The 56,602-nt window shown below is 66.8% G+C and carries 51 protein-coding genes; 20 read left to right on the top strand and 31 right to left on the bottom strand.

Features of this window, described 5'->3' with window-relative positions:
* Positions 1–93: 93 nt before the first annotated feature.
* Positions 94–1,608: an acetyl-CoA hydrolase/transferase family protein gene (locus NR101_RS12200; RefSeq protein ID WP_256775069.1), complete on the top strand. Its 1,515-nt coding sequence runs from the start codon at positions 94–96 to the stop codon at positions 1,606–1,608.
* A 507-nt stretch (positions 1,609–2,115) separates the two neighbouring features.
* Here NR101_RS12200 and NR101_RS12195 read toward each other — a convergent pair.
* The 10 genes from NR101_RS12195 to NR101_RS12150 form a co-directional block, all read right to left on the bottom strand.
* Positions 2,116–3,483, bottom strand: coding sequence for a VOC family protein (locus tag NR101_RS12195; RefSeq protein WP_256775068.1), 1,368 nt, complete (start codon positions 3,481–3,483; stop codon positions 2,116–2,118).
* Between the two features lie 278 nt (positions 3,484–3,761).
* A complete protein-coding gene (locus tag NR101_RS12190) occupies positions 3,762–4,307 on the bottom strand; it encodes a hypothetical protein (RefSeq protein WP_256775067.1) in 546 nt (181 codons plus the stop codon).
* A gap of 31 nt (positions 4,308–4,338) precedes the next feature.
* Positions 4,339–5,088 (bottom strand): HAD family hydrolase, encoded by a 750-nt coding sequence (locus tag NR101_RS12185; protein ID WP_256775066.1) that lies wholly within the window; start codon positions 5,086–5,088, stop codon positions 4,339–4,341.
* Positions 5,089–5,136: 48 nt separating this feature from the next.
* Complete coding sequence (locus NR101_RS12180) at positions 5,137–5,550, bottom strand: hypothetical protein (protein WP_256775065.1); 414 nt, start codon at positions 5,548–5,550, stop codon at positions 5,137–5,139.
* A gap of 104 nt (positions 5,551–5,654) precedes the next feature.
* Positions 5,655–6,074 carry an EF-hand domain-containing protein gene (locus tag NR101_RS12175; protein WP_256775064.1) on the bottom strand — a complete coding sequence of 140 codons (420 nt, stop codon included), beginning with the start codon at positions 6,072–6,074 and terminating at the stop codon, positions 5,655–5,657.
* 220 nt (positions 6,075–6,294) lie between these two features.
* Positions 6,295–6,672 carry a hypothetical protein gene (locus NR101_RS12170; protein WP_256775063.1) on the bottom strand — a complete coding sequence of 126 codons (378 nt, stop codon included), beginning with the start codon at positions 6,670–6,672 and terminating at the stop codon, positions 6,295–6,297.
* Between the two features lie 58 nt (positions 6,673–6,730).
* Positions 6,731–7,465, bottom strand: coding sequence for a M15 family metallopeptidase (locus tag NR101_RS12165; protein ID WP_256775062.1), 735 nt, complete (start codon positions 7,463–7,465; stop codon positions 6,731–6,733).
* Positions 7,419–8,924: a serine hydrolase gene (locus tag NR101_RS12160; RefSeq protein ID WP_256775176.1), complete on the bottom strand. Its 1,506-nt coding sequence runs from the start codon at positions 8,922–8,924 to the stop codon at positions 7,419–7,421. Before NR101_RS12160 ends, NR101_RS12165 begins: the two co-directional genes overlap by 47 nt.
* A gap of 55 nt (positions 8,925–8,979) precedes the next feature.
* Positions 8,980–11,979 carry a TonB-dependent receptor gene (locus NR101_RS12155; protein WP_256775061.1) on the bottom strand — a complete coding sequence of 1,000 codons (3,000 nt, stop codon included), beginning with the start codon at positions 11,977–11,979 and terminating at the stop codon, positions 8,980–8,982.
* Positions 11,980–12,022: 43 nt separating this feature from the next.
* On the bottom strand, positions 12,023–13,426 hold the full coding sequence (locus NR101_RS12150) for a transglutaminase domain-containing protein (RefSeq protein WP_256775175.1): 1,404 nt from the start codon (positions 13,424–13,426) through the stop codon (positions 12,023–12,025).
* A 323-nt stretch (positions 13,427–13,749) separates the two neighbouring features.
* Between NR101_RS12150 and NR101_RS12145 the strand changes: the two genes are divergently transcribed.
* The 6 genes from NR101_RS12145 to NR101_RS12120 all read left to right on the top strand — a co-directional run bounded on the left by NR101_RS12145 (position 13,750) and on the right by NR101_RS12120 (position 19,761).
* Positions 13,750–15,084 (top strand): SH3 domain-containing protein, encoded by a 1,335-nt coding sequence (locus tag NR101_RS12145; protein ID WP_256775174.1) that lies wholly within the window; start codon positions 13,750–13,752, stop codon positions 15,082–15,084.
* Positions 15,081–16,187: a dipeptide epimerase gene (locus NR101_RS12140; protein ID WP_256775060.1), complete on the top strand. Its 1,107-nt coding sequence runs from the start codon at positions 15,081–15,083 to the stop codon at positions 16,185–16,187. Before NR101_RS12145 ends, NR101_RS12140 begins: the two co-directional genes overlap by 4 nt.
* Before the next feature lie 135 nt (positions 16,188–16,322).
* Positions 16,323–17,171, top strand: a complete 849-nt coding sequence (locus NR101_RS12135) for a MurR/RpiR family transcriptional regulator (protein ID WP_256775059.1) — start codon at positions 16,323–16,325, stop codon at positions 17,169–17,171.
* A 30-nt stretch (positions 17,172–17,201) separates the two neighbouring features.
* Positions 17,202–18,011 carry a L,D-transpeptidase family protein gene (locus tag NR101_RS12130; protein ID WP_256775058.1) on the top strand — a complete coding sequence of 270 codons (810 nt, stop codon included), beginning with the start codon at positions 17,202–17,204 and terminating at the stop codon, positions 18,009–18,011.
* A complete protein-coding gene (locus NR101_RS12125) occupies positions 18,008–19,306 on the top strand; it encodes an amino acid permease (RefSeq protein ID WP_256775057.1) in 1,299 nt (432 codons plus the stop codon). Before NR101_RS12130 ends, NR101_RS12125 begins: the two co-directional genes overlap by 4 nt.
* A 107-nt stretch (positions 19,307–19,413) precedes the next feature.
* Positions 19,414–19,761 carry a hypothetical protein gene (locus NR101_RS12120; protein ID WP_256775056.1) on the top strand — a complete coding sequence of 116 codons (348 nt, stop codon included), beginning with the start codon at positions 19,414–19,416 and terminating at the stop codon, positions 19,759–19,761.
* 26 nt (positions 19,762–19,787) lie between these two features.
* Here NR101_RS12120 and yiaA read toward each other — a convergent pair whose 3' ends face one another.
* Positions 19,788–20,225: an inner membrane protein YiaA gene (gene yiaA / locus NR101_RS12115; RefSeq protein ID WP_256775055.1), complete on the bottom strand. Its 438-nt coding sequence runs from the start codon at positions 20,223–20,225 to the stop codon at positions 19,788–19,790.
* Positions 20,226–20,400: 175 nt separating this feature from the next.
* On the opposite strand from yiaA, the gene NR101_RS12110 reads away from it, so the two are divergent.
* Positions 20,401–21,549, top strand: a complete 1,149-nt coding sequence (locus tag NR101_RS12110; protein WP_256775054.1) for a PQQ-dependent sugar dehydrogenase — start codon at positions 20,401–20,403, stop codon at positions 21,547–21,549.
* A gap of 54 nt (positions 21,550–21,603) precedes the next feature.
* Here NR101_RS12110 and NR101_RS12105 read toward each other — a convergent pair whose 3' ends face one another.
* The 4 genes from NR101_RS12105 to folB form a co-directional block, all read right to left on the bottom strand.
* Positions 21,604–22,230 (bottom strand): hypothetical protein, encoded by a 627-nt coding sequence (locus NR101_RS12105; RefSeq protein ID WP_256775053.1) that lies wholly within the window; start codon positions 22,228–22,230, stop codon positions 21,604–21,606.
* A gap of 234 nt (positions 22,231–22,464) precedes the next feature.
* Positions 22,465–24,639 carry a glycoside hydrolase family 3 N-terminal domain-containing protein gene (locus NR101_RS12100; protein ID WP_256775052.1) on the bottom strand — a complete coding sequence of 725 codons (2,175 nt, stop codon included), beginning with the start codon at positions 24,637–24,639 and terminating at the stop codon, positions 22,465–22,467.
* A gap of 137 nt (positions 24,640–24,776) precedes the next feature.
* Positions 24,777–26,051: a mechanosensitive ion channel family protein gene (locus NR101_RS12095; protein WP_256775051.1), complete on the bottom strand. Its 1,275-nt coding sequence runs from the start codon at positions 26,049–26,051 to the stop codon at positions 24,777–24,779.
* 26 nt (positions 26,052–26,077) lie between these two features.
* Positions 26,078–26,446 carry a dihydroneopterin aldolase gene (folB, locus tag NR101_RS12090; RefSeq protein WP_256775050.1) on the bottom strand — a complete coding sequence of 123 codons (369 nt, stop codon included), beginning with the start codon at positions 26,444–26,446 and terminating at the stop codon, positions 26,078–26,080.
* Between the two features lie 399 nt (positions 26,447–26,845).
* Here folB and NR101_RS12085 point away from each other — a divergent pair, with 399 nt between their 5' ends.
* The gene (locus tag NR101_RS12085; protein WP_256775049.1) at positions 26,846–27,502 is read left to right on the top strand and encodes a hypothetical protein; all 657 of its coding nucleotides are present in this window, start codon (positions 26,846–26,848) and stop codon (positions 27,500–27,502) included.
* Between the two features lie 12 nt (positions 27,503–27,514).
* Here NR101_RS12085 and tsaD read toward each other — a convergent pair whose 3' ends face one another.
* Entirely contained in the window at positions 27,515–28,540 is a 1,026-nt protein-coding gene (tsaD, locus tag NR101_RS12080) for a tRNA (adenosine(37)-N6)-threonylcarbamoyltransferase complex transferase subunit TsaD (protein WP_256775048.1), read from the bottom strand.
* A 167-nt stretch (positions 28,541–28,707) separates the two neighbouring features.
* On the opposite strand from tsaD, the gene rpsU reads away from it, so the two are divergent.
* The 6 genes from rpsU to NR101_RS12050 all read left to right on the top strand — a co-directional run bounded on the left by rpsU (position 28,708) and on the right by NR101_RS12050 (position 33,968).
* The gene (gene rpsU / locus NR101_RS12075) at positions 28,708–28,923 is read left to right on the top strand and encodes a 30S ribosomal protein S21 (protein ID WP_002808376.1); all 216 of its coding nucleotides are present in this window, start codon (positions 28,708–28,710) and stop codon (positions 28,921–28,923) included.
* Positions 28,924–29,059: 136 nt separating this feature from the next.
* On the top strand, positions 29,060–29,506 hold the full coding sequence (locus NR101_RS12070; RefSeq protein WP_256775047.1) for a GatB/YqeY domain-containing protein: 447 nt from the start codon (positions 29,060–29,062) through the stop codon (positions 29,504–29,506).
* Positions 29,507–29,732: 226 nt separating this feature from the next.
* Positions 29,733–30,578, top strand: coding sequence for a YihY/virulence factor BrkB family protein (locus NR101_RS12065; protein ID WP_256775173.1), 846 nt, complete (start codon positions 29,733–29,735; stop codon positions 30,576–30,578).
* Positions 30,579–30,641: 63 nt separating this feature from the next.
* A complete protein-coding gene (dnaG, locus tag NR101_RS12060) occupies positions 30,642–32,372 on the top strand; it encodes a DNA primase (RefSeq protein WP_256775046.1) in 1,731 nt (576 codons plus the stop codon).
* Between the two features lie 86 nt (positions 32,373–32,458).
* A complete protein-coding gene (locus NR101_RS12055) occupies positions 32,459–32,917 on the top strand; it encodes a sulfur transferase domain-containing protein (protein WP_256775172.1) in 459 nt (152 codons plus the stop codon).
* Positions 32,918–32,969: 52 nt separating this feature from the next.
* Positions 32,970–33,968 carry a bile acid:sodium symporter family protein gene (locus NR101_RS12050; RefSeq protein ID WP_256775045.1) on the top strand — a complete coding sequence of 333 codons (999 nt, stop codon included), beginning with the start codon at positions 32,970–32,972 and terminating at the stop codon, positions 33,966–33,968.
* 88 nt (positions 33,969–34,056) lie between these two features.
* Here the strand turns inward: NR101_RS12050 and NR101_RS12045 are convergent, their stop codons facing one another.
* The 5 genes from NR101_RS12045 to NR101_RS12025 all read right to left on the bottom strand — a co-directional run bounded on the left by NR101_RS12045 (position 34,057) and on the right by NR101_RS12025 (position 38,510).
* Positions 34,057–34,872 carry a calcium-binding protein gene (locus NR101_RS12045; protein WP_256775044.1) on the bottom strand — a complete coding sequence of 272 codons (816 nt, stop codon included), beginning with the start codon at positions 34,870–34,872 and terminating at the stop codon, positions 34,057–34,059.
* Between the two features lie 185 nt (positions 34,873–35,057).
* Positions 35,058–35,948 carry a heme o synthase gene (gene cyoE / locus NR101_RS12040; protein ID WP_256775043.1) on the bottom strand — a complete coding sequence of 297 codons (891 nt, stop codon included), beginning with the start codon at positions 35,946–35,948 and terminating at the stop codon, positions 35,058–35,060.
* Positions 35,949–35,952: 4 nt separating this feature from the next.
* The gene (locus tag NR101_RS12035; RefSeq protein ID WP_256775042.1) at positions 35,953–37,161 is read right to left on the bottom strand and encodes a COX15/CtaA family protein; all 1,209 of its coding nucleotides are present in this window, start codon (positions 37,159–37,161) and stop codon (positions 35,953–35,955) included.
* Between the two features lie 11 nt (positions 37,162–37,172).
* On the bottom strand, positions 37,173–37,757 hold the full coding sequence (locus tag NR101_RS12030) for a hypothetical protein (protein ID WP_256775041.1): 585 nt from the start codon (positions 37,755–37,757) through the stop codon (positions 37,173–37,175).
* Positions 37,758–37,775: 18 nt separating this feature from the next.
* Positions 37,776–38,510, bottom strand: a complete 735-nt coding sequence (locus NR101_RS12025; RefSeq protein WP_256775040.1) for an SURF1 family protein — start codon at positions 38,508–38,510, stop codon at positions 37,776–37,778.
* Between the two features lie 57 nt (positions 38,511–38,567).
* Here NR101_RS12025 and NR101_RS12020 point away from each other — a divergent pair, with 57 nt between their 5' ends.
* Positions 38,568–38,786: a twin transmembrane helix small protein gene (locus NR101_RS12020; protein WP_070208839.1), complete on the top strand. Its 219-nt coding sequence runs from the start codon at positions 38,568–38,570 to the stop codon at positions 38,784–38,786.
* Between the two features lie 40 nt (positions 38,787–38,826).
* Here NR101_RS12020 and NR101_RS12015 read toward each other — a convergent pair whose 3' ends face one another.
* From NR101_RS12015 to NR101_RS11990, 6 genes are all read right to left on the bottom strand, one after another.
* The gene (locus NR101_RS12015; protein ID WP_256775039.1) at positions 38,827–39,702 is read right to left on the bottom strand and encodes a cytochrome c oxidase subunit 3; all 876 of its coding nucleotides are present in this window, start codon (positions 39,700–39,702) and stop codon (positions 38,827–38,829) included.
* A gap of 21 nt (positions 39,703–39,723) precedes the next feature.
* The gene (locus tag NR101_RS12010) at positions 39,724–40,317 is read right to left on the bottom strand and encodes a cytochrome c oxidase assembly protein (RefSeq protein ID WP_256775038.1); all 594 of its coding nucleotides are present in this window, start codon (positions 40,315–40,317) and stop codon (positions 39,724–39,726) included.
* Positions 40,314–40,448, bottom strand: a complete 135-nt coding sequence (locus NR101_RS12005; RefSeq protein ID WP_256775037.1) for a hypothetical protein — start codon at positions 40,446–40,448, stop codon at positions 40,314–40,316. Before NR101_RS12005 ends, NR101_RS12010 begins: the two co-directional genes overlap by 4 nt.
* 7 nt (positions 40,449–40,455) lie before the next feature.
* Positions 40,456–42,066 (bottom strand): cytochrome c oxidase subunit I, encoded by a 1,611-nt coding sequence (ctaD, locus tag NR101_RS12000; protein ID WP_256775036.1) that lies wholly within the window; start codon positions 42,064–42,066, stop codon positions 40,456–40,458.
* Between the two features lie 64 nt (positions 42,067–42,130).
* On the bottom strand, positions 42,131–43,069 hold the full coding sequence (coxB, locus tag NR101_RS11995; RefSeq protein ID WP_256775035.1) for a cytochrome c oxidase subunit II: 939 nt from the start codon (positions 43,067–43,069) through the stop codon (positions 42,131–42,133).
* Positions 43,070–43,080: 11 nt separating this feature from the next.
* The gene (locus NR101_RS11990; RefSeq protein WP_256775034.1) at positions 43,081–43,557 is read right to left on the bottom strand and encodes a DUF2244 domain-containing protein; all 477 of its coding nucleotides are present in this window, start codon (positions 43,555–43,557) and stop codon (positions 43,081–43,083) included.
* Between the two features lie 275 nt (positions 43,558–43,832).
* On the opposite strand from NR101_RS11990, the gene putA reads away from it, so the two are divergent.
* Positions 43,833–47,057, top strand: coding sequence for a bifunctional proline dehydrogenase/L-glutamate gamma-semialdehyde dehydrogenase PutA (putA, locus tag NR101_RS11985; RefSeq protein ID WP_256775033.1), 3,225 nt, complete (start codon positions 43,833–43,835; stop codon positions 47,055–47,057).
* 94 nt (positions 47,058–47,151) lie between these two features.
* Here the strand turns inward: putA and NR101_RS11980 are convergent, their stop codons facing one another.
* Entirely contained in the window at positions 47,152–47,796 is a 645-nt protein-coding gene (locus NR101_RS11980) for a hypothetical protein (protein ID WP_256775032.1), read from the bottom strand.
* 353 nt (positions 47,797–48,149) lie between these two features.
* Complete coding sequence (locus NR101_RS11975) at positions 48,150–49,493, bottom strand: outer membrane protein transport protein (protein ID WP_256775031.1); 1,344 nt, start codon at positions 49,491–49,493, stop codon at positions 48,150–48,152.
* Positions 49,494–49,718: 225 nt separating this feature from the next.
* Here NR101_RS11975 and NR101_RS11970 point away from each other — a divergent pair, with 225 nt between their 5' ends.
* Positions 49,719–50,411: a rhomboid family intramembrane serine protease gene (locus NR101_RS11970; protein WP_256775030.1), complete on the top strand. Its 693-nt coding sequence runs from the start codon at positions 49,719–49,721 to the stop codon at positions 50,409–50,411.
* A 263-nt stretch (positions 50,412–50,674) separates the two neighbouring features.
* Here NR101_RS11970 and NR101_RS11965 read toward each other — a convergent pair whose 3' ends face one another.
* Both NR101_RS11965 and NR101_RS11960 read right to left on the bottom strand, forming a co-directional pair.
* Positions 50,675–52,135: a S41 family peptidase gene (locus NR101_RS11965; protein WP_256775029.1), complete on the bottom strand. Its 1,461-nt coding sequence runs from the start codon at positions 52,133–52,135 to the stop codon at positions 50,675–50,677.
* A gap of 124 nt (positions 52,136–52,259) precedes the next feature.
* Complete coding sequence (locus NR101_RS11960; protein WP_256775171.1) at positions 52,260–53,477, bottom strand: peptidoglycan DD-metalloendopeptidase family protein; 1,218 nt, start codon at positions 53,475–53,477, stop codon at positions 52,260–52,262.
* Positions 53,478–53,682: 205 nt separating this feature from the next.
* Between NR101_RS11960 and NR101_RS11955 the strand changes: the two genes are divergently transcribed.
* A complete protein-coding gene (locus tag NR101_RS11955; RefSeq protein WP_256775028.1) occupies positions 53,683–54,345 on the top strand; it encodes a hypothetical protein in 663 nt (220 codons plus the stop codon).
* A 53-nt stretch (positions 54,346–54,398) separates the two neighbouring features.
* On the top strand, positions 54,399–56,135 hold the full coding sequence (locus tag NR101_RS11950) for a M28 family metallopeptidase (protein WP_256775027.1): 1,737 nt from the start codon (positions 54,399–54,401) through the stop codon (positions 56,133–56,135).
* The last annotated feature ends 467 nt before the right edge of the window (positions 56,136–56,602 follow it).

Raw genomic sequence — 56,602 nt, 5'->3', positions numbered from 1 at the left:
CTGCAACAGCGGCGATTGCCATCCCACCTTGGTCGCACCCCCGGCGCTGCGTGGATCGCCGATAATGCAGATCCCCCCAAAAACGTTGTCGTCATGTCTGTCGATCGCATTGCCGACGCGCGTCTGCGTGACCGCGTTGTATCCGCCGAAGCCGCCGCCGCGCTGATTCAGCCCGGTGAAACCGTCGCCATGAGCGGGTTCACCGGCTCCGGTTACCCCAAGGCGGTGCCGGTCGCGCTGGCCCAGCGCATCGAGACGGTGCACGCCCAGGGCCTGCCTTTCCAGATCAGCCTGATGACCGGGGCCTCGACCGCGCCGGAGCTGGATGGCGCGCTGGCCAAGGCCGACGGCATCGCCATGCGCATGCCTTTCCAGAGCGACCCGGATGCGCGCAACCGCATCAACGAGGGCAAGCTGGACTACATCGACATCCACCTCAGCCATGTGGCCCAGCACGTGTGGTTCGGGTTCTATGGCGAGATCGATACGGCGGTGGTGGAGGTGTCGGCGATCCGCGAGGACGGCTCACTGGTACCGTCCACGTCGGTGGGCAACAACAAGACCTGGCTGGACCTGGCCAAGAAGGTGATCATCGAGGTCAACGCGTGGCAGCCGGCCGGCGTGGATGGCATGCATGACATCTACTACGGCACCGCGCTGCCGCCGCACCGCAAGCCGATCCCGCTGGTGCACGCCAACGACCGCATCGGCGAAACCTCGCTGCGCTGCGACCCGGACAAGATCGTGGCGGTGGTGCGCACCAACGGTCCGGACCGCAACAGCCCGTTCAGTCCGATCGATGCGACCAGCGAGCAGATTGCCCAATACCTGATCGACTTCCTCAAGCACGAAGTCGCCAAGGGCCGACTGCCGGCCAACCTGCTGCCGCTGCAGAGCGGCGTGGGCAACATTCCCAATGCGGTGCTGGCGGGATTGGCCAGGAGCGGCTTCCGCGACCTGGCTGCGTTCACCGAGGTGATCCAGGACGGCATGCTCGACCTGCTGCGTGATGGCGTGCTGAGCTATGCCTCGTGTACCGGTTTCGCGTTGAGCCCGCAGGCCAACGAGGCGTTCAAGGCGAACATCGATTTCTACCGCGAGCGCATCATCATGCGCACGCAGGAAATCTCCAACCATCCCGAACTGGTGCGCCGCCTGGGCTGCATCGGCATGAACGGGATGATCGAGGCGGACCTGTACGGCAACGTCAATTCCACCCACGTGATGGGCAGCCGGATCATGAACGGCATCGGCGGCTCGGGCGACTTCGCGCGCAACGGGTTCCTGTCGGCATTCCTGAGCCCGTCGACGGCCAAGAACGGCAGCATCTCGGCGATCGTGCCGATGGTGAGCCACGTGGACCACACCGAGCACGATGTGTCGGTGATCGTGACCGAGCAGGGCTTGGCCGATCTGCGCGGGTTGACGCCGCGCAAGCGCGCGCGGGTAGTGATCGACAATTGTGCGCACCCGGATTTCCGCGACCAGCTCAACGATTATTTCGACCGCGCCAGCCGTGACAGTTATGGCAAGCACACCCCGCACCTGCTGCCCGAAGCGCTGTCCTGGCATCAGCGGTGGTTGGACACCGGGACAATGAAGGTGTGAAGCAGGAAGGCCGGGCAGTTGCCCGGCCTTTTTCAAGGCGCTTCGCCGATATGCGGGGCAAGCAGAAACGTGCCATGACGCTTTCCAGGCACAGCCGTCGGCGGGTCGGGCGTTGGGCCCCGATGCCCTTTCCGGCGAATGTCCTCCGGCGTCGGCCTGCGGCCGCCACCTCCCCCTTTATTTCGCCTCCAAGGGCATCGGGGCCCAACGCCCGACCCACCGACCAAGTCCAGAAAAGCCTGGCTTCCGCCTGCATACCGCAAGCCGAGCCCCTTAGCAGCCGGTAGGCTCCTGGGCAAAATAAAGGAGGAGGCCGCCACGCGGCCGGGGGACATTTGCGCCAGGGGCCTACCGGCTGCTAAGGGGCCCACACGCTCGCGACCAGCCCGATCGGAGACGCCAAGCCCATCCAAACGGCCTGCACACCCGGCCACCCGCGTAGCGTCGTGCTCCCCCCTCATCAATCGCGGCGGATGCCACGGCGGTCGATCGGGATGCGCCCCTACCTCAGGCGGAGCGCAGGGTCGCCAACGATTCGGCCTGCAGACGGTCGTAGATGGCGAACTCGTCTTCGACCCGCATGCCCAACGCCTGCTCGAACGCGTCGCGGTTGTCATGCGCGGCATAGGCGCGCTGCTCTTCGCCGCCAAGGTTGGACTGGAAGATGCCCGCGGCACTGACCGGCAGGAAATCTTCGTAGACGATCGGGTCGGCGCTGGCCAGGCCGGCGGCGATCAGCGCTTCGGCCGGCAGATCACCGATGGCAGCCGGGTTGCTGCGGCCGGCATCGGTGAGGGCGTAGCGGTAATAGCCGAGGCCTTCGCGGCGTAGGGTGTCGTGGTCGTCCGGGAAGGCGGTGAAGGCGGCCGCCAGGCGCGTCGGGTAGTCCTGGCCGGTGCTGCCCGCGCCGCCGCTGTCGCGTGCCTGGGCCAGCAGCTGGTCGTACAGCGCGCGGCCCTTGGGGGTGAGCGCCAGGCCGCGTTGTTCGATTTCGCCGAAGCGTGCGGTGTGGGTGCCCGCAAAGGCCGCATCACCCGACGGGAAACGCACGGTCTCTTCCAAGGCCTTGAAGCTGGTCTGGCGCAGCAGGATCGGGCAGCGACGCGGCGGCGGGCCTTCGACCACGGCCTTGGCGTCGATACCCCGAGCGAGCATGCCGGCCTGGGCGGCGTCGATGTCCAGCGTGCGCGGGGTGAGGTGGTTGATGTGTGGGCCGCGGAAGCTGACCACGTCGGCGACCAGCCGATGCGCGTCATGCAGCGCATGGTAGGTGGCCAGCGACACGGTGGCATCGCCGTGCCAGCGGAAGGTTTCCAGCGCTTCGATGACGAAGCGACGGGCGTCGGTTTCGTCCAGGCCTCCATCGCGCTCGGCCTGCGCGATCAACGCCAGCGCGGTATCGGTGAAGATGCGGCGCTTGGCGAGGATGCGTGCCGATTCGTCGCGCAGTGCGGCGTCGTCGATCAGCTCCAGCCGCAGCAGCGAGGTGAACACGCGGAACGGGTTGTGTGCGAGCGCCTTGGCCGTGCGCGGGCGGAACGCGGTGGAATGCACCGGCACGCCGGCCACCGACAGGTCGTAATAGCCCACCGGGTGCATGCCCATGACCGCGAACAGGCGACCGAGCGTGGCCAGTTCCTCGGCGGTGCCGACGCGGATGGCGCCGTGGCGTTCCTGGTCCAGGCGTGCGCGTTCGTCATTGCGGTCCAGCTGGGCCACCAGCGCCGGATCGGCGGTGAGGACGGCGTCGTTGATCTCGGCCACCAGGTCGACCAGGGTGCCGTAGAGCGGCACTTCGGTGCGGTACATGGTGGACATCGCCTGGGCGAACAGGCTGCGGATATCGTCGGGTGAAACGAAACGGTCGGCGCTCATTACGTACTCGGCAACGGATCACGGGGGAGGTGCAGCAATCGCGCATTGTCGCCGAGGCCGTGGGTAATCGCGATCTGCACAGCAGCAAAGGGGCGGCGACGTGGGGCGGGTACGAACGGCAGCCACGCATGGCGTGGCTCTACCCGGGGTTGGGCCACGGGGTGTTGGGGATGCGGGGATGCAGGGGTCTGCGCGAAGGGCAGCCACGCATGGCGTGGCTCTACCGGGTGGCGGCGTGGGTCGGGGGTAGAGCCACGCCATGCGTGCTGCGCGGTGGCTCAGGGGCCGGGGTCGGCGGCGGCAGCGTTGCGCTGGCGCTGGGCGCGGTCACCGAGCTGGCGCTGCAGGGTGGCGTCGAGTTTGATCGGGCGGTCCCAGTGGTCGTGGCTGGCGACGATGGCCTGGCGTACGGCGCGCCAGTGCAGGTTGGTCGGCGTGACCGGCAAATCGCTGACCACTGCCTCCCAACGCTTGGGCTCCCCCTCCTCCGGCGTGGCGCGGGTCCAGGCCTGCACGCTGTCGCGGCAGGAACGCGCGATCGCCTTGGCCCAGAAGCAGGCGAAGTAGATGTCGCCGGCCTGCCAGCCATGGGTATACATCAGCGCGGCAATGTAGCCGCGCGACACGCCGCTGTAGCGCGCCACCTCGTCCAGGAAACTGTCCGGGTAGCGCTCGGCGTAATGGTTGATGTCGCGCAACTGGCCATCGACCCAGGCATCGCCGGTGTCCACGACGTAGGCCTCGGACTTTTCGGCGGTCTGCTGCGCCGATGCGGCCAGGGGCAGCACGGCCAGCAGCAGCACCAGCAGCGTGCGCAGGATCATGACCACATACCTTTGCCGCGCTGCATGTCGGTCAGCCCCGGCTGGCTTTGGCTTCGATACTGCGCAGCGCCTGCGGCCAGTCGAAGGCGGTGGGCGCATCGACCATGCGCGGCTCATCGTCGGCTACGCCGTGCTGGGTTTCATGCGCCCAGGTCACCGCGTACGGGGTGTGGATGCCCCAACCGCCCAAGGTGATCACCGGCTCGATATCCGAGCGCAGCGAGTTGCCGACCATGCAGAAGCGCTGGATCGGCAGGTTGAATTCCTCAAGCACGCGCGCGTAGGTTTCCGGGTCCTTCTCGGACACGATCTCGATGCGCGGGAACAGATCGCGCAGGTTGGCCAGCTTGATCTTGGCTTCCTGGTGGAACAGGTCGCCCTTGGTGATCAGCACCACGGGATGATCGCGGGCGATCTCGGTGACCGATTCCCGCACACCGTCGATCAGTTCGACCGGATGGCGCAGGGTGTCATGGCCGATGTCCAGGATCTGCTGCAGGTCGCGCGCGGTGATCATCTGCCGGGTGATCTCGATGGCCGCTTCGACCATCGACAGGGTCATGCCCTTGACCCCATAACCGAACACCCCGAGGTTGCGCTGCTGTACTTCCAGCAGGTGGCGCGCGGTCTGGGTGTCGTGCACGTCGATGTAGCGCGACAGGATGTCGAGGTAGTCCTGCTCGGCCTTGCGGTAGTAGTCCTCGCTCTTCCACAGCGTGTCGTCACCGTCAAAACCGACCAGGCCGATGGCGCCGGTGGGCGCAGGCGTGGAGGTCATCATCGGGCAAGGATAGCAACAGCGCCCGGTGGACCCAATGACCGTATCGGCTCAGTGGCCGAAGGGGCGCGGGCCGGCCCAGCCGAGCACGCCCGGGTGTGGCAGGTCGATACGGGTGATCAGCCAATCGCCCGGGCCGCGCCAGCTGAGTTCACGGTAGCTGGCCGCCAATTGGCCGTTTTCCTGCCACCACGCCATCAATGCGGCGGGCGACTCGGGATCGTGCGGCTGGTACTGGAAAGGCAAGCCGCGCGCGTTGAGGTTGGTCAGCGCTACGCGCAACGCCGGATTGGCCCAGCGCGGGCCGTGGTCATCGAAGGCAACGGTGTCGCAAACGGTGTCGGCCTGTCCGCCGGCGACCAGCACGATCTGGCCGGGACGCAGATGCGAGACACGCTGCGGCGCCCGTTCGCCCGGCGCAGGGAAATACACATCAAAAGGAAGCCGACGGCCGGGATGTTGCATGCGTCCATCATAAAAGAAGGGCGGCCGTAGCCGCCCTTCCCCCTCACTGCCGTTCACCGGTGTCCAGCGGTGTTGGGCCCTTGCCTGCGCGTAGATGCGATGGATCAGTTACCCGGCTGCGCGCCGCTGCCACTGGCGGCCTTGCCCTGCTGGGCGGCCACGTACGACTTGTACTCATCCGGCGAAAGCTCGCCGTCCTTGTTGCTGTCGGCCTGGTCGAACACCTGTGCCAGGCCCGCATTGACCTGCGCCTCGGTCTTGCTGATGGTGCCGTTGCCGTCGGTGTCCACGCTGGCCCAGGTCTGGCCACCGCCACCGTTGGCCTGCTGCGACGCCTGCGCCGCGGCGCCCGCTGCCGAATCTGCCGCCTGGCCGGCCTGCGCAGCGGCCTGCTGGGCCTGCGCGGCCTGGTTCTGTGCCTGCGCGGCGCTCTGCTGGGCGGACTGGGCCATCGCCGGAATGGCCAGCACACTGCCTGCGGCGACGATCAGGGCGATCAGGGGCTTGCGGTTGCGAATAGTCATTTGGGTGGTCTCCTTTGGGGATGTCGCACGGTTCGTTGTTTCCGCACGACTTCCACCCTGCCAGCCCGTTTGTGAATCGACATTGCGCCGCAATCTGCACCCGCACACGGTCTTAACCACCTGCGCGCAGGCGTCGATTACCGCAGTGGTTAGGTGCGGGTGAGTGCGGAGTAACACACGCATTCAACCGGCCCGGATTTAACCGGATGCAAACGAAAAATCAGGTGTCGCTGGCGTTTTTTTCGCCTGAGCGCGAACTGAACAGAAGCCACCCTGCCGCAACACCGAACAGCGCACCGGCCACTTCCAGCACCACCCGCGAGCCGAGTTCGTTCGGATCGTGGACAGTGGCCAGGAACAAGCGCGCATACAGCGGCGACTCCAGCCGCATGATGCCCATGTAGAACAGCTTCCACGCGTCGATGCCAGCCGAGGCGATCACCGCGATCACGCACGCCCAGCCGATCGCGTGCCCGGCGTTCCAGCCAACGGCGCGGCACAACCGCTGCCACAGCGCATACACCAGCAGGCCGACCAGCAGCGCGATAAGCCCCGCTTCCAGCGTTCCGAGCAATCCAAAGTGCAGCGGCAGGTTCATCGTGATCCGGGCGGTCGGTGAGCGCACAGTGTAGCGGCCCACCTTGCCGCCACGGGGGTCAGCGCACGGGGACGTCGTAGGCGGTGTGCGGGTCCGGCTCGGGCGTGAGGGTGTAGTGCCACCATTCCTGCGGGTAGTTCTCAAAGCCCTGGCGGCCCATCACCTGGCGCAGCTTCTGCCGATTGAGATACTGCTGCGGGGTGACATCGGGCGCATCGGTATGCGCACGCGGGCCGAAGAAGTCGAAGTCGGTGCCCATGTCCAGCGCGGTGCAGCTGCCGCTGCGGCAATCCACCAGCGTAAGGTCCACGGTAGCGGCGCGACTGTGCCCGGAGGTCTGGGCGATGTAGCCGCCGAGCAGCGCCGGCTTGTCCAGGCCCGGATACTGCTGGGCCTTGCGCGACTGTTCCAGCGGGTCGTTGGTCCAGTCCACGAAGGCCTGCACCGACTGCGCGGGGCGGTAGCAGTCGAACAGACGCAGGCCGTAGCCGTCGGCACGCAGATCCGCTTCGACCTTGGCCAGCGCGGTGGCCGCAGGCTTGAGCAGGTAGCACTTGGCGGCGTCGTAGCCGGGCACGCGGCGACCGGTGAAATTGTTGGCCCCGGCATAGCGCAGGTCCAGGTCGATATCCGGGGCGAGGCTGCGGATGTCGACCATGCCGGCCTGTTCGGGGGTGCGCACCAGCGCGATCCGCACCGGCTGGGCGGCCACGCCAAAGGCGACGAACAGGGCGATCAGTGCGGTGCTAGAGGCAATCGCCGATACGGGTGAACTGCAGGTCCTGGTAGTCATAGCTGAAGTCGATATCCGGGTCGATGGCACGCAACGTAAGCGTTGTCGGTGTGCCCGGCTCAACCTGCAGCCAGGGTTCGGCGTCCGACCCGAGGGTATCCCACTGCACCAGCCAGCGGCTACCGAGCTGCATCACCCGGCCCTGGAGCCTGGGCGACTTGTCCACGCTGAAGCGGAGTTGCCCACCCTGTGTGCAAAGGCTGGCCTGCCCCAGCCACGGGTCGCGGTAACGGCCCTGCCAGTCGCGGGGAGCGCCCGGGTCTGCCGGGCGCCGCGCGCGGGTATCGGGCCGCACCTGGCCGGCGTCGGTGCGTTGCTGTTGTTCCTGCCGCAGCAGGCGTGCGTAATCGAGAACACCGCGAGCCTGCGCCGGCGCGGTGTAGTGCTTCAAGGCGGCCTGCATCAGCGCGGTGCGTGCATCCTCGGCGTCACCGTTGATGAGGATCACCACGCCCACCTTGCGGTCCGGCAACAGCGCCAGCGAGGAGTACATGCCCGACAGCGTGCCGGTGTGGGCCACCTTCCACTGCCCGTCCATGTCCGACAGGCGCCAGCCGTAGCCGTAGGCGTAAAAGTGCGCGTTGTCCCACTGCCGTTGACGCGCACCGAGCGGCATCGGCATGTGCGCGGTCCACAGCGCGCGCCGTTGCGCGGCGCCCAACCAGCCCGGCACCACGGTCGGGTCCAGCAGCACCTGCATCCAGCGGGTCATGTCCTTGAGGCTGCAGCGGATGCCACCGGCGGCCATCGAAGGCAGGTCCGGGCTGGTATCGCCATCGGCCTGGACCACGACGTTGCGCCCGTCGCGACGGGTATGCGGCTGGGCGACGTTGCCGACGTGGGCCACCGACCACGCACCGACCTGGCAGCGGTCCATGCCCAGCGGCACGAACACTTCCTCGCGCAGCAACTGGTCATACGGCTTGCCGCCGGCGGCGGCGGCCACTTCACCGGCCACCACATACATCAGGTTGTCGTAGGCGTAGCCGCTGCGGAAACTGGTGACCGGCTTGAGGTGCGCCAGCCCGGCGATGATGTCCTGGCGGGTGAAGGTGTTGGGTTCCGGCCACAGCATCAAGTCGCCGGCACCCAGCCCCAGTCCACTGTTGTGGATGAGCAGATCGCGCACCTGCATCTGCCGGGTGACCCAGGGGTCGTGCATGCGGAACTGCGGCAGGTACCTGATCACCGGATCGTCCCAGCGCAAGGCCCCGCGGTCGACCAGCCGCGCCAGCAGTGCGGCGGTCATGGCCTTGCTGTTGGAGGCGATCTTGAACAGGGTGTCGGGGTCGATGGCCTCGCCACTGCCGCTGCGCCGCTCGCCGGCCGTGCGCTGGTAGATGACCTGGCCGTCTTCAACCACCGCCATCGCCAAGCCCGGCAGCGCGTACTGCTGCCGGGCCTGGTCGAACATCGGATCGAACGCGGCCGGTGACGCCGCGACGGTGCCGGTGGCCATCGCCAGCCCCACCAGCACCGCCGTCCACACCGCCTGCGTCATGCCGGCCATGCCATCAGTAGTTCCAGGTCACCGTGAGCTGCGCATACCGCGGCGACTGGAAGCCGGTGCCATAGCCATACAACGGATTGGGCGTCCCGATGCTGTCCTGCGGCTCATAATCCTGGTCCACCGAGACGATGCGCTGCTGGTTGAGCACGTTGTAGACCGCCAGCTTGACGTTGATATCCAGTGGCACCGGGATCTTGTAGGCCACGCTCATGTCCAGGTCGTAGGTCCAGGGCGTGCGGCCGTCACCGCCACGCGGGGAATGTACGAACACCCGCTCGGACGGCACCGTAGCCTGGCAGTTGGAGACGCACACGTAGTAGCTGTGGAAGTCGGTGGCGTCGAACGGGTTGCCGGCACCGAAGCGGGTGATCGGGCTGCCGGACTGCACGCCCAGCGTCGCGGCGACCGTGAGGTTCTCGGTCAGCGCATAGCTGCCGCGGAACTTGAACTGGTGGCGGCGATCGTTGGCCAGATAGCCGTAGCCGCGATAGTTGACCCACGGATTGTCGAAGTTTTCGGTGCGACCGGCATCGGCGAAGTCGGTGTCGGAGTTGACCGGTCCTTCGGCGTTGCCGCGGCCATAGGCCAACGTGTAGGACGCATTGAAGCCCCACGTGCCGTCCCATGCACGATCCACCTGCAGCTCCAGCGCTTTGTAATCGCGCTTGGGCGTGACCCAACCGCGCTGGCCGACGTAGTTGCCGTCGTCGTCGTACAGTGCCCAGCCTTCGCGGGCGGTGTCGATATCGATCCAGGCATCGTTGCTGCCGTCGCAGTCGCTGTCGCCCCATACGGTGTTGGTGCGGCCGGGATTGCCCATGATCCAGACGCCGTCGATCGCCCCGCACTGGCCAGTCGCGGTGATGTTCATGTCATCGATGGCGTTGTGCAGGCGCCGGTAGGTGACGCTGGCGCCGACCGACCACGATGCGCTGAGCATGTGCTGGAAGCCGAGGATGGCTTCATCCTGGTAGACCGGATCCATGTCGCGGTTCACTTCGGCGCGCAGGTCCGGCACGCTGCCGTCGCCCTGCGAGTTGTCCACCGGCCCGATCTGGCCGCCCAGGTTGGGGACGTTGTTGGACGCGCCGCTGTAACCGAGGAATTCATACCAAGTGCGCTCGTCCAGGAAGCCGCCGGCCTGCTTGATGTTGATCACATTGGCCACGGGCAGGAAATATCGCCCCAGGTTGCCGAATAGCTTGGTGGTGCCATCGCCGCGCACGTCCCACGAGAAGCCCAGCCGGGGCGCGATCATGTCGTCGATCTTGATGTAGCTATCGCCGTCACCGCCCTTGTTGTCGAAGCCTTCCAGGCGTGCGCCGATGTTGAGCAGGACGTTCGGCGTGACCTGCCAGTTGTCTTCGAGGTAGTACGCCGAGTTGATGGTCTCGAACGATCCGGCCACTTCGTAGCGGCGGGTGCGCGCGACGAGTCCGCTGGCCGGCACCACGCCCCCGTTGAGCGAGCTGCCCGGGGTGCGGTAATAGATGTCGTAGCGCAGTCCACCGGGGCCGGGGTAGGCACGCTCGTAGTCGGAGGTGTTCTCTTCGCGGTCCAGGCCGAAGCGCAGCAGATGGTTGCCGAGGGTCCATTCGAAATCGGCGCGGGCGGCCTTGCGCGTATCCAGCGCCGATTCCAGCTGCGAGCTGCTGGTGCAGCTGCGGTCGCCCTGCAGGTCGGTGGGCACGCCCTGGCTGGCGGTGCGGTTGTCGAACACGCGGTTGCAGTTCTCATCCATGAGGCTGCTCTGGGTGCGGTTGCGCTTGTTCTCGCCGTACATCAGCTTCATGGTCAGGTCGTTGCTGACCTGCCAGCTGTAGGTACCGGACCAGTTCTTTCCACCCACCGTGTTGTAGACCTGGTTGGTGCGCTCGCCCACGGCCAGGCCGGTGTCGTAGTCGTAGCGGTAGACGTCGGTGACGGTATCGCTTTTGTCGGAGAAGCCGAACAGCGACAGCATCTGGTTGTCGGTGATCTGCCAGTCCAGCTTGCCGCCCCAGAACGGATCGTCGGCGGTGCCACGGTTGAGCACGGTGCCGGCGTCATTGGTGGAGTTGGGGATGTAGTCGCGCGCTTCGTACATGCCGAAGAAGAACAGCTTGTCCTGCACCAGCGCACCAGAGGCGAACACGTTCAGCGCGCTGCGCGAATAGTCATCGCGGCGGGCGGTGATGTAGCGGCTGCCGTCGCCGTCGTAGCGGTCACGTGCCTGCGACTGCCACGCACGCGGCTCCAGCACCAGTTCCGCGCCGGCCTTGAAGTCGTTGCTGCCCGAGCGCGTCACCGCGTTGATGACGCCGCCGGTGCTGCGCCCGAATTCCACCGAGTAGCCCCCGGTCTTGACCTGGAACTCCTGGTAGAAGGAAAACGGCACCGAGGAAAAGCCGACCCGGTTGTAGAAGTCGGTGACGTTCAGGCCGTTGATGTAGACGGTGTTCTCGGCCACCGAGGAGCCGCCGAAGGAAATGCCCTGCCCGCCCAGCGATCCCTTGCCCTTCACCGCCCCCGGCGCCAACAGCGCCACGGCGGTGATGTCCCGGTCCACCGGCAGCCGCGAGAGTTCTTCGCGGGTGATGTTGGTGGCCGATTCGGTCGATTTCACATCCACCATCGACACCACCTGCGGCGCACGCACCTGCACCGTGCCCAGCGTGCTGACACCGCTGACCGGCACGTTCACCGTAGTGGCACTGCCCAGGCCGACGTTGACCTGCCCAACGCGCGCCGGGGCCCCGCCTGCAACGGCCACTTCCAGCTCGTAAGTGCCCACCGGCAGCAACGGGATGCGGTAGCTGCCATTGGCCTCGGCCTTCACCGAACGCACAAATCCCGTGGACGGATTGCGCACGGTGACCGTCGCGTTGTCCAGGCGTTGCCCCGAGTCGGTGACCAGCTTGCCAACCACTGCGCCGTCCTGGGCCATCGCCATGGGCGCGACCGAGCCCAGGCAGGCCCCCAGGGCAACGCAGAGCGCGGCCCGCTTCAATCGATGTGCATTCATTCCCTGCTCTCTCCTGCAGATATGGAATCGTGGGTACCGCCGTTTACCGCGTTGCCCCCAGTGGCACCACGTGCGACTGGAAGTCGTAGTTCCATTGATCGAAGTACAGGTTGCCGCCGGCCCACTCGACCTCACCGCGCTGCGAGTCCACCGTGTCCGAGCGCGGATGGCGCTTTGCCGGTTGCAGCGGCTGCTGGAAATCGTCGTTGAAGGCGATGCGGTAGGCATCGAGCCCGCCGAAGTAGAAATCGCGCAGTGCCGGCTGCGGGCTGTCCAGGCGCCCGGTGGTGACATCCATCGGCACCCAGCCATACGGCGCCAGGTACAGCGCGCCCCAGTCGTGCAGGTTGTTGTACCCGACCGCGTCATCGGCGTAGACCATGCCCGACTGCCAGCGCGCGGGGATGCCATTGAGGCGCAGCAGCGCGATCAGCAGCAGCGTCTGCTGGCCACAGTCGGCGTGGCCGGCGTGCAGGGCGTAGTCGCTGATGTTGGAGATCGTGGAATATTCCCGTGCGCCGGCCCAGGGAATCTGGTCCACCGCATCGAACAGTTTCTGCGCGATGCGGTACGGATTGGTTTCAGTACCGACCACGCGCTGCGAGAACGCGCGCAATGCCGGGGTGAACAGCACATGCGGCGCGCGTTCGGCCAGGAACGGCTGCAGTGCCGGGTCCTTCGGCGTGGACAGAACCTTGGCCGGATCGATCGGGACATGCCGGGCGTACACGGTGACCGCGTAGCGGATCTGGAACCGGGTAGGCGTGCCGGCCACCGCCGTGCGCTCCAGGTAGGCAGTGCGCTGCAGGGCGCTTTCCGGCGCGATGCGCGCTCCCGTCGGGGTACTGGTGAGCCACTGGATATCTTCCTGCTGGCCGGCAATCGCGCGCGGATACGGAATCCAGGCACGGACGGACGCACCCGCAGGCACAGCATCGGCCTTGACCACCAGCGACTGGGTTACCTCCACGCGGCGCGGCACCACGCTGGTGGCACCACTGGCGCGGGCAGCGGCGACGATTTCTTCGTGGTGGGGGCCGAGCATCTCGAAGGGCCCGTCGGTCGGCAATGGCACATCCGGCGTGCGCCGGGCGCGTGCTTCAGCGCTGATGCGGAACAGGTTGGATGGCGCACGCTTGAAGTAGCGGCGCTGGCCATCGATATCCAGGTGTTCGATCAACCCGGCCGCATCCCAGCGCGCGAACTCGTCATCGCGCAGGTCCGGGATCTGCCGGCGCAGCAGCGCCTTGGCCGCGTCGGCATCCAGGGTGAAGTCCAGTTGCATGCGGCGCATGCGCTCGCGTTGGAAGGTCAAGTCGTGGCGGGTGGCAGCGCTGAGCGTGGTGTCGTGAAGGGCCGCATCGATCTGCGCGGTGGCAGTGGCGAACGCACCGCGGTCGATCTGCGCGATCACCTCCGGCAGCGAAGCGCCGGCCCATGCGCACAGCGGCGGCAGCGCCAACAGCAGACAGGCTGCGGCGCGCCAGCGGGCGAAACGGAGCAAACGCGGTTTGCGTGCAGCGAAATCCACGGCGACACTTCCCAGGTGCGGGTGGTAATCGCTGTGTAACACGGGCCCGATAGGCGGTCAATAATTTATTCTTGCTTTCGATGAAAAAAGGAATAAATATTCCTGACGCTTCCGAGGAGGGTGACCGCTTGAGGATCCTGGCTTCCCCCAACCGCCCTGCGCGGCCGTCCTGGCTGGCCGGCGCTCTGCTGGCCGCCCTGCTTGCCACCGGTCATGCCGCTGCCGAGGCGCCACGCCCGCTGGCCGACGCCGACTTTGGCGGGGTCATCGGCCTGCGCGAAGCCTATCTGGCGCCCGGCTTCTGGGCCCAGCGCGCGCCCAACGCCGACCAGCCCATCCTGGACCGCGCCGGCATCGCCGCGCAGAACGCGCGGATGCGTGCCGAAGACCGCTCCATCCACGACCTGCGCGCCCTGCCGGCACAGCTGCCGCGGGCACAGGTGCTGGCCGCGATCGAAACCCTGTCGACCTGGCCGGCCAAACCGCTGTACGGCGCGGACGGCCAGGGCATCAGCGCCGCCCAGCGCGGCGCCACCGTGGCCAACCTCGCCCTGGACGCGGTTCCGGCCCAGCGTCCGGCGCAGTACGGCCTGGTCACCCACCGCGCCGCCCTGCGCGCGTTCCCGACCACGCTGCGGGTGTTCACCACACAGGGCGATACCGATATCGACCGCTTCCAGGAATCGGCGCTGTTTCCGGGCGATGCGGTAGCGGTGCTGCATGAGAGCGCCGATGGCCACTGGCTGTTCATCACCAGCGAGCGCTATTCGGCATGGATCGAGAAGCGCTTCGTCGGCCTCGGCGATGCGGCCACCGTGCTCGGTTACGCCCAGCGCGGTCCGTACCGTGTCATCACCGGCGCTACCGCCTTCACCGCCCATACCCCGGAGGAACCCCGCGTGTCGCGTCTGCAGTTGGACATGGGCGTGCGCCTGCCGGTGATCGCCGACTGGCCGCAGGACAAGACCGTCAACGGCCAGCAGGCGCATGCCGCTTACGTCGTGCAACTGCCGGTGCGCAACGACGACGGCCGCCTGTCGCTGGTACCGGCGCTGTTGCCGCGCGCGCAGGACAGCGCCGCCGATTACCTGCCCCTGACCCCGCGCAACCTGATCACCCAGGCGTTCAAGTTCCTCGGCGAACGCTACGGCTGGGGCCACGACTACGACACCCGCGACTGCAGCGGCTTCGTCTCGGAGATCTACCGCAGCTTCGGCGTGCTGGTGCCGCGCAACACCAGCGCCCAGGCGGTCAGCCCGGCGCTGGACCGCATCGCCTTCGATCCAAAGGACGGCCAGGCCAAGCGCACCGCGGCGGTGGAACAGCTGCAGGTCGGCGACCTGGTTTACATCCCCGGGCACGTGATGGTCACCCTCGGCCATCTCGACGGCCGCACCTGGATGATCCACGACACCACCGGGGGCAGCTGGTTCGGCGCCGACGGCACCCGCGTGCAGGCCCATCTCAACGGCGTGTCGGTGACCCCGCTGGAGCCGATGATGGCCAGCGACACCGTCAGCTACATCGACCGTATCACCAACATCCAGCGCATCCGGCCACAGACCCCTGAATGAAGATCACCGACATCGAACTGGGCATGCTGCGCGTGCCGCTGAAAACCCCCTTCAAGACCGCGCTGCGCACCGTGGACACCGTCGAGGACGTGGTGGTGCTGGTGCGCACCGACAGCGGCCACACCGGTTACGGCGAGGCCCCGGCGACGGCGGTGATCACCGGCGACACCCACGGCTCGATCATTGAGGCCATCAACAGCTTCATCAAGCCGCGCCTGATCGGCCAGGACGTGGCCAACCTCAACCGCGTGTGCGCGCTGATCCAGTCCTCGCTGGAGCGCAACACCAGCGCCAAGGCCGCGGTGGAAATCGCGGTGTACGACCTGTGGGCGCAGCTGCACAACGCCCCGCTGTACCGCATGCTCGGCGGCGGCGATCCGGTGATCACCACCGACATCACCATCAGCGTGGACTACATCGACAAGATGGTGGCCGATTCGCTGTCGGCCATCGACCGCGGCTTCGAGTCGCTGAAGATCAAGGTCGGCAAGGACATCGGGCTGGACATCGAGCGGGTCAAGGCGATCCATGCGGCGGTGCAGGGCCGTGCATTGCTGCGCCTGGATGCCAACCAGGGCTGGACCGCCAAGCAGGCGGTGCACGCGATGCGCGCCCTGGAAGAGGCCGGCGTGGTGCTGGAACTGCTGGAGCAGCCGGTCAAGGCGGCCGACATCAGTGGGCTGAAGTACGTCACCGACCGGGTCAACACGCCGGTGATGGCCGATGAGAGCGTGTTCAATCCCGGCCAGGTGGTCGACCTGATCCAGCAGCGCGCGGCGGACATCATCAACATCAAGCTGATGAAGACCGGCGGGCTGTCCAATGCGATCCGCATCGCCGACATCGCCGCGATCTACGGCGTGCCGTGCATGATCGGCTGCATGATCGAGTCGAGCATCAGCGTGGCCGCGGCCGTGCACCTGGCGGTGGCCAAGAGCGATGTGATCACCAAGGTGGACCTGGACGGCCCCTCGCTGGGGCAGTTCAACCCGGTCACCGGCGGGGTCAACTTCAACGAATCGGAGATCACCATCAGCGACGCACCGGGACTGGGCATCACTGAAGTACGCGGGCTGGAGATGATCACGCCGCCGCGGTGGTGACCGTCTGCATTACTGCGGTAGAGCCACCCCATGGGTGGCTGCTCTTCGCGCGATCCTGTCCTGTGCAGCCGACCAACGGTCGGCTCTACCGGCCGCATTGCGTATGCTCTCCCCAACGGACCTGATGCCCTTTCCATGCCGCCCCTGGTGAAAATCCGCTCCGAGCGTGACCACATGTCGGCGATCGAACGCCGCATCGCCGACTTCATCCTCGACAACGCCCACCTGCTGCGCGATTACTCGTCCCAGCAGCTGGCCAGCGCGTTGGGGATCAGCCAGTCCAGCGTGGTCAAGTTCAGCCAGAAGCTGGGCTTCAAGGGCTATCCGGATCTGAAGTACTCCATCGGCGAGGCGGTCGCCCGCGCCGGTAGCGATCCCCAGTCACGCCCGCCTGCACCGGCCGATGCCAACGATTACGCGCAGATCGCCGAACGGCTGCGGCTGAGCAAGGCCGCCGCCGAACAGGAAACCCGGCTGGCCAATCCGCAGGCCGACGTGGAAGCCATCGTGCAGCTGATCGATGCCGCACCCAAGCTGTTCGTCTACGGTCTGGGCGATGACGGCCTGTACGCACGCGAATTCGCCATGCGGCTGTCGCTGCTGGGCATGCTCACCGTGCACCACGCCGACCCGATCCTGATGATGGCCAACCTGTCGGCCGCGCGCGCCAACGATGCGATGCTGGTGTTCTCCGAGTTTGGCAAGCTGCCGCAGCTGTTCCAGCTGTCGCGCCAGTTCCAGGACATGGGCGGCAAGGTGATCTCGATCACCCGGCACAGCGCCAACCCGCTGCGCGCGCACGCCGATGCCTCGCTGGTGGTGTGCGCGCACGACCCGGCGCCGCACGTGGCGCAACTGCTGTACCGTTCTTCGCTGCAGTCCCTGCTGGATTTCGTCTTCGTGCTGTTGTGCCACGCCAACCCGGACCGCCACCGCCAGCTCGGGGTGAACCTGGAACGGATCGAACACCTGATCGACACCTGATCGACACCTGGTCTTTTGGAGTCCGCCACGATGCTGCCGTTGTTCCGCTCCGTCTTCGCCGTCGTGCTGGCCGCCAGCGCCCTGCCTGCCACCGCGCTCACCCCGGCGGTGGGCCCACTGCAGGACCACCACCAGATGATCGTGGTCACCACCGAGGGCTGGGACGCCACCCAGGGCCGGTTGCAGGCCTATGTGCGCACGCCCAAGGGTTGGGCGCCCCACGGTGACGCATTCGAGGTGGCCGTGGGCCGCAACGGCAGCGCCTGGGGCGTGGGCGTGCTGCCGGCCCAGGGCGCTGCCGCGCATCCGCCCGGCGACCCGATAAAGCCAGGGGACCCGGTAAAACAGGAAGGCGATGGCCGTAGCCCGGCCGGCATCTTCAGCATCGGTCCGGCCTTCGGCTATGCACCAAAGATCACCACGGCCCTGCCCTACCAGCCGATGCAGGCCAGCAGCTACTGCATGGACTTTCCCGATTCGCCGTATTACAACCGCATCGTCGATGCCGAGGCGGTGGGCGCCGACGCCGTGGAAGGCTCCACCGAGCCGATGCGGCTGGACCTGCACAACAAGGGGGATGTGCGCTATCGCGAGGGCTTCGTGATCGAGCACAACCCCAAGGCCGAACCCCGCCGTGGCAGCTGTATCTTCGCCCACCTGTGGCGCACGCCCGGTGAGCCGACCGCAGGCTGCACGGCGATGCAGCCCGAGCACATGCGCAGCCTGCTGGCCTGGCTGGACCCGGCCCAGCGTCCGTTGTTCGTGCTGCTGCCGCGCGCGCAGTACCAGCAGCTGCAATACGACTGGAATCTGCCGGCACAGCAGGACAACACGCGATGAGCACACCGGCCGATCCGCAACTGGAACGCGCGGTCAGCCGCTGGCAGATCGTCGGGCTGTCGATCAACGATGTGATCGGCAGCGGCATTTACCTGCTGCCGGCCGCCACCGTCGCCCTGCTCGGCCCCTTCAGCCTGTGGGGCGTGGTCGCGGCCGGCATCGTGGTCGCGCTGCTGGTGCTCTGTTATGCCCAGGCCGCCAGTTACTTCGACGAGCCCGGCGGCAGCTACCTGTATGCACGTGAGGCGTTCGGTCGGTTTGCCGGGTTCGAGATCGGCTGGATGATCTGGCTGACCCGGATCAGCTCGGCGGCAGCATTGAGCAATGCGCTGGCCGATGCAGTGGCGCGGTTCTGGCCGTGGGCCGGGCATGACCTGGGCCGGGTGGCGATCATCGTGGTGTCGCTGGGCTTTCTCACCGCCGTCAACGTGGCCGGGGTGCGCTCGGCCGCACGCACCGGGGTGATCCTGGTGATCGGCAAGCTGGTGCCCTTGCTGCTGTTCGTGGCGATCGGCGCGTTCTACGTGGACATGGACCTGGCCTTCTCCGGCGTGCGCCCGGACCCGCATGACCTGCAGCGCATGGGCGAGGCCGCGTTGCTGCTGCTGTATGCCTACGCCGGGTTCGAGAACATCCCGGCCGCTGCCGGTGAGTACAAGAACCCGCGCCGCGATATTCCGTTCGCGCTGATTACCATGATCGTCAGCGTCACCGTCATCTACGGGGCAGTGCAGCTGGTCGCTCAGGGTACCCTGGCCGGCCTGGCCAGTTCACCGACGCCGCTGGCCGATGCGGCCTCCAGCTTCGGCGGCGAGGCCCTGGCGCTGATCCTCACCGTCGGCGCCACCATCTCCATCCTCGGCACCAACAGCAACACGATGATGATGGGGCCGCGCTTCCTGTTTGCGCTGGCCCGTGACGGCTACGGGCCCAAGCTGCTGGCGCAGGTGCATCCACGCTTCCGCACGCCGGCCGCGGCGATCATCACCCAGGGCCTGATCGCGCTGGCATTGGCACTGTCCGGTTCGTTCGTGCAGTTGGCACTGCTGTCGATGACCACGCGCCTGTTTGCCTACATCGGTACCGCCGCTGCGGTGCTCGTGCTGGCACGGCGTTTCCGCGACCGTCCCGGTGCATTGAAACTACCCGGCGGCCCGCTGATCCCGATCCTGGCGCTGTTGCTGTGCGTGGCCCTGTTCGTCAGCGCCAGTTGGCAGAACATCGCCGCCGCCGGCATCGCCTTCGCCGTCGGTGCGGTCATCTACAAACTGCCGCGCAAGGAGCCGCTGGGCTGAACCACGCCTGCGCGGTGAATGGCACTTGATCTGTCATTCACTCCGCCGGTCCGCTGCGTTAACCGGCGTCTGGATAGGCTGGAACCTCACCCAACCGGAGCTACCACATGCCTACTGATTATCAGATTCCCGGCCGGGTGCCGGAAGACGGCGTGCCGCGCCAGGCCGTGTCGGACTATTGGCGTGAGCGCTTTCCGAGCGAGCCGTATTACGACAACACCCAGTTCTTCGACGACTACGAGCCGGCTTACCAGCTCGGTCACCACTCGCGCGCCGACGATGTCATCCGCGCCTACGAGCAGGTGGAAGCCGAATTGCAGACGCGCTGGGCGCAGGAACACGGCAAGAGCAAGCTGACCTGGGAACAGGCGCGCAATGCGGTGCGCCGCGGCTGGGATGAATCCACCGCACTGCGCCAGGCCCATGTGGACAAGGGCGTGCCGCGCGGTACCTGAGGCAGCGCGCGACACGCCTGACAGCGTTACTCGCCGCTGGGCAGCGGCGGAATCGCACGCGCATCGGCACCCGCGGCCATCAGGTCGCGGGTGTTTTTCTGTACTGCCACCGCGCCAAACAGGCTCAACGCGAAGGCCATGCCGTAGAAGCCTTTCTCGCTCAGCAGCAGCGTGGCGTTCCACAGCCCCACCAGCAGCAACAGCAGAGACACCAGCAGCGCGAACCAGCACAGCGCGTAGTACAGGCCACTGACCGGAATACCTTCGACGCGGTCGCGCACGCTCTTCTGCAGCGAGACGGCCGCGAACAGCCCGAACAACAGCAGGGTCAGGTAGTAGCCCTTTTCGTTGAGCACCATTTCCGCGTTGAACAGACCGACCAGATAAGCCGCCGCGCCCAGCAGCAGCGCCGCCCACGAGGCGGCGATGAACGCCGGGGAGGGTTTATGCACCTGTTGCTTCATTGATCCAACTCCATTTGATGGCGGCATGCCGCACCTGCCACCCCACGGGCGGCCCGCGGCAACGGTAGCCGATCCGGGCCCGCGCGCCTACCGGGATGACGTATGGTCCACGCCGCGTTGATGGGCATGCTGTACAACCATGGCTGGCCATCGCATCCCCCTACGGAGATCCCCAATGACCCGCAAGCTCCTGCTTTCGCTCGCCGTCACTCTTACCCTGCCGCTGTTCACCACCGCCTGCGTGGCCGCCGACAAGGCCGCCGCCCCCGTGCTGGAAAAGGCGCAGTGGCCCTTCGCCGCCACCGAAGTGGCCAAATTCGACGAGCCTTGGGCGATGAGCTTCCTGCCCGACGGCAGCCTGCTGGTCAGCGAGAAGGCCGGCACGTTGAAGCACGTGGACCTCAAGACGGGTACGCGAGCCGACATCCGCGGCCTGCCCAAGGTGGCCTATGGCGGCCAGGGCGGGTTCGGCGACGTGCTGCCGCACCCGCAGTTCGCCCGCAATCAGCTGCTTTACGTCAGCTATGCCGAAGCCGGTGAAGGCGATACCCGGGGTGCCGCGGTGGCGCGCGCGCGTCTGGTCCTGGGCGCCGATGGCAGCGGCACGCTCAAGGACCTGAAGGTGATCTGGCGGCAGACGCCCAAGGTGGACGGCAAGGGCCATTTCGGTCATCGCCTGGCGTTCGGCCCGGACGGCAAACTGTGGATCACCTCCAGCGAACGCCAGCAGTTCGATCCGGCCCAGGACATGGCCAGCAACCTCGGCAAGATCGTGCGCCTGAACGACGACGGCAGCGTGCCCGCCGACAACCCGTTCGCCTCGCAGGGCGGCGTGGCCGCACAGGTCTGGTCGCTGGGGCACCGCAATGCACTGGGCATCGCCTTCGATGCGCGCGGCAAGTTGTGGGTGCACGAGATGGGCCCGGCCGGCGGCGACGAACTCAACCTGATCGAGCGCGGCGCCAACTACGGCTATCCGATCGTGTCCAACGGCAACCATTACGACGGCAGCGATATTCCCGACCACGCCACCCGCCCCGAATTCGCCGCGCCGAAAGTGAGCTGGACCCCGGTGATTTCGCCGGCCGGTTTCATCATCTACAGCGGGACGCAGTTCCCGCAGTGGAAGGGCAGCGGCTTTATCGGGGGGCTGTCGTCCAAGGCGCTGGTGCGCGTGGCCTTCGACGGCGACAGCGCGCATGAAGCCGAACGCTTCGACATGGGCGAGCGCATCCGCGAAGTGGAGCAGGGCCCAGACGGTGCGATCTGGCTGCTGGAAGACGGCAAGAACGGGCGCCTGCTGAAGCTCACGCCCAAGGCGTGATCCTGACCTGCCCGCCCTCCCGGTCCTCGAGGCCGGAAGGGCGGGCAGCGCCGGTCAATCCTGCACGGTGATGACCTTGACGTCCGAGCGGGTGCAGTCCTTGTCCAGGCACTTGCCGCCGATCCAGACCTGGCCCTTGCCGATCATCGCGCCTTCCCAGTTCACGAACAGCCCATCGAAGGTCTGCGCGGCGATCGCCTTGGCGATCTCCGGGGTGACGATCTGGCTGTATTCGCGCTTGAACGTGGCCGCATCGGCCACCTGGCGTTTCTTGCCGCCCACATGCACCAGCAGCGGATAGCGCATCAATGCCGCCACGGCATTGGCATCGTTGGCGGCGACACCGCGCTGCAGGTCTTTGAACAGCGCCTCGTACGCGTCTGCGTCGCCGAGCAGTTTTTCAATACGCTGGCGGGCATCGCCCTCGCCCTCTTCGGTGTCGATCGCATCGGACGCCTCGGGGCTGCCATTGGGCGGTGCCTGGGTGGCGGCATCCGGCGCAGGTTCGGCACCGGCATTCACCGCATCCGGCGACAGGCCGGCGGCCGGCACGTCATCCCCGGGCGTGGCGGTGGTCGCCGGTGGCGAGGTAGCCGGTGCAGCGGCGTCCGCCGCCGGCGGCGCCGGCTGCGAACAGGCGGCCAGCAACAGGGTGGGTAACAGGATTCGGATCACACGCATGCTCGGCTCCGTCGATATCGCGAGGGCGCCAGCGTAACCGCGTTTACGTCAGCCGCCGATGATGACCAGTCCGCCTGCCGCCGGCGACGACCAACGGGTAGAGCCGACCGTTGGTCGGCTGCTTCCGCAACGCTAATCACGCGTCCAGGCACGGCAACCGACCAACGGTCGGCGAGGCAGCACGGCAGCCGACCAACGGTCGGCTCTACGGGGCGGCGTGGCCGCCCCGCCGTCTCAGCCGGCCAGCAGCTCGAAGATCACCGGCTCACCGCTGGCCGAGGAGGCGCACACCCACAACTCGAACTGGCCCGGTTCGGCACGAAACACGCCATCGCGACCGGTGAAGCCCAGCGCGTGGCGATCCAGCGTGAACTGCACCTCGGTGCTCTGGCCGGGCTGCAACGCTACCTTGCGGAAATCCTTCAGCTCACGCACCGGCCGCACGCGGCTGGCCACGCGGTCGTGGATATACAGCTGCACCACTTCTTCGCCGGCCACCGCACCGGTGTTGGTCAGCGTGGTGGTGATGGTCAGGGTGTCGTCCCAGCCCAGCGTGTCGCTGCTCAGCTGCGGCACACCGTAGCCGAAGGTGGTGTAACCCAGGCCGTGGCCGAACGGGTACAGCGCCTCGTTGGGGATCTCGCGCCAGCGCGCCTTGAACTCGGACATGGTCGGCAGTTCCGGGCGACCGGTGCGCGGATGGTTGTAGAAGAACGGCTGCTGGCCGGACACCTGCGGGAAGCTCACCGGCAGGCGACCGGACGGGTTGTAGTCGCCGAACAGCACATCGGCCACCGCATGCCCGGTCTGGGTGCCCAGGTACCAGGTGATCGCCACGGCGTGCGCATTGCGCACCGCGCCCTGCAGTGCCAGCGCGCGACCATTGCGCAGCAGCACCACCAGCGGCTTGCCGGTCATCGCCACCGCTTCGGCCAGCGCCTGCTGCGCGGCCGGCAGGGTGATTTCCACGCGCGACTGCGCTTCACCGCTGTAGCGCTGCGGTTCGCCCAGCGCCAGCACCACCACATCGGCGCGCAGTGCAGCCGCCACGGCCTGCTCGATGCCGTCCTGCACAGCCACTTCCAGGTCGCAGCCGGGCACGATTTCCAGCAGCGATGCATCGCCGATCGCCTCACGCAAGCCAGTTTCCAGGCTGACGTAGCGCGACTTGTCGCCGAACAGGGTCCAGCAGCCTTCGATGTTGTCGCGGTCCTGCACGAACGGGCCGATCAGCGCGATCTTCTGCCCGGTCTTCTTCAGCGGCAGCACCGCGTCGGTGTTCTTGAGCAGCACGATGGAACGGCGCGCGGCATCGCGCGAGAGTTCATCGTGCGCGGCGATATGCGCGGTGGACGCTTCACGGTCCAGGTCCAGCGACCGGTAGGGGTCGTCGAACAGGCCGATGGCATCCTTCAGGCGCAGGATGCGGCGCACCGATTCGTCCAGCGTGGCCATCGGCACCTCGCCGCTTTCGATCAGGCCCGGCAGGTGCTCGGCATAGAAGCCGCTCTGCATGCTCAGGTCCAGACCGGCGGTGAAGGCCTTGGCGGTGGCGTCGCGGTCATCGGCGGCATAGCCGTGCGCGACCAGCTCCATGTCGGCGGTGTAATCGGAGATCACCACGCCCGGGAACTTCCATTCCCCGCGCAGGATGTCGGTGAGCAGTTCGGCATTGGCACTGGCCGGCACGCCGTTGATGTCGTTGAAGGAGGACATCACCGTCAGCGCGCCCGCCTCGAAGGCGGCCTGGAACGGCGGCAGGTGCACATCGCGCAGGGTCTGCGGCGAAATGTCGACCATGTTGTATTCCATGCCGGCCATCACCGCGCCATAGGCGGCGAAATGCTTCGGCGTGGCCAGCAGCGCATCGGCGGCACGCAGGTCCGGGCCCTGGAAGCCACGCACACGGGCGGCGGCGAACGCACAGCCCAGCACCACGTCTTCACCGGCGCCCTCGGCACCGCGGCCCCAGCGCTGGTCACGGGCGATGTCCACCGCCGGTGCGTAGGTCCAGTGCAGGCCGGCAGCGGTGGCTTCCACCGCGGTGGCGCGGGCGGTGCGCTCGGCCAGGTCCGGCTCGAAGCTGGCCGCTTCGCCCAGCGGGATCGGGAACACGGTGCGCATGCCGTGGATGACATCGGCGGCCAGGATCACCGGGATGCCCAGGCGGCTTTCTTCCAGCGCGACCTGCTGGATGCGGCGGCCGGCTTCCACGCCGACGCCGTTGAACAGCGACCCCACCTTGCCCTCGCGCACCTGCTGCAGCACCTGGTCGGCGTTGAGCACGTTGGCTTCCGGATTCACGTCCGGGGCGAACGGCCGGACCATGTCGGCGAACACACCCAGCTGGCCGACTTTTTCTTCGACGGTCATCTTGGCAATGAGGGTTTCGATACGATCGGCGGCCACCGGCTGTCCTTATGAAAACGTTTACAAGGCCGGGATTCTAGCGTTCCCGGACCCGTTGTGAATGATTTTGGCGTTCATTTTTCTTCCCCCTGGGAAGAACCCCGTTGCCGCGAGCACGGCAACGGGGGCTCAGGAGCTTACTCCGGCGAGGCCAGACGCTGCTGCCCGGCCATCAACATCGCATCGCTGGATTCCTGGAACACCCGCAGGCCAAAGGCCGGCAAGGTCGCCAGCAGGTGGTCGAACACATCGGACTGGATGCCCTCGTACTCGCCCCAGGCGGTGGTGCGGGTGAAGCAGTAGATCTCCAGCGGCAGGCCCTGGGTCGTGGGCTGCAACTGCCGTACCAACAGCGTCATGTCAGTATGGATGCCCGGATGCTGCTGCAGGTAGCGCTCCACATACGCGCGGAACGTGCCCAGGTTGGTGACCCGGCGCGCGTTCACCGCCGCCACGCCCTTGGCCTGCAGCCCGGCGTTCCACTGCTGCAGCTCGGCCTGCTTGTCGCGCAGGTAATCGCCCAGCACCGCGAACTGCTCCAGCTGCACCAGCATCGGCGCATCGACGAAGCCGACGCTGTGCTGGTCCAGGTACAGCGCGCGCTTGATCCGGCGCCCGCCCGCTTCCTGCATGCCGCGCCAGTTCTTGAACGACTCGGTCACCAGCTTCTTGGTCGGGATGGTGGTGATGGTCTTGTCGAAGTTCTGCACCGTGATGGTGTGCAGGGCGATATCGATGACATCGCCATCGGCGTTCTGGCTGGGCATTTCGATCCAGTCGCCCAGCCGCACCCGGCCATCGCCACTGATCTGCACGCTGGCCACCAGCGACAGGATGGTGTCCTGGAAGATCAGCATCAGGACCGCGGTGGCCGCGCCGAGGCCGGTGACCAGCGGACCAAGCTTGACCCCCAGCAGGGTGGCCACGATCGACAGGCCGGCAATCACGAACACCACGATCTTTACGACCTGCAGGTATCCCTTGATCGGCTTGTTGCGCGCGTCCGGGCGGCGCTCGTACAGGTCATTGGCCGCATCCAGCGCATGCGACACCGCCAGCGCCACCGTCAGCACCGCCCACGCCCGGCAGGCGCCGATGACGAAGTCGACCAGCTCCACCGGCAGGTCCGGCACGATGCGGATGCCGGCGGCGATCACCATGCTCGGCACCACGTTGGACAACCGCGAGATCACCCGCAGGTTGTTGCCCCCTTCGTTGCCGGGGGTGTGCCCGGGCAAACGGTTCACCAGCTTGCGCAGGCCGCGCAACAGCACCTTCTTGGTGACGAAGTTGGCCAGCCAGGCCGCCAGCGCCAACGCGGCCAGCACCAGCAGGGTGTAGGCCCAAGGCCAGGGTTCCAGGGTCTGCTGCACACTGTCCAGCCACCGGGTTGCCACTACCGCATCCAACATCGTGTATCGATCTCCGTTCCGGGTTATCAGGGGGTTGCCAGATCCTGCGCGCTGCGCTCGATGATCACCCCGACCGCGCGCGCGCCGCGCACCGCACCGGGCTTGCTCAGTTTCAGGCGCAGCCATTGCACATTGAATTCACGCAGCACGATCTCGGCGATGCGCTCGGCCAGTGTTTCCACCAGGCCGAAGTCGGACTCGCGCACGAACTGCTCGATCCGCTTGCTCACCGCCTTGTAGTTGAGCGTATCGGCGATGTCGTCGCTGGCAGCCGGGCGGCGGTTGTCGAAGCCCATTTCCAGGTCGAAACGCAGGGTCTGGCGGATCCGCCGTTCCCAGTCGTAGATGCCGATCAGGGCATCGATCTCGAGCCCTTCGATGAATACCTTGTCCATAGCCATGCCACGTGGAAGATGTCGGACATGGTAACGGGCCGGCCCGGAACGTGCCGGGAACCGGGGGCAGGCGCCGTGGTGCAGCGCCCGAGGCGGAAAAGACAAAGGGCCCCTTTCGGGACCCTTTGCTTACCTCTTGTCCCCGGGGGGAGATGGGATTCCCATCCGCGAGTCCCGGTGGCGCGTAGGCAGAAAATTACGGGGCCGACACGACCACGTCAACCTTTGTTGACGCAAAACGGGACGGGGCGCGTTGTTTGCGATGCGTCAATTGAACGCGGCAATCGAATGATGAAAAAGGGTAGTCAGAACAACCACACCACGGCCGGATTCCCGATGCCCGGCATCTGGCCACACTCGTAGTCTCGATCGTCAGCAGGGACCAGGGATGCCGTGACCATGCAGATCGAGGATGCCGTGAAGCGGGCGCTGTCAGCCGACCGGATGGGGACGTACGAGAACGCCGTAGCCAGCCTTGATGTCCGCAGTACCCCGCTTGAACTGTACGTGTGGAATGCCCGCATCTCCGCCGCTTTCCTGATTCCGCTGCACATCGGTGAAGTGGTCATCCGCAACGCGGTTTCGGATGCACTGACCCGGATTCACGGACCACGCTGGCCGTGGGTGCAGGGCTTCGCCGACAGCCTGCCCAGTCCAACCAGCGGCTACAACCCACGCCGCGAGCTGCAGCGCGCGGTCGCACGCTGCAGTCACGGCACCCCGCAGGTCATTCCCACGCTGAGCTTCGTGTTCTGGCAGAAGATGTTCACGCAGCGGTTCGACGTACGGGTGTGGTCGCGTTGCATGGGGACCGTGCTTCCCGGCGCCAACACCGCTGCGCCCCGGCATGTCACCCGCGCACGCATACACAACGATCTGGAGCAGATGCGGCGGCTGCGCAACCGCATCGCCCATCATGAACCCATCTTCGCGCGCGCCCTGGCCGAGGATTTCGCCGCCATCCAGCGGCTAGTGGCACTGCGCTGCACACGTACCGCCAATTGGATGGCCGGGCATGAGGCCGTGACCCCGCTGCTGCGCAATCGCCCGCCCTGACCGGCGGCGTACTTACACCGCCGGCAGCGTCGCCATGTCCCAGCGCGGGGTGACCTGTACCTGCGGCGGGTTGTGCTGGCCGGCCTGCAGGCGCAGGGCGCCGGCGAAGGCGATCATCGCGCCGTTGTCGGTGCACAGCGACGGGCGCGGGAAGCAGGCGCGGCCGCCACGGCGGGCGGCCATCTGCTGCAGCTTGGCGCGCAGGCGCTTGTTGGCGCCCACGCCGCCGGCCACCACGATCACATCGGTGCCGGCCGCATCCAGCGCGCGCTCACACTTGATGGCCAGCGTGTCGACCACCGCGTCTTCAAAGCCACGGGCGATGTCGGCGCGGGTCTGTTCGCTCTGGTCGCTGTCACGCCAGGCCAGCAGCACCTGGGTCTTCAGGCCGGAGAAGCTGAAATCCAGCCCCGGGCGATCGATCATCGGGCGGGTGAACTTGAACCGGCCCGGGGTGCCGCGCTCGGCCAGCGCGGCCAGCTGCGGTCCGCCCGGGTACGGCAGACCCATCAGCTTGGCGGTCTTGTCGAAGGCCTCGCCGGCGGCGTCGTCCAGGGTCTCGCCAAGCAGGCGGTACTGGCCGATCCGGTCCACGGCGACCAGCTGGGTATGCCCACCGGACACCAGCAGGGCCACGAACGGCGCCTGCGGCGGGTCGTCTTCCATCAGCGGGGCCAGCAGATGCCCTTCCATATGGTGTACGCCGACCGCCGGCACCTCCAGCGCCCAGGCCAGCGACCGGGCCACGCCCGCCCCGACCAGCAGCGCCCCGACCAGCCCGGGGCCGGCCGTATAGGCCACCCCGTCGATATCGGACACGCCCATCCCGGCGTCGGCCAGGGTCTGGCGGATCAGCGGCAGCAGCTTGCGCACGTGGTCGCGGCTGGCCAATTCAGGCACCACCCCGCCGTACTCGGCATGCAGGGCGATCTGGCTATAGACCGCATGGGCGCGCAGTGCGTCCGGGCCGGCCAGGTCGGTGTCATACACCGCCACGCCGGTCTCATCACAGGAAGATTCGATACCAAGGACTCGCATAACGCGTATTATGGACCGCTTGAGGCCCCGGCAGCGTTACCGCCAGCCCACCCGACACCACCTGTGGCCAAGAAGTTCGCCGGGGTGGGTTGCAACTTCTTTTGCCGCCGCTATAATGTGCGGCTCTCACCGGGTGTGACCCGGTTCTACTGTGTCCCGGAGATTCCATGCCCAGCGTTAAAGTCCGCGAGAACGAGCCCTTCGAGTTTGCGCTCCGTCGCTTCAAGCGCACCTGCGAAAAGGCCGGCGTGCTGGCCGAAACCCGCAAGCGCGAGTTCTACGAAAAGCCGACCCAGGAGCGCAAGCGTAAAGCTGCTGCTGCTGTGAAGCGTCAGCTGCGTCGCTCCTCGCGCGACGTCACCAAGCGTCAGCGCCTGTACTGATCTACGCAACTTCGATGCGGCAGGCCCTGTGTCTGTCGCGGCGGAGCCGAAGCCGGAACGCGCGAGCGTTACCGGCTTTTTGCGTTCCAGCCTGTCGGGGTCCCTCCCCGCTCTTTTGACCGATACGAGGTGTTCCATGAGCCTGAAACTGCAGCTCACCAACGACATGAAGGCCGCCATGAAGGCCGGCGAGAAGCACCGTCTTGGCGTCATCCGCCTGATCAACGCCGCCATCAAGCAGCGTGAAGTGGACGAGCGCATCGAGCTGGACGACGCCGCCGTGCTGGCCGTGCTGGAAAAGATGGTCAAGCAGCGCAAGGACTCGGTCAGCCAGTTCGAAGCGGCCAACCGTGAAGACCTCGCCGTGATCGAGCGCGAGGAAATCCTGGTGATCGACCAGTACCTGCCGGCCAAGCTGGGCGAAGCGGAGATCGTAGCCGCCATCCAGGCCGCCATCGCCGAAACCGGTGCCGCCAGCCCGGCCGACATCGGCAAGCTGATGGGCGCACTGAAGCCCAAGCTCGCCGGCCAGGCCGACATGGGTCTGGTGTCCAAGCTGGTCAAGCAGCAGCTCGCGGGTTGATTGGCCGAGGTGGCGACCCACGGTTGCTGCCTCCCGCAACGCCCCGGTCGGTGCGCGCACAACCGCGCCCACCGACCGCACGTTTCACCCCGCCTTCGACCCTGCCCTGATAAAAAAAGGCATGTCTTCGCTGCCGCCTCCCCCTGCATCCGAGCCCGCGCCCCACCACCATGGTGTGCCGCCACGCCTGCACAAGTACGTCGACCGGCTGCAGCGCAGCTTTCCGATGGCCGTGGGCAAACGTTTCGTCGATATCGACGTGCTGACCCAGGCCGCCTCGGTCTCGTTCTATGCCCTGCTCTCGATGGCCCCGCTGCTGGTCCTGCTGCTGTGGCTCACTGCCTCGTTGTACCCGCCGGCACAGCAGGCGCTGATTGCGCAGATCAACGATGTGGCCGGCAGCAGCGCGGCCACCGTGGCCGATACCGTACTCAAGAACGCCGACAATCAGCCCGACGTGGGCTCGCTGGCCGGGGTGTGGAGCACGCTGCTGCTGTTCATCGGTGCCACGGCGGTGTTCGCGCAGCTGCAGAACGCGCTGAACCTGATCTTCAACACCAGCGGCGAGCGTCTGGAGGGCATCGTGGCGTGGCTGCGCAAGCGGGTGTTCTCCGTCGGCGTGGTACTGGCGCTGGGCTTCCTGCTGATCCTGTCGATGACCGCCACCACCATGCTGCAGGTGGCCTTCGCGCAGCTTCCCTCGGTGCTGCCGGCGATCGGTTACCTGACCAGCCTGGCGCTGTACACGGTGGGCTTCGCCTTCCTCTACCACTACCTGCCCGACCGCCGCGTGGCCTGGCGCCAGGCCTTCATCGGCGGGGCGATCACCTCCGGGCTGTTCGCGTTGGGCCGGTATGCGATCGGCCTGTACATCGCCACCGTGGCCCCGGGCAGTGCGTACGGTTCGATGGGTGCGCTGGTGATCTCGCTGGTGTGGATCTATTACGCCACCGTGGTGTTCTTTGTCGGCGCGCTGATGACCGCGGTGATCGACGAGCGCCTACGCGCCCGTTTTCACCTCGCCCAGGCCGGTATCGCCGCACCGGACCCGGGCGCAGCGACCGGCAGCTAGTAGACTAGTCCGACCCCCGCTTCCGTGCATGGCCGCCATCGGCCCTGCTCTTGCCTGCTGCCCATGGCCCGTATCCCCGACGCATTCATCGACGACCTGCTGGCCCGCTCCGACATTGTCGAGGTGGTGGGCAGCCGCGTACCGCTGAAACGCCAAGGCAAGGAATATGCAGCGCGTTGTCCGTTCCATGACGAGCGCTCGGCCTCGTTCACGGTCTCCCCGACCAAGCAGTTCTATCACTGCTTCGGCTGCGGCGCGCACGGTACGGCGATCAGTTTCCTGATGAATTACGACCGCCTCGAATTCCTCGATGCGGTCGACGAGCTGGCCAAGCGCGTGGGCATGGAAGTGCCGCGCGATACGCAGCCGCGTACCGCCCAGCAGCAGGACGACAGCCGCGAGCTGTATTCGGCGCTGGATGCGGCCACGCGCTTCTTCCAGAAGTCGCTGGAGGACAGCGACAAGGCGCGCGCCTACCTGGACCAGCGCGGCGTGGACGAGGAGAACCGCGCGCGGTTTGCGATCGGCTACGCGCCCGATGGCTACAGCGCGTTGAAGGACGCGCTGGGCAAGGACGAGCGGCGCATGAAGCTGCTCGACCGTGCCGGGTTGTTCTCCAAGAACGACCGCGGGCATGTCTACGACAAGTTCCGCGACCGGGTGATGTTCCCGATCTTCGACCGCCGTGGCCGGGTGATCGCCTATGGCGGCCGGGTGATGGAGAAGGACGACGGCCCCAAATACCTCAACTCGCCAGAGACCGCGCTGTTCCACAAGGGCCGCGAGCTGTACGGCCTGTGGCAGGTGCGCCAGGCCAACCAGAAGATCGAGCGGTTGATCGTGGTCGAGGGCTACATGGACGTGGTCTCGCTGTTCCAGTACGGGGTGACCCAGGCGGTGGCCACGCTGGGCACGGCGACCACCCCGGAGCATGCCGAACTGCTGTTCCGCAACGCGCCGGACGTGTTCTTCTGCTTCGACGGCGACGCCGCCGGCCGCCGCGCCGGCTGGCGCGCACTGGAGTCGGTGCTGCCGCGCATGAAGGATGGTCGCCAGGCCTTCTTCCTTTTCCTGCCCGATGGCGAAGACCCGGACACGATCGTGCGCAAGGAAGGCAGCGAGGCCTTCGACGTGCGGCTGAAGCAGGCCACGCCGCTGTCGCAGTTCTTCTTCGACGAGCTCACCCGCGAGGTCAACATGGCCACGCTGGATGGCAAGGCACGGCTGGCCGAGCGGGCCAAGCCGATGCTGGCGCAGATTCCCGACGGTGCCTTTGGCGACCTGATGAAGCAGCAGTTGGCCACGTTGACCGGGCTGGGCGCCCGGCCGGGGGCGGCCACGCCGTCCGGGCGTCCGCCCTCGCGCCCGGTTGCCCCGACGCAGCGGCGCAGCCTGGTCCGGGCCGCCATCGCGATCCTGCTGCAGCAGCCATCGCTGGCGATGACCCTGGAAGGCCACCACTTCGACGGCCTGCGCCTGCCTGGCATCGAGCTGCTGACCGAACTGTTGACCCTGGTCGAACAGCGCCCGGACATCACCACCGGCGCGCTGCTGGAGCATTTCGAGGGCCGCGAAGAACAGGCGTCCCTGCAGAAACTGGCCGCCCATACCCAGCCGGGCGATGAGGCGATGTGGACCGAGGAACTGCACGATGCGGTGGCCCAGCTGGAAAAACAGCTGATGCGGCAACGCATGGATGAGCTTCAGGCAAAGCAGAGCCAGCAGGGCCTGGACGATACTGACAAGTACGAGCTGCGCGAACTGCTCAAGGCGCGCAGCACCATCCGCTTCTAGACGACGGAGCAGCCGTGGCGTCCCCCACCGTGAATCCCACTGCATCGCTCTTTCGCTACTGCCGCCCTTGCGTTGCCGCCTGCCTGCTGGCGCTGGCCCTGCCCGCCTGGGCCGGGGAGCTGCCCTTCGCACAGCCACAGCCGCAGCTGTACACCGCCGGCCAGCCCAGCGCCGTCCAGTTGCAGCAGGCAGCCAAGACTGGGGTCACCACCGTGATCGACCTGCGCCAGCCCGATGAAGATCGCGGCTTCGATGAAACCGCGGCCGCCGAACGCCTCGGCCTGCGCTATGTGCGCATCCCGGTGGCCGGTGCTGCCGGCCTGACCCAGGCGAACGCCCGCGCGCTGCGCACCACGCTCGCCCAGAGCACCGGCCCGGTGCTGCTGCACTGCGCCTCCGGCAACCGTGCCGGCGCGCTGCTGGCGCTGCTGCAGGCGCAGGACGGGGCAACCGTCGAGCAGGCGCTGGAACTGGGCCGCCGCGCCGGCATGACCTCGCTGGAAGCACCCATCCGCGTACTGCTGGAAAAGGACGCGGCGCGATGAACGCACGTGTCCTGTCCCACCTTCTTCCCTGCTCTACAGGAGCCTGCCCACCATGACCCGCTGGTGGTCGCGCCTGCGACCGGACACCTTCACCCTCGCCCTGCTCGGCACCGTGCTGCTGGCCTCCTTCCTGCCGATGCACGGCGCGGCGGCCATGGTGCTCGACGATGTCACCGACGTTGCCATCGCCCTGCTGTTCTTCCTGCACGGCGCGCGCCTGCCACGCGAATCGATCATGGCCGGTGTGCTGCACTGGCGCCTGCACCTGACCATCCTGGCGTGCACCTTCGTGCTGTTCCCGCTGCTGGGGCTGCTGTTCAAGCCGCTGGACGGCTGGCTGCTTACCCCGGAGCTGTACATCGGCGTGCTGTTCCTGTGTGCGTTGCCGTCCACCGTGCAGTCGTCGATCGCGTTCACCTCGATCGCGCGCGGCAACGTGCCCGCCGCGGTGTGCAGCGCCTCGCTGTCGAGCATCCTCGGCGTGTTCCTCACCCCCTTGCTGCTGGCGCTGCTGGCCGGCACCGAAGGCGGCATGCACAACCCGGTGCAGGCCATCGCCAGCATCATGCTGCAGCTGCTGGTGCCGTTCGTGGCCGGCCATCTGCTGCGCCCGTGGATCGCCGGCTGGGTGGAGAAGCAGCGCGCGCTGCTGCGTTACACCGACCAGGGCACGATCCTGCTGGTGGTCTATTCCGCCTTCGGTGAAGCCGTCAGCGAAGGGCTGTGGAGCAAGACGCCGCTGCTGTCGCTGCTGACCGTGGCGGTCGTGGCCGCCGCGCTGCTCGGCATCGCGATGCCGCTGATCCGCTTCATCGCCCGCCGGCTGGGCTTCAACCGCGAAGACGAGATCACCATCCTGTTCTGCGGGTCCAAGAAGAGTCTGGCCACCGGTGTGCCCATCGCCAAGGTGTTGTTCGCCGGCGGCAGCCTGGGCGCGATCGTGTTGCCGATCATGATCTACCACCAGATCCAGCTGATCGTCTGCGCGATGATCGCCCAGCGCTATGCGCGCGATCCCATTGAGCCGGCGCCAACCGTCCGCCCGGAGTGAATCGCGCCACGTTCGCGGACATGCCTTCGTCAGGGTCGTTTTCCAAACGACTGCCGATACCGTAGCTCGGCGCGATGTCAGCGTGATCTCAGCGGTCGGTCAGGGTGGCAACGCTCAAGGCGGGCATCCATATCCACAGGTCGTACTGGCGATCCGCTTCTGTATATTCTGTCGCCGCGCGCGGCGGACGCTCGATCAGCGGCACTGCGCGGCACGGCCGAAAACACGCCCAGAAATGGCCGCGCAGCGCTTCCAGACGCACGCTGTACAGCGGCAGGTCCAGCAGGTACGCGGCCATCGTCTTCTGCATGTCTGGGGCCGCATCGACCGACCGGGTGCGCATGGCATGCACGTTGCCGGTCAGCACCAGCATCCGTGCATCGGCAGGCAGCGCACTGAACTGCTGGCGCAGGTGCGTGGCCATGGCCGCATCGCGCTGGTCACTGCTGGTGGAGGTGCCGGTTTCGTTGTCATAGCCGGCCACGCCCACATCGCGGCCCTGGGCCCGCAACACACGGACGGCCTCGATCAGCGCGAGCATGTCGCGGCTGCGCCGGCCGTCATGCTGATCGTCCTTCACCACCCAGAACGGCGATGTGCGCAGCGTCGCGCGCGCGTCTTCATCGCCGTCCGAGCGCAGGTAGCGGGCCAGTGCGACGTTCTCGCTCATCGGCAGTTCCAGCGCCAGCCGCACGGCCGATGTGTTGCGGCTGTAGCGCTCCATCAGGTCGGCCACCAGCAGCGGCGTTTCGGCGGTGCCATGGTATTCGCCGAGCACGACCAGGCGGTGGTCGCCGGCGTGCCGCATGATCTGCGTGGCTGTCTCATCGGGTGCAGGCGCGGCAATCGCCGCGCTGCACAGCAGTGTCAGGGCCAGTACTGCGCTTCGCATCCATCGTTTCATGCCGTCACGTCCTGTTCGGTCATGACAGCAATGGCGGCGTTCGCGGGAAATTCAATGTGTCGCGGCGCACGGATTGAGGTGTCACGATCAATGGTCGTGACTTACCACCGGTGAAGGCGCGGCATCCGTCACCGCCCCGGCAGGTACCGACCGTTGGTCGGTACGGCGCCCGCGCTATCTGCCTGCTACAACCAGGGCAGCATCCAGTGGTCCACCATCAGGAACGCGAACAGCGCCATCAGGTAGACGATGGAGTAGCCGAACATCTTCATCGAGAACAGCTCGTCCGGCGGGTTGAGCATGCGCCAGGCGTACCAGAGGAAGACCGCGTTGAGCACGATCGCACCGCCCAGGTAGAACATGCCGCTCATCCCCACCACGACCGGAAGGATGCTCACGACGGCCAGCGCGATCGAATACACCATGATCGACTTGCGCGTGTAGACCACGCCGTGGGTCACCGGCAGCATCGGGATCTCCGCCTTGGCGTAGTCCTCGCGACGGAAGATTGCCAGCGCCCAGAAATGCGGCGGGGTCCAGATGAAGATGATCAATACCAGCAGCGACGCATACGCCCAGTCCCACGGGCCCTGCATGCCGGTGATCGCCGCCCAGCCGAGCATCGGCGGCGTGGCGCCGGCGAGGCCACCGATGACGATGTTCTGCGAGGTCGCGCGCTTGAGGTACACGGTGTAGATCACCGCGTAGCCGATCAGCGAGGCGAAGGTGAGCACGGCAGTGATGACGTTGACCCAGACCACCAGGATCGTCATCGACAGCGCGATCAGCAGGCCGGCGAACACCAGCACCTGCCACGGCTTGACCTTGCCCACCACCAGCGGGCGCCACGAGGTGCGCGCCATCTGCGCATCGATGCGCGCATCCAGCAGCTGATTGATCGCCGCCGCGGCCGAGGCGGCCAGCCAGATGCCGAGGAAGCCCAGCGCGCCGTCCAGCGCCTGCTGCGCGGTCGGCAACCCGGGGATGGCCAGGAACATGCCCACCAGCGCGGTGAACACGATCAGGGCGACGACCTTGGGCTTGGTCAGGTCCCAGTACTGACGGTAACTGGCCATGCCGTCAGCCTGCCTGCACGGTGGACGATGTGGCGACGGCCTTGCCGTCCGCATCCGGCGCACGCAGACGCGCCAGCAACGTCACCAGCACGAACAGCAGTGCCACGGCGCCACCGCTGTGCGCGACCGCTACTTCCAGCGGCACCGCCAGCTTGACGTTGAGGATGCCCAGGGTGATCTGCAGCACAACCAGCAAACCCAGCGCGCTGGACCAGCCGCGCATGCTGGGCAGCTTGAACAGGCGCACCGACAGCCACAGCAGATACACCGCCACCACGATCGCCATCATCCGGTGCGCCAGCTGGATCGCGATCCGCGAGGCGCCATCGAGCACGCCCCCTTCGTAGTCCACGCCGATGCCACGCCACAGCGTGAAGCCTTCCTTGAAATCATGCTGCGGCCACCACTGGCTGACGCAGCGCGGGAAGTTGTCCAGCGAAGCGCTGCCACCGCCGCACGCCAGCGCGGCGTAGTTGGCACTGACCCAACCACCCAGGGCAATCTGCAGCACCAGCACGGCCACGCCGAGGCGGAGCAGCGACGTCAGTTTTGGTGCTTCCACCAGCGTGATCGGCATGTGCGTCGCGCGCCAGGCCATCCACACCAGCAGACTGAACATCAACATGCCGCCGAGCAGATGGCCCATCACCACGATCGGCTTGAGCAGCCAGGTCACCGTCCACATGCCCAGCAACGCCTGGAAGATCACCACCGCCAAGGTCAGCAAGGCGGCACGGGCCAGGTCGATGTTGTTCCAGCGCAGCGCGGCGATCAGCAGGATGGCCTCGCCGAGAATCGCCAGGATGCTGGCCGGCACGTGCATGCCCATCATGTAGAGCGGTATGCCGGTAGCCACCAGCACGCACGCGGTCACCACCGCGGTGCTGCCCCAGCGACGACGACGCGTGGCCAACAGCGCCAGGGTGAGGATCTCGATGCCGAGCGCGCCAGCCAGGAAGCGGTGGACCTGCTCGCGCCACGCCTTGTGGGTTTCCAGCGGACGGATCTTGGCCGCTTCATGGCCCACCACGTCGGCGGCATGCTGCGGCCAGGTGACCCGGCCATAGCAGGTCGGCCAGTCCGGGCAGCTCAGGCCCGCATCGGACAGGCGCACGAACGAACCGAACATGATCGTGCTGGCGGTCATGATCAGCGCAAACCACGCCAGACGGTGGAAATTGCGGTGCAGCACCGGGCGTGCGGGAAGGCTCATCTAAACGGAACTCACTTCAGTTTCAGCAGCGTGGCCAGGTCTTTGCGCAGACCAGCCATATCGAATCCCGGTGCGTAGCGCATGATCACGAAACCGTTGGGGTCGATCACATACACCGGCGTGCCGGCGGCGTCATCCACGGCGGGAAGGGCAGAACGCAGGGCCGACTGGTCGCGCAGCGCGCGCAATGCGGGCAAGCCCTGGACCTCGGCCGGCGGCGTGCCCAGCCACAGGATCTCGACATTATCGGCGTTATGCCCGAACAGCTGCCACACCTTGCCCAATCCCTGCGACAAAGTGACGCACTCGCTCGTACAGCCTGCAGACGGGACCACCAGGATGCGCCAGGTGCGTGCATCGGGATTCCATGGATATACCGTGCCATCGGCCAGTAGTGGCGGATGCTGGCGAAGGTCCACGGGCGGCTGCAGCAGCTGGCCGCTGTTGCGGTGCGCGGTGGGCTGCCAGCCGGAAAAGCGCAGCACGCCGGCCAGGGCCATCGCGCCGAAGAACAGCGCGAACAAGGCGATCAACGTCCAGCGGCCGCGTGAGCGCGAGGGCAGCCGATCCTGGGAAGTGGCATTCATGGGCGGCATTTTCTCATGTTGGGACGCTCAGCGCCGGGAACCGGCGGCAGGGCGGCGACGTTGGCGGAATTCCAGGACCAGCGCGACCACCAGCACGGTCAACGCCAACCCGAACCATTGCACCGCATAGCCGAGATGGCGGCTGGGCGGCAGCGTGTTGGGCAGCAGCTCCAGATCACGCGCATAGCCACCGGGCAGGGCCGGATCCAGTCGCAGCACACGCTGCGGCAGGCTGTGCGCCGGCAGCGTGAGCGCGGTGGCGAGGGGGTCGGCCGGCATGCGATTGGCCAGCCATACGCCAGGCTGGTCGGTGGCCGACAGCACCGGCCCCAATGCCAGCCCGGTGGCCGGGGCCGGCGCCAGCAGGCCGGCCACGTGCGCTGGCCCGGCCAGCGCTGGCAGATGCGGCAGCAGCCGGTCCGGCGGCATCGGCACCCAGCCCCGGTCGACCAGCACGCGCGCACCGTCGTCGCTGCGGAACGGCTGGTAGACCTTGATCCCGGCGCGGCCTTGCCGGGTTTGGTTGTCGAGCAGGATCAGGCCGGGCAGGAACGTTCCCTGGTCCTCGATCCAGCGCAATACCGGCGGGGCGGCCAGTGCCTGGCCCAGTTGCATGCTCTGCGCGCGTGCCGGCACCTGCTGGGCCAGCAGCGCCTCTTTCTGCTGCATTCGCTGCAGTTGCCAGCGGCCGAGCTGGCAGAAGCACACGATCACCACGACCGCCGCCACCCAGCCAATCAGGCGTGTGTGCTTGCGCATCATGACAACGGCGACCAAACGCGGTGATATAGGCGTACCCGCCCTGCCATCGAGCCGCGCATGAATGATTCGTTGAAGACCCTGCTGGTAATCGCGTTTCTGATCGTCATCGTCTGGAATCTGGGCGCCGGGCTGTATTACCTGCTGGTCGATCGCGGCCAGACCAAGCGCACCGTCAATGCGCTCACCCGCCGCATCGCGGTGTCGGTGGCGCTGATCGCGCTGGTGGCCATCGGCATCTACACCGGCTGGATCAAACCCCACGGCATCGGCGGCTGAAACCGCACCCGCGTCGGTGCGGCACGGTGTCGCCCCGACGCTACAGCACGTAGACGAACAGGAACAGCATCAGCCACACCACGTCCACGAAGTGCCAGTACCACGCAGCCGCCTCGAAACCGAAATGGTTGTCGCGGGTGAAGTGCCCCTTGGCCGAACGCAGCCACATCACGCCGAGCATGATCGTGCCGAGCAGCACGTGCGCGCCGTGGAAGCCGGTGAGCATGAAGAACGTCGAACCGTAGATGCCCGAGCCCAACGTGAGGTTGAGTTCCTTGTAGGCGTGGATGTATTCCTCGGCCTGCAGGGTAAGGAAGAACACGCCCAGTGCGACGGTCAGGCCCAGCCAGATCAGCAGCTGGCGGCGATGACCGGCCTTGAGCGCGTGGTGGGCGATGGTCAGGGTAACGCCGGAGGTGAGCAGGATCAGCGTGTTGATCAGTGGCAGGCCCCAGGCCGGAATGGTCTGGAAGTGGCCACCGATTGCACCCGGACCGTTGGTCGGCCACGCCGCCGAATAGCCGGTCCACAACAGCTCGTTGGTCATCACCCGGTCGCCCTCGCCGCCCAGCCACGGCAGGCCCAGGTTGCGGGTGTAGAACAACGCGCCGAAGAAGGCGCCGAAGAACATCACTTCGGAAAAAATGAACCAGACCATGCCCATGCGGAACGAGCCGTCGACCTGGCGGTTGTAGCTGCCGGCCTGTGATTCGCGCACCACATCGCTGAACCACCAGAACAGGGTCAGCACCAGCATCGCGATGCCGGTGTAGAAGGTCCACTTGCCCCAACTGGAATCGTTGAGCCAACTGGCCACGCCAACCATGGTCACCATCATCGCAATGGAACCGATGAACGGCCATTTGCTGTGCGTGGGCACGAAGTACACGGTGGCATCGGGACTTTGCTGGGCCATGGTCTCAGGATCCGGTGCGTATCAGGGAGCGGCGTGCGCGCCAACCGGCACCGCAGCGGCGGCGGGCAGCTGCGCGGACAGCGCGTCGTTCTTGTAGAAGGTGTAGGACAGGGTGATGGTCTTGATGTTGGCCGGCAGGTCCGGGTCGACGATGAAGCGCACCGGCATGTCGCGCTTCTCGCCGGCCTGCAGGGTCTGCGCGGTGAAGCAGAAGCACTCGGTCTTGCTGAAGTAGCCCGACGCCTTGGCCGGTGCCACCGACGGTACCGCGCTGCCGACCAGCGCGCGGTCGCTGTCGTTGCGCGCGAAGTACAGCGCTTCGTTGAGCTCGCCGGGCACCACGTCCATGGTCAGTTGCTCGGGATGGAACGCCCAGGGCAGCTTGGAGTTGACCCCGCCATCGAATTCCACCCGCACGGTGCGCTTGCCGGTGGCGACCGCGCCGCCGGCAGCCGCACCGGGGCCACGCTCCAGCCGCACGCCGAACACCTTCTCGCAGGCGATCCGGTACAGCGGCACCAGCGAGAAGGTCAGCACGAACACCGCCAACGCCACCCCGATCAGGCGGGGCAGCCCCGCCGTGCGCGAGGGAGTGGCCGGGCGGACCTCGCTCATCGCCCGATCACCCCGCTGAGGATGAAACCGACATACACCGCCACCGCCACCAGCCCGACCTTCCAGGCGGTGCGCTGCGCGCGGCGACGTTGCAGGGCCTGTGCATCCAGGGAGTTCGAAGGGGAGTCCATGCGGGCCTCAGTGGGTCACGTCGTCGTGGGCCAGATCACCCGGGCGGATGGTCGGCGGCGTGGTGAAGGTATGTGCCGGCGCGGGCGACGGAATCGTCCATTCCAGTCCACGTGCGCCTTCCCAGGCGCGGGCGGCGGCCTTCTCGCCGTTGCGCAGCGAGGCCAGCAGGATCGCGGCCATCATGAAGGGTGTGGCGAACATGCCGAACGCACCGATCGAGCTGATCATGTTCCAGTCGGCAAACGCCACGCTGTAATCGGGGATGCGCCGCGGCATGCCGGCCAGGCCGAGGAAGTGCTGCGGGAAGAACAGCAGGTTGACGAACACGATCGACCACCAGAAATGGAACTTGGCCCACTTCTCGCTGTACATGCGTCCGGTCCACTTGGGCCACCAGTAGTACACCGCCGCGATCAGCGCGAACACCGCGCCGGTCACCAGCACGTAGTGGAAGTGCGCCACCACGAAATAGGTGTCGTGGTACTGGAAGTCGGCCACCACGATGGCCAGCATCAGCCCGGAGAACCCGCCGATGGTGAACAGGATGACGAAGGCCACCGCCCACAGCATCGGCGCTTCGAAGGTGAGCGAGCCGCGCCACATCGTGCTGACCCAGTTGAACACCTTCACCCCGGTGGGGATGGAGATGAGCATCGTGGCGAACATGAAGTAGATCTCACCGCCCAGTGGCATGCCCACGGTGAACATGTGGTGGGCCCAGACGATGAACGACAGGAACGCGATCGCCGCCACCGCATAGACCATCGCCTGATAGCCGAACAGCGGCTTGCGGCTGAAGGTGGGGATGATCTCGCTGACCACGCCGAACGCCGGCAGGATCATGATGTACACCTCCGGGTGGCCGAAGAACCAGAAGATGTGCTGGAACATCACCGGGTCGCCACCGCCGGCCGCGTTGAAGAAGCTGGTGCCGAAGAACTTGTCGGTGAGCAGCATGGTGACCGCACCGGCCAGCACCGGCATCACCGCGATCAGCAGGAACGCGGTGATCAGCCAGGCCCAGCAGAAGATCGGCATCTTCAACAGGTCGATGCCGGGCGCGCGCATGTTGAGCACGGTGGCGATGATGTTGATCGCGCCCATGATCGAACTGATGCCGGCCACATGGATGGCGAACACGCTGAAGGCCACGTTGTAGCCGCCCTGCAGCGACAGCGGCGGGTACAGGGTCCAGCCACCGGCAGGCGCGCCACCGGGCAGGAACAAGGTGACCAGCAGCAGACTGAAGGCCACCGGCAGCAGCCAGAACGACCAGTTGTTCATGCGCGGCAGGGCCATGTCCGGCGCGCCGATCTGCAGCGGGATCATCCAGTTGGCCAGGCCGACGAAGGCCGGCATTACCCCGCCGAAGATCATCACCAGTGCATGCACGGTGGTCATCTGGTTGAAGAACTCGGGCTTGACGAACTGCAGGCCCGGTTGCATCAGCTCGGCGCGGATCACCACGCTCATGGCCGCGCCGATGATGAACATGATGAAGCTGAAAAGCAGGTAGAGCGTGCCGATGTCCTTGTGGTTGGTCGAGAACAACCAACGCTCCACAAAGCTCTGCTGATGCCCGTGGTGCCCGTCGTGGTCAACTGCGGAATGCGCCATCGCAACTACACCTCACTGGATCCGGTGGTACCCGCGCCTGCCGGTTGGCAGGCGCGGCTCGATTTCAGGCGTTGCTGTCTGCCGGGGCTGCGGCGGCAGGTTCCGGCGCAGCCGCCGGAGCCGCCTCGACCGGGGCCGGTGCCGGTGCGGCCGGAGCAGCTTCCGGCGCCGGGGCCGGTGCAGGCTTGCGCGAGGCCAGCCACTTCTTGAAGTCTTCCTTGGACACCGCCTCGACCACGATCGGCATGAAGCCATGGTCCTTGCCGCACAGCTCGGCACACTGCCCACGGTAGACGCCGGGTTTTTCGATGTTGGTCCAGGCCTCGTTGATGAAGCCGGGAATGGCGTCCTGCTTCCAGCCCAGCGCCGGCACCCACCAGGCGTGGATGACGTCGTCGGAGGTGATCACGAAGCGCACCTTGGTATCCACCGGCAGCACCAGGCGGTTGTCCACCTCCAGCAGGTAGTGCGGATGCGATGCCAGCGTGGGCACCTTGCCGCTCTGCCGGACCCGGTCGGACTCGCGGTCCAGGCGACTGGTGAAGGTCACGTCCTCGCCCAGATACTCGTACTTCCACATCCACTGGTAGCCGGTGACCTTGACGGTCATTTCCGAATCGCGGGTGTCGTAGAACTTGATCAGGTTGGCCGTGGCCGGCCACGCCATCACCACCAGGATGATCACCGGGATCACCGTCCAGACGATTTCCGCCTTGGTGTTGTGGCTGAAGGTGGCCGCGACGGCGCCCTTGGATTTGCGGAACTTGAAGATGGCATAGAACATCGCGCCGAACACGAGGATGCCGATGATCGTGCACACCCACAGCGAGAACAGGTTGGATTCCCAGGCCAACCGCGAGCTCTGGGTCACCCCCTTGCCCATGTTCAACTGCCACGGTTTGGGGTCGGCCGCCTGGGCCCACGCCAATGCGGGCGCCAGCAGCGCGGCCCCGCTTGTTGCTGTCTTCCCGAACGTACTGCCCCACTTGATGCGTTGCTTCATTGCCTAGACCCTTAGCGTCGTCGGTTGCAGCCATCGCTGGCCGCGAGCAAGCCTTCTAGTTTCTGAGCCAGTGCCCTGCGTTCGGCCGGTGCGAGGAAAGCCCCCACTTCCACCTGCCTGCCACTGGACGCCAGCCGGACCCTCCGCTCGTCGGCGATCAGGCGTACCCAATGCGGGTGCGCGCTGAACACCGGCGAGTGCCCGGGTGCGGGGATGACCTCCACACACGCCGGAACCACCCGGATTTCTTCCTGCCGTTCTCCACTACGCCACACACTACGCAGTGCCGCTGCCAGCAACAGGCTGTACAGCAGCGCGAACAACGGGGCGAACACGTTGCCGGCCAGCCAACCCAGGCCGGCCGCCAACCCCATCCCCCCGCACAACACAGCAAACAACAGGACGAACTGCCGGGCATCGAGCGCCCGTGGGGGACGCAGCCGCAGTCGCGTCCCTGATCCGTCCGGAGCTGTCAGCACCTCGATCATGTCGCAACCGCGTTTTCCTGCCGCGGGAAACGTCTCGATGGTAGCCCTGCACTCGCGACAGTAGCAAGGGTCCATTCACACTTTCAGGAATGGTGCAACACAGCATGGACATCGGCGGCGCTTTTGCCGAAATCAGCACAAATTATGGCGACCCCGGCTAGTCCGGCGAATCCCTTTGTATGAAAGGCTATCGCTGCTATCGACAGCACGCCTGAATTTGCTTGTCGAGCTCAAAAAGCGATTAAAATGGTCAAGTTTTCCACGAGCCGACCGGCATGACCGCACCCTCCGCACCGATTCCTGCCCCGGCCCCGGCCGGCGCTCTCCGTCCGCCGCTGCTGTCGCCCGAGCTGCCGACGCCTCCCCCCGCGTTTCGTCAGGCCATCACCGATGCTTGGATGAAGGACGAGGCCAGCCATGTGCGCGAACTGCTGGAGCAGGCCCGCCTGCCGGCCGCCGAGCAGGCGCAGGTGCAGGCCGTGGCCGCCGACCTGGTCGCGCGCGTTCGCGTGCGCGCCAAGGACCAGGGCGCGATCGAAGCCTTCATGCGCCAGTACGACCTGGGCAGCGAAGAAGGCGTGCTGCTGATGTGCGTGGCCGAAGCCCTGCTGCGCATTCCCGACCAGGACACCGCCGACAAACTGATCCGCGACAAGCTCGGCGATGCGGACTGGAAGAAGCACATGGGCGGCAGCGATTCGGTGCTGGTCAACGCCTCCACCTGGGGCTTGATGCTCACCGGCCGCCTGGTGCAGATCAACGACGCGACCCGTGCCGACGTACCGGGTGCGTTCGCACGTCTGATCGGCCGCGTGGGCGAGCCGGTGATCCGCCTGGCCGTGCGCCAGGCGATGAAGATCATGGGCCACCAGTTCGTCATGGGCCGCACCATCGACGAAGCGCTGTCGCGCTCGCACAAGGGCGACAACGCCAACTACCGCTACTCGTTCGACATGCTCGGCGAAGGCGCGCTGACCATGAAGGACGCCAAGCGCTACCTGGAAGACTACCGCCGCGCGATCCACTCCATCGGCGGTGACCACAAGGCACGCGGCGGGCGCCCGGACGGCGACGTCAACGCGGCGCCGGGCATCTCGATCAAGCTCTCCGCGCTGTACCCGCGCTACGAGCACGCCAAGCGCGCGCGCGTCATGGCCGACCTGGTCCCGGGCGTGCTGGAACTGGCGCAGCTGGCCAAATCCTATGGCATCGGCTGCACCGTGGATGCCGAGGAGACCGACCGCCTGGAGCTGTCGCTGGACATCATCGAAGCGGTGGTCACCGATGCCTCGCTGGTGGGTTGGGAAGGCTTCGGCGTAGTCGTGCAGGCCTACCAGAAGCGCACGCCGTACACGATCGATTACCTGGCCGATCTGGCCCGCCGCATCGGTCGCCGCCTGCAGGTACGACTGGTCAAGGGCGCGTACTGGGACGCGGAAATCAAGCGTGCGCAGATCGACGGCCTGCCGGCCTACCCGGTGTTCACCCGCAAGCAGAACACCGACGTGTCCTACCTGGCGTGCACCAAGCGGTTGTTCTCGAATGCCGACGCGCTGTACCCGATGTTCGCCACGCATAACGCGCACACCATCGCCGCCGTCAAAACGATCGCCAAGGGTGGCCAGTACGAGCACCAGAAGCTGCACGGCATGGGCGATGACCTGTACGCCGAAGTGGTGCCGGCCGATCGCCTGAACGTGCCGTGCCGCGTGTACGCACCGGTCGGTTCGCATGAAGACCTGCTGCCGTACCTGGTGCGCCGCCTGCTGGAAAACGGCGCCAATTCCAGCTTCGTCAACCGCATCACCGACGACAGCGTGGCCATCGGCGACCTGATCCGCGATCCGGTCGAGGCGGTGTCCTCGTTCGCCTCCATTCCGCATCCGAAAATCCCGCTGCCGGTCGATCTGCTGCGCAGCCAGAACCATGACAGGAAGAACTCCATGGGCGTCAATCTCGCCAACGACAACGATCTGCGCGCCCTGGCCGAGCAGCTCAACGCCGCCGTAAAGCCTTGGCACGCCGCACCGCTGGTGCCCGGCGCCAGCCCGACCGGTGCGCTGTTGAACGTCACCAACCCGGCCGATACCCGCCAGGTCGTGGGCCAGTGGCAGCCGGCCGACAGCGCCACCGTCGAAAAGGCGTTGGCCAATGCCGTCGCCGCGCAGCCGACGTGGAACCGCACCCCGGCCGCCAGCCGCGCGGCGATCCTGGAACACGCCGCCGACCAGCTCGAAGCGCGCCTGCCCGAGTTCATGGCGCTGTGCGTCAAGGAAGCCGGCAAGAGCCTGCCCGACGGCATCGCCGAAGTGCGTGAAGCAGTCGACTTCCTGCGCTATTACGCCAAGCAGGCGCGCGAGCAGTTCGGCCATGCCGAAAAGCTGCCCAGCCCCACCGGTGAGTCCAACGAACTGCAGCTGCATGGCCGCGGCGTGTTCGTGTGCATCAGCCCGTGGAACTTCCCGCTGGCGATCTTCCTGGGCCAGGTGGCCGCCGCGCTCGCCGCCGGCAACAGCGTCATCGCCAAGCCGGCCGAACAGACCAACCTGATCGGCTACTACGCAGTAAAGCTGCTGCTCGAGGCTGGCGTGCCCGAAGGCGTGGTGCAGTTCCTGCCCGGCGACGGCGCCACCGTCGGTGCCGCGCTCACCGCCGACCCGCGCGTGGCCGGCGTGGCCTTCACCGGCTCCACCGACACCGCCCGCGCGATCAACCGCGCGATGGCCGCACGCGATGCCGCCATCGGCGTGCTGATCGCCGAGACCGGCGGCCAGAACGCCTTCATCGCCGACTCCTCGGCGCTGCCGGAACAGCTGGTCAAGGACGCGATCGGGTCGGCGTTCACCTCTGCCGGCCAGCGCTGCTCGGCCGCGCGCGTGCTGTTCGTGCAGGACGACATCGCCGACAAGGTGATGACCATGCTGTCCGGCGCGATGGCCGAACTGAAGGTCGGCGACCCCGGCCTTCTGTCCACCGACGTGGGCCCGGTGATCGATGCCGACGCGCTGCAGATCCTGCAGGACCACGCCGTGCGCATGGAAAAGGAAGCACGCCTGATCGCCGCCGCCGAACTCAGCGAAGCGGCCGCGCATGGCACGTTCTTCGCCCCGCGTGCGTACGAACTGAAGCACCTGGACCAGCTGCACAAGGAAATCTTCGGGCCGGTGCTGCACGTGATCCGCTGGAAGGGCGATCAGCTCGACGCGGTGATCGACCAGATCAACGCCACCGGCTACGGGCTGACCCTGGGCGTGCATTCGCGCATCGATGAAACCGTGGATCGCATTTCCTCGCGCATCAATGTGGGCAACGTGTATGTCAACCGCAACCAGATCGGTGCGGTGGTCGGCGTGCAGCCGTTCGGCGGCCAGGGTCTTTCCGGTACCGGGCCGAAGGCCGGCGGTCCGCACTACCTGCTGCGTTTTGCCACCGAAAAAACCGTCACCGTGAACACCACCGCGGCCGGCGGCAATGCCTCGCTGCTGACGCTGGGCGATTGATCCACGGCGTCATCTGTTGAACAAAAAACCCCGCGAAAGCGGGGTTTTTTGTGGGTTTCATCTGGGTCAACGAATGGCCCGTCAGCAGCCGGCGTTACGGGGCGTCGATCGACTCGATCTCATCGCGCATGAACAATTCTTTGCCCATGTAGCGCTCGAACTTGATGCGGCCGAAGCCGGCCGCGTACCAGCCTTCGATGCGGTTGTCCTCGAAGGTCGCGCTGACGTGGCAGGTATCCTTGAAGGTGCGCGGCTGACCATCGATCTCCACGTCGACGTCTTCAAAGCCGACGAAGGTGTAATCGGAGAAGCCATCGAAGTCGAGCGGTTCGACGGTGTCTTCGACGTGATGGGTGCGCTCGCCCTTCCCGGTGTACTGGAAGCGGTCGCCCGGCTTGGCCGTCTGCGGGAACGTCGGCGCGGGCTTGAAGGTGTCGGTCATCACCGGCTTGGACGCATCGCCACCCCAGGCGGAGATGCCATAGCGGTCCTGGCCGAGGAAGGCACGCCCGCTGGCATCGAAGTAGCTGGCAGTACCGATACCGCCGCCTGCGCTGTTGACCTTGATCGCGTGCTGGCCGGCGAAGGTCGACGTTTCGATGGTCAGCGTTTCATCGGCGGTGGACCAGGTCAGGCCCGGGGTGAGGGTGAAACACGCGGCGAAGTCGGCGGCGCATGCAGGGGCGGACAGTGCGGCCAACCCCAGGAAAAGGGTGGAACGAAACGCGAGAGGCGACATGTACAGATCCTTGTCAAAACAGCATGACCCACCGTGCGGGGGCGGTGCGGAATTGTACGCGCTGCGTCTGCGTGGACGGCGCCTGAAACGCGCAGTGCCACCGCTGCCATGGGCCAACCTCGTGGCAGAATCCGGCCATACGCACTGCTTTGCTCCCGGCCTTGCTACTGGTGTCGATGCCCGGGCACATGGCGATCGGACGTTCATCGCGCAGCTGCGGCAGGGGCGGCGCGAAGCGGCTCGGCGATCAGGGGCACATCGGCTGGGCAGCCATCGACCGCGGCACGCACAAACAGAAGGCCCCGCTTTCGCGGGGCCTTCTGCCATTCAAACAACCGGTGCGGCTACGTCGATCAGAACTTGTAGTTGAACGACGCGGCCAGCACGTCGCCGCGCACCTTGTACTTGCCGGTGAGCGAGTTGCCCTGGTTGTTGGTGGTGCCGGCGATGTTCACGTCCGGATCCTTGGTGAACAGATGGGTGTAACCGAAGTTGTATTCGATGTTCGCCGACGGGGTCCAGCCCACGCCCAGCGACAGCCACTTGCGGCTGGTGTCGGGCACGCGCACGTCGCGGTGGGCGTTGGTGGTCGGGGTCTGGTCCAGCGCGACACCGCCGCGCAGGGTGACGGTATCGCTCAGCTTGAAGTCGGTACCCAGCGAGACGAAGGTCGTATCGCGGTAGCCGAATTCCAGCACCGAGTCCGGCTGCGCCGAGGCGTAGTCGATGGTGACCTGATCGAACGCGGTCGACCAGGCAGTGCGGGTGACATCACCCATCACGGTCCAGCGGTCATTGACGTTGTGGGTCACGCTCAGGGTGGCCGACGCCGGCAGGGTCAGGGTGGCCTTGCCCGAGGTGCTGGTGAAGCGACCCGGCTGTGCCACGGCCAGCACGGCAGCGGCGTTGGCCGGCACGTCGAAGGTAGCGTCGCCACCGGTGATCTTGTGCTCGACCTTGGAGCGGTAGCTGATACCGATGTGGGTGTTCTCATCGGGGCTGAACAAGCCACCGACGGTCCAGCCCACGGCGTTGTTGTCGCCTTCCACGGTCAGCTTGCCATCGGCGCTGCCCGGGGCGAAGCCCGGCACGCGCGACTGCGCCAGCGCGGTGCCGAAGTCGATGTTGTTGCTCAGTTCGATGGTCAGGTGTTCAACGAACACCGACGCGCCGAAGGACACGTACGGGTTGACGTCGTAGGAGGCGGCAAAGCCCAGGTCGATCGCCTTCAGGTCGGTCTTCAGGCCGCTGTAACGGCCGACCCACGCGTTGTCGTACTGGGTCTTGAAGCCGAACGGAGCGGTCAGCGACACGCCGAAGTGGGCCTGTTCGCCGATCGGCATGTGGAAGTACGCAGCCGGGACCGGAGCGATCATGCCTGCGTCGCCGCCGTCACCGCCGGTCTGCGGCTGGCCGGTCGGCTTGCGGCCAGTGCCGCTGAACTTGGCCGAGAAGCTGATGGCGCTCAGGTCACCCTGGATCTGGGTGCCTTCGAGCTGGCGCATGCCAGCCGGGTTGACGGCGATGATCGAGGCGTCGCCCTCGGCGCTGCCGGAACCGGCAAAGGCGCGGCCGAGGCCCTTGGCGCTGTTTTCCTTCAGCTGGAAGGCGGCAGCGTTGACGTGGCCGACGGCCAGGACACCGGCGATGCCGACGGCCAGGGCGGTGACGCGGGCAAGCGTGGAAGCGGTATGCATGTTTGGTTCTCTCCGGAATTGCGGTGATGTTTGGCAACGTGCGCCTGCGTCGTCCCTGCCTTTCGGTGGAGACAACGCGCCGGATTCCCCTCCCGACATACGACGCCGTATTGGAGTATACCCAGACCGGTTAATGAAACAATAACGGACTGCCCCCTTGTGGCTATTCAGGCTGAAGCCGTCAATGCCCCATCACGGGCGTCGCCGCGCTAGGCTAGCGCACCCATGTTCGTGTCGATCCCCTCCCGCAAGAAGTCCGCCTTCCGCTGGGCTACCCCGCTGCTGTTCGCCGCCCTGTGGGTGGCGTTCCTGTGGTCGATCTCGCGTCCGGACGATGCCCGCCGCAGCCTGTGGCTGGACTGGGGCGCCCTGTCGACCGGCCTGACCCACCCGCTGGACTGGTGGGCCACCCTGCAGGACGGCAGCGTGCTGCGCCTGTTCACCGCCCTGTTCCTGCATGCGGACTGGTCGCACCTGCTGGGCAACCTGGTGTTCCTGCTGATCTTCGGGCTGCCGGCCGAGCGCGTGCTGGGGCCGTGGCGGCTGATCCTACTGTTCCTGGTGGGCGGGGCGATTTCCAACCTGACCGCGATCTACACCATGGGCAGCCCGGACCAGATCATCATCGGCGCCAGCGGCGCGGTGTCGGCGCTGATCGGTGCCTACCTGGCCCTGTTCCCAGGCGCGCGGCTGGGCGTGGTGATCCCGCTGGGCCTGTTCCTGGAGTTCGTGCGGGCGCCGGCCTACCTGCTGATCGGGGTGTGGGCGGCGCTGCAGGTGGTGTTCGCCTATATCGGCCCGAGCTTCGGCATGGTGGCCTGGTGGGCGCACATCGCAGGCTTCGTGTTCGGCCTGGCCTACGGGGTTTATGTGCGCGCGGCGATCGCGCGTCGGCTGCGCAAGCGCCACGGGTTCTAGGCCGCGCCGACGCATGACGCGTTGGCCGGCCACGCGTCCGGTCGGACGCACCGGGTAGTGCCGGCCGCTGGCCGGCTCCACGGATCGGTGGAGTCACCCGGTATGCCGGCCGCTGGCCGGCTCCAAGCATCGTTGAAGCCACCCGGTAGTGCCGGCCGCTGGCCGGCTCCACGGATCGATAGAATTACCCGGTAAGCCGGCCGGTGGCCGGCGCCTCATGCGGTTGGGTGCATGCAGAGCCGGCCAGCGGCCGGCACTACCGGTCAGGGTTTGGCCGGCGTATCCAGCGGCTTTGCTTCCGGCTTTGCTTCCGGCTTTGCTTCCGGCTTTGCTTCCGGCTTTGCTTCCGGCTTCGCTTCCGGCTTCTTGTCTTCCGGCTTCTTCTGCGCGGCTGCCTTGGCGGCCTCTGCCTTCTGCTTTGCCAGCACCGAACCCGGCTGTTTCAACTCGGCCAGCGCGTCGTTGATCGGGCCGTCGCCGGGCAGCACGTCGCCGGCCTTGTAGCCGTCGCCGCCTTCCTCGTCACCGCGCAGGTGGCCCGGCAGGGTGGCTTCGCTGTAGTCGGCCAGGCTGGCCGGCAGGGCATCGTCACCCGGCTGCCTCTCCGGCTGCAGCAGCACGTCGGGCACGATGCCGGTGGCCTGGATGGACTTGCCGCTCGGGGTGAAGTAACGCGCGGTGGTCAACTTCACCGAGTCGCCGTTGTCCAGCGGCAGCACGGTCTGCACCGAGCCCTTGCCGAAGGTACGGCTGCCGACCACGCGCGCACGGCCGTTGTCGCGCAGCGCGCCGGCCAGCACTTCGGAGGCGCTGGCCGAACCGGCATCGGCCAGCACCACCACCGGTGCGCCCTTGAGCAGATCGCCCGGGGTGGCATCGAAGCGTGCATCGCTGATCGAGATGCGGCCCCGGGTGCTGACGATGTTGCCCTTGTCGAGCAGGTCATCGGCCACCTGCACCGCCGCGGTGAGCAGGCCGCCGGGGTTGCTGCGCAGGTCAAGCACCACGCCCTTGAGCTTGCCGCCGGCCTGCTGCTGCAGCTGGCCGACATGCTTCTGGAAATCGGCGCCAGTGTCGGCCTGGAAGGTGCTCAGGCGGATGTACCCATAACCCGGCTCCAGCATGCGGCTGCGCACGCTGGTCACACGGATGGTCTGGCGGGTGACGGTAACGTCGAACGGCTTGGCCCTGCCTTCGCGCACCAGGGTCAGCACCACCTTGCTGCCGGCCTTGCCACGCAGCGGCTCGGTGGCCTGGATGGCACTGATCGGCTTGCCGTCGATCGCGATGATCAGGTCGCCGGCGCGGATCCCGGCGCGGGTAGCCGGGGTGTCGTCGATCGGCGAGATCACTTTGAGGCTGCTGTTGTCCGGCTGCTGCTGCAGCTCCACGCCGATACCGTCGTAGGCGCCGGTGGCCTGTTCGTCGAAGGCCTCGGCGTCTTCCTTGTCGAAATAGGTGCTGTGCGGATCCAGGTCGAGCAACAGGCCACGGATGGCCGATTGCATCAGCTTCTTGTCATCCACCGGGTCCACGTAGGCGGCGCGGACCGCGTTGTAGACCGCCACGTAGCGCCGGATTTCCTCCAGCGGCACTTTCGATGTCACCGCCTCTTCGCTGCTGGCGGCATCGCTGGCGCTGCTGGCAGCCTCGCTGGTCTGCTGCGCCCAGGACACAGCGGGCAACAGGGCCAGCAGCAAGGTGGCGGAACGGGCTACGCGCATGAAGCACTCCAGGTCGGCGGGGGACGGAAAACACGCACTGGGTGCGTCGCCCGATTATGCGCGAAGCGACGATAAATTCCCGTTGAACCCGGCGCGCATGGACAGCGCGCCGTTGGGCTGGGTGTCAGCGACGCTGCAGCCAGCTGCCCGGATCGACCGGCTGCCCGTTGCGGCGCAGCTCGAAATACAGCGCGGTCACGCCCTGTCCACCGGAGTTGCCGACCTTGGCCACCGGGTCGCCCTTCTTCACCGTGGCGCCGGCGTCGCGCAGCAGGGTGTCGTTGTGCGCGTACAGGCTCATGTAGCCGTTGCCATGGTCGACGATCAGGATCATGCCGTAGCCGGTCATCCAGTCGGAGAACACCACCGTGCCATCGGCCACGGCCGTGATCGTGCTGCCGGCAGCGGCGCCGATCAGCACGCCGCTGCTGGTGCGCCCATCGGGCAGCTTGCCGCCGTAGCGGGCCAGCAGGTTGCCCGACAGTGGCCAGCCCAGCCCGCCCACCTTGGGCGGCGGGGCCGAGGCCACGGCCGGCGGGGTCTTGCCCGGGCGCGGCGGCGGACGGGTGCCGTTGGCAGCCGCGGCTTTCTCGGCCTTGTCGGCGGCGGCCTTCTCTGCGGCCGCGCGGCGTGCGGCGGCGCGGCGCTCGGCTTCGGCACGCGCGGCGGCGGCGCGCAGGTTGGCCAGCAGCGATTCCAGCGCCTTGGCGTCCTGGCCCAGCGCCTTCTCGCGTTCGCTGCGGTCCTTGTAACGTTCGTCCAGGCTGGCCACCGTGGCCGCGCGCGTGCGCCGGTCATCGGCCAGGGTCACCACCTGCTGCTTCTGCTGCTGGCGGGCGCCTTCCAGCGCCTGGCGACGCTCGACGATCTGCGCCTCGACGGCCTGCAGCTCGGCCAGGTCATGGGTGATCAGCTGGATGCGGCGGGCGCGCTCGCGCTGCAGGTAACGGTGGTAGGCCAGGCTGCGGTTGGCGTCGGCCACGCGGTCCTGCGACAGCAGCAGCTTCAACGGGGCGTTGTTGCCGATGCGGTAGGCCGAGCGCAGCAGCGAGGCCAGTTCCTCGCGCTGCTTCTGCATCCCCGCCTGCAGGTCGCTGCGCTTGCGCTGCAGTTCCTCCATGGCGCGGGTTTCGCGCTGCAGCGCGGTTTCGGTCTGGGCCAGCACGCGCCCGGTACGGGCAACCTTCTCGTCGGCCTCGCGCAGCTGTCGCGATGCCTGGCCGCGCTGCCCCTCCAGCGCACGCCGTTCCTGCGCCACGCCCTTCAGCTCGCTGCGCAGCTTCTGCAGCTTGCGCTCGGCTTCCTTGGAGGTCTGCGCCGCCACGGGGCCCAGCGCCAGCATCGCCAGCGCCAGCAACAGGCCACGCGCCAGCCCACGCAAGGCGGTCGCGCCCCGGTGTGCAGGCGACGGATTGTTATTCCAGCGTGAGGAAGAAGCGTTGTGGCGCAAGGGCTTTCCAGTGACTTCAGGCAGATGCGGATTGTAGCGATGCATGGTGACATCCCCATAGGCGGCCTGCCAGCCGCACCCCGGACACGAGGTCATCATGAAACATATTCCGCTCTCGCTGCTGTTGGCCCTGGCGCTGTCCTGCGCGCCCGCCTTCGCCAGCGACGACATCAGCAAGGTCAACGGCAGCATCCGCGCAAGCAGTGGCCAATCCTACGGCGATCTGGAAACGGTCAACGGCGGCATCACCGTCGAAGAAGGCGTGGTGACCCGCGAGATCCAGACCGTCAACGGCAGTATCCAGGTCAACGACCGCGCCCAGACCACCGGCGTTTCCACGGTGAACGGCAACGTCCGGATCGGCCGCGATGTGGTCGCCGCGGGCAACGTTGAAACCGTCAACGGCAGCATCTTCATCGATCGCGGCAGCCAGATCGACGGCAACATGGAAACCGTCAATGGCGGCATCGGGCTGGTCGAGACGCGCCTGCGCGGCAACATCGAAACCGTCAACGGTGACATCACCGTCGGCGTCGGCTCGCAGGTGCAGGGCGGGATCCGGGTCAAGAAGCCCAACTTCAACCTGTCCCTCACCAGCGGGCGCAAGCCGCGCGTGATCATCGGCCCGAAGGCCAGCGTCGACGGCAGCCTGCAGTTCGAGCGCGAGGTCACCCTGTATGTGCATCGCAGCGCGCACATCGGCGCGGTCAGCGGTGCTCAGGCCATCCCGTTCGACACCGACGCCGCGCCGCAGGATTGATACCCTCTCCCGGTGCGTTGAATGCACCGGCCCACTGGATCCAGGAATCGATGATGCCCCGCAAACTTCTGTTGTGCCTTGCCGCCACCGCCGCGCTGACCGCGTGCAAAGGCGAAGCCACCGCCCCGGCCGACTCCGCGGCCAATGCGGCCACGCAGGTGCCTGCCGCCGTCGGCCATGCGTTCTCCCCGGAGATCAACGCCGCCGACTTCGGCGAACTGGTCAAGACCCTGGCCTCGGACGACTTCGAAGGTCGTGCACCGGGCAGCAAGGGCGAAGCGTTGACCGTCAACTACATCCGCGACCAGATGCAGCGCATCGGCCTGCAGCCGGGCAACGGTGACAGCTGGTTCCAGGACGTGGCGATGACCGAAACCACGGCCGACGAATCCACGGTGCTCAAGCTCGACCAGGCCGGCAAGACCCGCGACCTGACATTCGGCACCGACATGGTGATCGGCACCCGCAGTGGCCAGCCGGAGGTGAAGGTCGACAGCAGCGAGCTGGTGTTCGTCGGCTACGGCGTGGACGCGCCGGAACAGAAGTGGAACGACTACGCCGGCCAGGACTGGAAGGGCAAGACGGTGGTGATGTTCGTCAACGACCCCGGCTTCCACGTCAACGATGCCAAGCTGTTCGACGGCAAGCGCATGACCTACTACGGGCGCTGGACCTACAAGTTCGAGGAAGCCGCCCGCAAGGGCGCCGCCGCGGCGCTGATCGTGCATGACACTGCCGGTGCGTCGTATGGCTGGGACGTGGTCAAGAACTCGTGGGCCGGCCCGCAGTACGACCTGCCGGCCAAGGATGATCCGGAGGCACGCATTCCGGCGCAGGGCTGGTTGAGTGCCGAGGCGGCGCGCCAGCTGTTCGCCGATGCCGGGCTGGATCTGGACAAGGCCTACAAGGACGCCAGCAAGCGCGGCTTCAAGCCGGTCTCATTGAAAGCCAAGGTGTCCTTCGACCTGAAGAGCACCATCGCCGAGAAGACCTCGCGCAACGTGGTCGGCGTCCTGCCGGGCAGCAAGCGCGCCGACGAGGCCGTGCTGTACATGGCGCACTGGGACCACCTGGGCAAGCACGAGGGTGAGCAGGGCGACAACATCTACAACGGCGCGGTGGACAACGCCACCGGCGTGGCCGGGATCCTGGAAGTGGCCGATGCGATGGTGCACCAGCAGCCGCCGCCGGAGCGTTCGGTGGTGTTCCTGGCGGTGACCCTGGAAGAATCGGGCCTGCTCGGTTCCAAGTACTACGTCAGCCACCCGACCTTCCCGTTGGACAAGATTGCCGGGGTGATCAACATCGATGCGATGTCGGTGGCCGGCCGTGCCAAGGACCTGACCGTGACCGGTTTCGGCAGCTCGGAGCTGGAAGACATCCTCAAACCGCTGGCCGCCAACCAGGGCCGTACCCTGCATGGTGAGACCTCGGTGCAGAGCGGCTTCTACTTCCGTTCGGACCACTTCAACTTCGCCAAGGCCGGCGTGCCGGCGTTGTATGCCGATGGCGGGGAAGACCTGCGCGACGGTGGCGTCGAGGCAGGCCGCAAGGCAGCCGAGGCGTATGGCCGCGACCGCTACCACGGCCCGAAGGATGAGTTCGACCCGGCCACCTGGAAGCTGGACGGCACGGTGGAAGACCTGCAGTTGCTGTACGGCGTGGGCAAGGAGCTGGCCGGTGGTGATCGTTGGCCGAACTGGTATGAGGGCAACCCGTTCAAGGCGGCACGCGACGCGATGATGAAGGGCAAGGGCGCTGCGCCGGAAGCGGCAGCACCGGCTCCCTAAGCGGCTTGCGGTTATCAGGTTGAACACGAAACGGCGCCCATAGGGCGCCGTTTTTGTTTGTCGGCCCGCGCACCACCAGATCGCATCGTGATGGACCGCCGCTGCGATGACCTCGGCCGACGATGGGATCGCATGGCAGGGATGAGCAGGGCCCTGTTTAAAGGGCCTCCGCATCAGGGGTCCATGCGTCGATCGGGTCGCAGGCAAGATCGGTGGTCGAGCCATGCTCGGCACCGCGCCGGTGCGGATCATGCACAGGTGTTGGAAAGCAGCCGAGCATGGCTCGGCTCTACCGGGACACGTATGTGCATTCCCCGCGGCCGGGTAGTGCCGAGCCATGCTCGGCACCGCACCGGTCGGGATCATGCACACGTGTTGGAAAGGAGCCGAGCATGGCTCGGCTCTACCGTGACAGGTAAGTGCATTCCCCGCGGCCGGGTAGTGCCGAGCCATGCTCGGCACCGCGC

Origin of the sequence: Stenotrophomonas sp. Ste86 (assembly GCF_024519465.1) — a bacterium.
GTDB lineage: Bacteria > Pseudomonadota > Gammaproteobacteria > Xanthomonadales > Xanthomonadaceae > Stenotrophomonas.
The sequence above is the reverse complement of the archived record's forward strand: the minus strand, read 5'-3'. Positions and strand labels throughout refer to the sequence as shown.

Bases quoted from the DNA above. Each gene is read 5' to 3' on its own strand.
- NR101_RS12200 (WP_256775069.1), top strand. From the start codon at position 94: ATGTCTGTCGATCGCATTGCCGACGCGCGTCTGCGTGACCGCGTTGTA.
- NR101_RS12195 (WP_256775068.1), bottom strand. From the start codon at position 3,483: ATGAGCGCCGACCGTTTCGTTTCACCCGACGATATCCGCAGCCTGTTC.
- NR101_RS12190 (WP_256775067.1), bottom strand. From the start codon at position 4,307: ATGATCCTGCGCACGCTGCTGGTGCTGCTGCTGGCCGTGCTGCCCCTG.
- NR101_RS12185 (WP_256775066.1), bottom strand. From the start codon at position 5,088: ATGATGACCTCCACGCCTGCGCCCACCGGCGCCATCGGCCTGGTCGGT.
- NR101_RS12180 (WP_256775065.1), bottom strand. From the start codon at position 5,550: ATGCAACATCCCGGCCGTCGGCTTCCTTTTGATGTGTATTTCCCTGCG.
- NR101_RS12175 (WP_256775064.1), bottom strand. From the start codon at position 6,074: ATGACTATTCGCAACCGCAAGCCCCTGATCGCCCTGATCGTCGCCGCA.
- NR101_RS12170 (WP_256775063.1), bottom strand. From the start codon at position 6,672: ATGAACCTGCCGCTGCACTTTGGATTGCTCGGAACGCTGGAAGCGGGG.
- NR101_RS12165 (WP_256775062.1), bottom strand. From the start codon at position 7,465: ATGACTACCAGGACCTGCAGTTCACCCGTATCGGCGATTGCCTCTAGC.
- NR101_RS12160 (WP_256775176.1), bottom strand. From the start codon at position 8,924: ATGGCCACCGGCACCGTCGCGGCGTCACCGGCCGCGTTCGATCCGATG.
- NR101_RS12155 (WP_256775061.1), bottom strand. From the start codon at position 11,979: ATGAATGCACATCGATTGAAGCGGGCCGCGCTCTGCGTTGCCCTGGGG.
- NR101_RS12140 (WP_256775060.1), top strand. From the start codon at position 15,081: ATGAAGATCACCGACATCGAACTGGGCATGCTGCGCGTGCCGCTGAAA.
- NR101_RS12135 (WP_256775059.1), top strand. From the start codon at position 16,323: ATGCCGCCCCTGGTGAAAATCCGCTCCGAGCGTGACCACATGTCGGCG.
- NR101_RS12130 (WP_256775058.1), top strand. From the start codon at position 17,202: ATGCTGCCGTTGTTCCGCTCCGTCTTCGCCGTCGTGCTGGCCGCCAGC.
- NR101_RS12125 (WP_256775057.1), top strand. From the start codon at position 18,008: ATGAGCACACCGGCCGATCCGCAACTGGAACGCGCGGTCAGCCGCTGG.
- NR101_RS12120 (WP_256775056.1), top strand. From the start codon at position 19,414: ATGCCTACTGATTATCAGATTCCCGGCCGGGTGCCGGAAGACGGCGTG.
- yiaA (WP_256775055.1), bottom strand. From the start codon at position 20,225: ATGAAGCAACAGGTGCATAAACCCTCCCCGGCGTTCATCGCCGCCTCG.
- NR101_RS12110 (WP_256775054.1), top strand. From the start codon at position 20,401: ATGACCCGCAAGCTCCTGCTTTCGCTCGCCGTCACTCTTACCCTGCCG.
- NR101_RS12105 (WP_256775053.1), bottom strand. From the start codon at position 22,230: ATGCGTGTGATCCGAATCCTGTTACCCACCCTGTTGCTGGCCGCCTGT.
- NR101_RS12095 (WP_256775051.1), bottom strand. From the start codon at position 26,051: ATGTTGGATGCGGTAGTGGCAACCCGGTGGCTGGACAGTGTGCAGCAG.
- folB (WP_256775050.1), bottom strand. From the start codon at position 26,446: ATGGACAAGGTATTCATCGAAGGGCTCGAGATCGATGCCCTGATCGGC.
- NR101_RS12085 (WP_256775049.1), top strand. From the start codon at position 26,846: ATGCAGATCGAGGATGCCGTGAAGCGGGCGCTGTCAGCCGACCGGATG.
- tsaD (WP_256775048.1), bottom strand. From the start codon at position 28,540: ATGCGAGTCCTTGGTATCGAATCTTCCTGTGATGAGACCGGCGTGGCG.
- rpsU (WP_002808376.1), top strand. From the start codon at position 28,708: ATGCCCAGCGTTAAAGTCCGCGAGAACGAGCCCTTCGAGTTTGCGCTC.
- NR101_RS12070 (WP_256775047.1), top strand. From the start codon at position 29,060: ATGAGCCTGAAACTGCAGCTCACCAACGACATGAAGGCCGCCATGAAG.
- NR101_RS12065 (WP_256775173.1), top strand. From the start codon at position 29,733: ATGGCCGTGGGCAAACGTTTCGTCGATATCGACGTGCTGACCCAGGCC.
- dnaG (WP_256775046.1), top strand. From the start codon at position 30,642: ATGGCCCGTATCCCCGACGCATTCATCGACGACCTGCTGGCCCGCTCC.
- NR101_RS12050 (WP_256775045.1), top strand. From the start codon at position 32,970: ATGACCCGCTGGTGGTCGCGCCTGCGACCGGACACCTTCACCCTCGCC.
- NR101_RS12045 (WP_256775044.1), bottom strand. From the start codon at position 34,872: ATGAAACGATGGATGCGAAGCGCAGTACTGGCCCTGACACTGCTGTGC.
- cyoE (WP_256775043.1), bottom strand. From the start codon at position 35,948: ATGGCCAGTTACCGTCAGTACTGGGACCTGACCAAGCCCAAGGTCGTC.
- NR101_RS12035 (WP_256775042.1), bottom strand. From the start codon at position 37,161: ATGAGCCTTCCCGCACGCCCGGTGCTGCACCGCAATTTCCACCGTCTG.
- NR101_RS12030 (WP_256775041.1), bottom strand. From the start codon at position 37,757: ATGCCGCCCATGAATGCCACTTCCCAGGATCGGCTGCCCTCGCGCTCA.
- NR101_RS12025 (WP_256775040.1), bottom strand. From the start codon at position 38,510: ATGATGCGCAAGCACACACGCCTGATTGGCTGGGTGGCGGCGGTCGTG.
- NR101_RS12020 (WP_070208839.1), top strand. From the start codon at position 38,568: ATGAATGATTCGTTGAAGACCCTGCTGGTAATCGCGTTTCTGATCGTC.
- NR101_RS12015 (WP_256775039.1), bottom strand. From the start codon at position 39,702: ATGGCCCAGCAAAGTCCCGATGCCACCGTGTACTTCGTGCCCACGCAC.
- NR101_RS12010 (WP_256775038.1), bottom strand. From the start codon at position 40,317: ATGAGCGAGGTCCGCCCGGCCACTCCCTCGCGCACGGCGGGGCTGCCC.
- NR101_RS12005 (WP_256775037.1), bottom strand. From the start codon at position 40,448: ATGGACTCCCCTTCGAACTCCCTGGATGCACAGGCCCTGCAACGTCGC.
- ctaD (WP_256775036.1), bottom strand. From the start codon at position 42,066: ATGGCGCATTCCGCAGTTGACCACGACGGGCACCACGGGCATCAGCAG.
- coxB (WP_256775035.1), bottom strand. From the start codon at position 43,069: ATGAAGCAACGCATCAAGTGGGGCAGTACGTTCGGGAAGACAGCAACA.
- NR101_RS11990 (WP_256775034.1), bottom strand. From the start codon at position 43,557: ATGATCGAGGTGCTGACAGCTCCGGACGGATCAGGGACGCGACTGCGG.
- putA (WP_256775033.1), top strand. From the start codon at position 43,833: ATGACCGCACCCTCCGCACCGATTCCTGCCCCGGCCCCGGCCGGCGCT.
- NR101_RS11980 (WP_256775032.1), bottom strand. From the start codon at position 47,796: ATGTCGCCTCTCGCGTTTCGTTCCACCCTTTTCCTGGGGTTGGCCGCA.
- NR101_RS11975 (WP_256775031.1), bottom strand. From the start codon at position 49,493: ATGCATACCGCTTCCACGCTTGCCCGCGTCACCGCCCTGGCCGTCGGC.
- NR101_RS11970 (WP_256775030.1), top strand. From the start codon at position 49,719: ATGTTCGTGTCGATCCCCTCCCGCAAGAAGTCCGCCTTCCGCTGGGCT.
- NR101_RS11965 (WP_256775029.1), bottom strand. From the start codon at position 52,135: ATGCGCGTAGCCCGTTCCGCCACCTTGCTGCTGGCCCTGTTGCCCGCT.
- NR101_RS11960 (WP_256775171.1), bottom strand. From the start codon at position 53,477: ATGCTGGCGCTGGGCCCCGTGGCGGCGCAGACCTCCAAGGAAGCCGAG.
- NR101_RS11955 (WP_256775028.1), top strand. From the start codon at position 53,683: ATGAAACATATTCCGCTCTCGCTGCTGTTGGCCCTGGCGCTGTCCTGC.
- NR101_RS11950 (WP_256775027.1), top strand. From the start codon at position 54,399: ATGCCCCGCAAACTTCTGTTGTGCCTTGCCGCCACCGCCGCGCTGACC.